Here is a 41536-nt window from a genome sequence, read left to right as displayed (position 1 = left end):
TTTTGTATTCCGTAGAATACGTTTTTGCCTCATCGTTCAGTTTTCAAAGTTCGTCGTGTCGTTTTCAGCGACTTTAATATCATACCAGGTTATCAACTCGATTGTCAACAACTTTTTTGATATTTATTTTTGTGTGTCACGACCATTCGCGGCACAAGAAGTAATATACCATGGCTTTTCGAATCGTACAAGCGTTTTATTAGAAAAACATTTAAAAACTTTTATTTACCCGTTTTTTAACTTGATTATGCTTACGATCTCTTCAAAAAGAACGCTCCGTTCCTTCTATATAGAAAGAACGAAGCTGCTCCATTCATTAATTTTGTTGGTGACGCATCGTTGGGAAGAGTAATACATCACGAATCGATGGTGCGTTCGTCAACAACATGACGAGACGATCAATCCCGATTCCAAGACCGCCTGTTGGTGGCATACCGTATTCGAGTGCTTCAATGAAGTCTGTATCCATTTCATGCGCTTCATCGTTACCTGCTTCTTTTTCGACGAGTTGCGCTTCGAACCGTTCACGTTGATCGATTGGATCGTTCAACTCCGTGAAGGCATTCGCATGTTCACGACGGACGATGAATAATTCAAAGCGATCCGTAAAGCGTGGATCTTCAGGATTCTTCTTCGCTAATGGTGATACTTCAACAGGATGACCATAGACGAATGTTGGTTGAACGAGAGTTTCTTCTACTTTTTGTTCAAAGAATTCATTTAGAATGTGTCCTGTCGTCATATGCGACTGGACTTCTACACCGTGTTCATGCGCGAGTTCTAGAGCACGTTCGTTTGAAATCTGTTCAAAGAAGTCGACACCTGTTGCTTCTTTAACGAGATCAACCATGTGCGCACGTTTCCAACCCACAGATAGATCAATGATGTCTTCTCCGTAAGTGACCTGTGTTGTACCGAGTACTTCTTGCGAAACATGAGCAATCAGGTTCTCTGTTAAGTTCATGATGTCTTTATAGTCAGCATACGCTTCATATAGTTCGATCATCGTAAATTCTGGGTTGTGACGCGTTGAAATTCCTTCATTACGGAACACGCGACCGATTTCGTAGACTTTCTCAAGTCCACCGACGATCAAACGTTTCAAATGGAGTTCGATCGCAATTCGCATGTAAAGCGTCATGTCGAGTGCATTATGATGCGTGATGAACGGACGAGCCGACGCTCCACCCGCGATCGTATGCAACATTGGTGTTTCGACTTCCAAGTATCCTAAGTTATCAAGATATTGACGAATGCCGCGAATGACTTTACTCCGTGCGATGAATGTCTCACGTGATTCTTGGTTCGTAATGAGGTCAAGGTAACGCTGACGATAACGTTGTTCGATATCTTTTAATCCGTGATATTTATCCGGAAGTGGACGTAGTGCTTTTGTTAATAACGTAAATGCTGTGACGTGAACAGAAAGTTCACCAACATTCGTCTTAAACACGTATCCTTGAATTCCGACGATGTCACCTAAGTCACATGTCTTATAAATTTCATAGGCATCTTCCCCAACATCATCTTTACGGACATACAACTGAATTTGACCTTGAACATCCTGAACGTTCGTAAAGCCAACCTTTCCTTTACGGCGCGTCGTCATGACACGACCTGCGATCGCTACTTCCGGTTTCAGTTCAGCCAATTCTTCTTTTGTATGTTCACCAAATGATGCACGAATGCTCGCCGTATCCGTCGAACGTTCAAAACGTGCGCCGAATGGATCGAGACCTTGTTCACGCATGGCGTTCATCTTACCGAGACGCACCTGCATTTGATCGTTCATTTCCATATCCTGACTCACTGTCTTCACTCCTTTTAATAATGGTTCACGACGATTCCCTCGAATAAAAAGCTGCCGGAATGACCGACAGCCCTTTAGAAAACCGATACGCTCATCTTCAATGCAACTAGCGTACCACAAAACAACTCTGTCCGACTATACTTTACCTGTTAGGCATATGCTACGTCTTCTTCGAGCGTTTGTAAGTACTGCTGTAAGAGTTCAACGAGCCCCGCGTGCGTCTCGATATTGAATAACGCATTACGAACACGACCGTTCCCCTTCATTCCTTTCAAGTACCACGCGACATGTGTCCGCATTTCGCGCACTGCGAGTTCTTCTCCTTTTAAAGCGACTAAACGCGTAGCATGTAAAAGACAAATATCGATCTTCTCGCGTGCTGTTGGTTCTGCCGGAAGCGTTCCTGATTCAAGGTACTGGATTGTCTGATACAGCATCCATGGATTCCCGAGTGCTGCCCGTCCGATCATGACACCGTCGACACCAATCTCATCAATCATTCGTTTGGCATCTTGTGGGGTCTGAACATCCCCGTTTCCGATGATTGGGATATTGACCGCTTTTTTCGCTTCACCGATGATGTTCCAGTCTGCGACACCTTCATATTTTTGCGAACGTGTCCGTCCGTGAATGGCAACAGCCTTCGCGCCACCTGCTTCTGCTGCTTTGACGTTATCCACACAATAGATGTGATGACTGTCCCATCCGGTCCGCATCTTGACTGTTACCGGTTTATCGATTGCCTGCGTCACCGCATGGACCATCTCATAGACCTTATCTGGATCAAGCAGCCACTTTGCTCCGGCATCACTTTTCGTGACTTTTGGGACCGGACATCCCATATTGATATCAATGATATCGGCATTTGTGTTCGCCTCGACATATTGCGCGGCTTGAACAAGCGTCTCTTTTGAACCTCCGTAGATTTGAAGACTGAGTGGTTTTTCCCGTTCATCGACATAGAGCATCTGAAGCGTCCGTTCGTTCTCGTACAAGATTCCCTTATCGCTGACCATCTCGGCACAGACAAGTCCTGCACCGAATTCTTTTGCGATCAAACGAAACGCCGGATTACAGACGCCTGCCATCGGTGCCAAGATAACCTGATTTTTTAGTTTGATATCACCAATGTTCCATTCCATTACTGTTCCTCCGCTTCTAAAAGACCACCTAACTGCCGCACACCGTTTCGTTCCGACTCTGGTAACTGCTCATACAGCTGCTCGACACTTTGTCCAAGACCAGGAACGATTTGTTCTGCTGCAAGTTCACGTAATGGTGCAAGCACGAACGCCCGCTCTTGCATCCGCGGATGCGGGACGGTTAATCCTTCTAAATCAATTTGTTCTTCCGCATACAGCAAAATATCTAAGTCGAGCGTCCGCGGTCCATTTTTAAATAGGCGCTTACGTCCTTCAAGCTGTTCGATTTCCTGCAATCGTCCGAGCAATACATCGGCAGCATCCGTCGTTTGAATTGCGACGACCATGTTATAGAATAAATCTTGATTGAGATAACCGACCGGTACTGTTTCATAAATTGATGAAGCTTGAACATCATGCACAGAAGGTAATGCTCTCAGATGCGCAACCGCCGCTCTTAAGTGAGCCGCTTTATCACCGATGTTCGAACCAAGTGCAATATACGCGTACTTCATACATAATCCTCCCGGAGTCGATTGATTTCGACCGCCACATGTTCATAGTGTCCGGCAATCGGCGGATCCGGTTTGATGACTTTAATCGATGCTTCTTCAATCCGTCCGTCTAACGCAAAGACGGCTTTAGCAATACGATCCGCCAAGGCTTCGACGAGTTGGAGCGGTTCTCCTTCGACGACACGTTTCGTCGCTTCATACAATTCGGCGTAATTGACGCTTTTCGTCAAATCATCTGTTCGACCGGCTTCTGCCAATGCAAGTCCGATCGATAAGTCGACATTAAAGCGTTGACCCAGTTTTGTCTCTTCTGCGAATACACCGTGGTATCCATAAAAACGCATCCCGGTGACATGAATTCGATCCATCGTTATTCCCCCTTCGTCGCTGCCAACATGATATCCATCATCTGCGCTGCCCGTTTGACTTCTTTCACGTCATGCACACGCATCCAGTCACACCCTTGTTGAATGCCATAACAGACCGTCGCGATCGTTCCCTCAAGTCGTTCCTCCGTCGGGAGTCCGAGCGCAAGTCCAATCATCGATTTACGGGATGTCCCGAGTAAAACCGGATAACCGAAGTCCGTTACGATCGACAAGTGACGCATCAGATACAGATTTTCCTCATGCGTCTTCATGAAACCGATTCCCGGATCGAGCCAAATGTGTTCTTCTGCGACATTTGCCTGTTTCGCTAACCGAATCGACTCCTCGAGGTCAGCCCGGACTTCCGCGAGCATATCTGTTCCATGTGCCGTCTCTCGGTTATGCATCAAAATGATTGGAACATGATGTCGCGCCGCTACATCGACCATCGAACGATCGCCCCACTTCGAGCCCCACACATCATTAATGATATCTGCTCCTGCCTCAATAGCGGCTTCCGCGACGACCGGTTTATACGTATCAATTGAAACGAGCACATTCAATTCCCGTTTGATCCGCTTGATTACCGGTATGACACGTGCGAGTTCTTCTTCAATCGATACGAACGCAGCACCCGGACGCGTTGATTCTCCACCAACATCGATCGCATCCGCTCCGTCCGCAACCAGCTGACGTGCTTGGCGCACCGCTTGCTCGACATCCACATATTGTCCACCGTCTGAAAAGGAGTCCGGTGTTACGTTTAAAATACCCATGATGTAGGTCATCGTTGTTCCCTCCTTGTTGTCACATGTTCAACGGATTGATCAAACAGCGTCATGATCTGCGCATATCCTGTTCCATTAATTCCGGGGAAGGGGCGTCCATCGAGTGACGAGATTGCGACCGCTTCCTGAACAGAATTTGTATAAATGATCTCATCTGCTTCTTCGAGTTGCGGTAAATAAGCGAGACGTTCTTCGACTGGTAGGTGTTGCATCAAAAACTGACGGGTAATCCCATTCAGCGCTCCTGTCTCAAGCGCTGACGTATACCATGTGCTCCCGTAACGCCAAAAGATATTCGATGTAATTCCTTCGCACACATGACCTTCTTTCGTTAAGAACAACCCTTCCGCTTCTGGATTGAACAGCTGACGTTTCGCTACTAAATTATTCATGTAATGATGTGACTTCAAACGATATGTCGTCTCGGGCGTACTCCGCGGTAAACGAATCGTTTCGAGTGCACGTTCTGCTCGCTTTCGTGGAGCGATCGGTTTCGCATAGATCAATACGGTCGGTGTGTCGTAAGGGTCAATTGATAACCCAATCTCACGCGGACCAGCCGAGACATTCAAACGGATATAGAGGTCATTCGCCTCGTACACTTTATATAAATCCTGGATCGCTTGCCGTAACGCTTCTCGATCGTATGGTAGTTGGATCCCGAGCGCGATACAACTCATTCGTAAACGGTCGATATGATCATCGAATAAAAACGGATGACCGTTATAGGTCCGAAACGTCTCAAATACACCCATGCCATAGACGTATCCGTGATCGAGTGGTGAGATTCTTACCTCTTCTTCTCGTTTAATGGTTCCGTCATGCCAGAGATACATAATGCGTCAACTCCAAGAAATTTTTTAACATCTGTTTGCCGTCTCGCGTCAAAATTGCTTCTGGATGAAACTGCACACCGTGAATCGGTAACGTCCGGTGACGAAGTGCCATGATTTCGCCGCCTGCTTCTGCCGTCACTTCGAGCACTTCCGGAAACGTCTCACGTTCAATGACGAGTGAATGATAACGTGTCACCGGTGTTGCTTGTGGGATTTGTTCAAACATCCTTTGTCCGTCATGCGTAAGCGATGAGACTTTCCCGTGCATCAATTCCTTCGCTCGAATGACTTTCCCACCAAATACTTGTCCGATTGCTTGATGACCTAAGCAGACTCCTAAAATCGGTATCTTCCCAGCAAAGTAAGCAATCGCTTCTAAACTAATCCCTGCTTCATTCGGTGTACACGGACCGGGCGAGATAACGAGGTGATCAGGACGTAGCGCTTCGATTTCTTCAAGCGTAATCGCGTCGTTGCGAAACACACGAATGTCTTGTCCGAGTTCACCGAAATACTGGACTAAGTTATACGTAAATGAATCATAGTTATCAATCAGTACAATCATTGTGTTCCCTCCGCCGTTTCTTTGGTTACCCATAATGCTTTTGCCTTACTAAGTGACTCCTCATATTCACGTGCCGCATCGGAATCCGTAACGACTCCAGCACCCGCTTGGACATACGCCATCCCGTCTTTTGCAACGAGCGTTCGAATCAAGATGTTAAAGATGACATCATCTGCCCAGCTGATGAAACCAAGTGATCCAGTATAGATACCGCGTCTGACCGGTTCTAGTTCCTCGATGATTTCCATCGTCCGGATTTTTGGTGCTCCGGTGATCGTTCCACCTGGGAACATCGCAGCGAGCACTTGACTTCCGGAATGTTCCGGCGCCACTTGTCCTCTGACGTTCGATACGATGTGCTGCACATGGGAGTATTTCTCGATCACCATCAGCTCATCGACATGAACCGTACCATAACGACTGACACGCCCTAAATCATTTCGCTCTAAATCAACGAGCATCACATGCTCTGCCCGTTCTTTTTCGTTATCGAGTAAAGTTTTGGCAAGCCGTAAATCCTCTGCTTCATCCTTCCCTCGCGGACGTGTTCCGGCAATCGGTCGCGTCGACAGTTCGTCACCGATTTTTTCGACAAGCAATTCTGGCGATGCCGACACGAGTGTTAAATCCTCGTCAGCAAAGTAACCCATATAGGGTGAAGGATTGACCTGTCGTAATACATCATAGAGATGTTCCGGTGTCGTCCCGAGCGGTTCTTGTTGACGGACGGACAAATTGACTTGGAAGACGTCACCGTCCTCAATATACGATTTAATCCGGTGTGCGGCTGTCATGAACGCTTCCTGTCCGAAAGCTCGTTCCCGCTCACCTGATGAACCGGTCGCAGCAAACTGAGGCGCTCCTGTCTCAATACACCAACGCGTGATTTCTGTTTCAAGGACATGCACTGCTTCTTCTGCTGAATCACGTGTCACGGCAACGAACAATTGCTTCGTCTCCTCATCAAACACAGCGACTTCATCGTACCAATAGAACGATAAATCCGGCGTCTGAAGATCATCTACTGCCTGCACGGGTAACTTCTCTAAATAACGGACGGCATCATAACTCACGTATCCGGCAAATCCACCAAAGAACGGTGGCATCCCGGCAGGTCGAACAGATTCACGTTCGACTCGGAGCTGTTCGAGGACATCAAATGGATTCGCAATCGATGTTTCGACTTTTCCATCTGTCTCGATCGTCGTTATCCCGTCCTTCGTACGAATGTATCCGACAGGACGGATGGCGGCCATCGTATAGCTTCCGATCCGACCACTTTCAAGCCAGACATGTCCGGTTGTTCCAGTCGTCTGCTCAACGTAGCGATTATAGAATTGTTCTTTTGTCCATGGTATTGCTTTATATTTCGTCTGTCGCATGCGCGTCCCCCACTTCACACTATTCTGCTCTCATTATACGCAAAAAAGTACACGGAAGCCGAATGACTTCCGTGTACGTACTGTTGATTATTTTGATTGATCTGCTTCTTCCTCGACTTGATACAGTGGTGTACTTAAGTACCGTTCACCGTTCGAAGGAATGATCGCGAGGACATTTTTTCCTTTTCCAAGGCGTTTTGCTGTCTTGAGCGCTGCCGCAATCGCAGCACCTGACGAGATACCACCTAAGACACCGTTCGTCTTCGCTGCTCGACGTGCGTGCTCGAATGCTTCTTCTGTCGTGATTTGCTCGACACCATCATAAATGTCTGTATCGAGAATCGACGGTACGAATCCAGCACCGATTCCTTGCAATTTATGCGGTCCTGGTTTACCACCAGATAAGACGGGTGAATCCGTTGGTTCGACGGCAATGATTTCGATTCCTTTGAAAGCATCGCGTAACACTTTCCCAGCACCCGTGATTGTTCCACCTGTTCCGATACCCGCGATGAACGCATCGAGTTGCATGCCTTCGAACGCTTCGACGATTTCAGGACCTGTCGTTTTTTCGTGAACGACTGGATTGGCACCGTTATTGAACTGTTGTGGCATGAAGTAACCATGCTCTTCCGCTTCCGCTGTCGCGCGAGCAATCGCACCCTTCATCCCTTCAGGTCCTGGTGTCAGAATCAATTCTGCACCATAGGCGCGAAGCAACGTCCGGCGCTCCATGCTCATCGTTTCAGGCATGACGAGGATGGCGCGATACCCTTTCGCCGAAGCGACCATCGCAAGCCCAATTCCTGTGTTACCACTCGTCGGCTCGATGATCGTGTCGCCTTCTTTGAGTTGACCCGCTTCTTCTGCTGCCTCGATCATTGATAAGGCGATCCGGTCTTTTACGCTCGACCCCGGATTCATGTACTCCAGTTTCAGATAAACATCTGCATCCTCAGGACCCGTTAGATGATGTAACTTGACGATCGGCGTTCGACCGACTAAATCTAGTACTGAATTCGCAATACGCATGACCATTCCTCCTCATTAGTGAACCGCTTGAATTCCAAGTAATCCGATAGACTAATTATCAGCGGATTGGATGAAATCTGTCAATCAAAGCGTTTGACTTCCGGCTTTTTTCCATCTTTTGTCTGGCGTTCGACCGCTTCTTGAATCAACCGATCAATCGTCTGCTTCTCCTGCTCCGTGCGCATCGTCTGATAAACCATCGCTCGCGTGATCTTTTCATCACCGACTTCGGCAACGACATCCTCAAGCGGACCACCGATACTATCCTGAACGATTTTAGGAGAATCGACTTTCGGGAGCTCACCCATGAAGGCGTAAGCACCGGTCATGAAATTCGTCAACATTAAGATGAAGATCAACATCCACAAGTACTTAGGTTGTACATTCCCCATATCAGATCCCTCTTATGCTCTTTCGAGTGATTTTTCGCGAAGTTCCTCTAATTCTGGAACATCATAGTGATAATGTTCTGAACAGAAGTGACAAACAGCTTCCGCGCCACCATCTTCATCAATCATTGCTTGGATCTCATCTGGACCGAGTGCGATGATCGCTGTCGCTAACTTTTCGCGGTCACACGTACATTCGAACGAGACCGGAATCGTATCGAGGTGCTCATAGTCACCGAGAACGAGTTCGAGCATCTCTTCTGGTGTTTTTTCCTCACCGACAAGAATTGAGATTGGTTTAAGGGCTGCGACACGTTTTTCAAGCGCTGAAATCGTCTCTTCCGATGCACCTGGCATCAACTGAACAATCAACCCACCTGCTGCGATGACCGATTCGTCTTCTGGATAAACCAGTACACCTGCTCCAACGACCGATGGACTTTGTTCCGATACAGCGAAGTAATACGTGAAGTCTTCACTGATCTCACCTGTTTGAATCGGTGACTGACCACCGACGAAGTCACGTAGTCCAAGGTCTTTAATGACAGAAATGTTTCCGCGACCGACTGCTTCACCGACTTTTAATTTCGTCAGACCGTCTGCATTGACGTACGTATCCATCTCGACTCGTGGACGACTGACGTAGCCACGAACGACACCTTTTGCGTCGGCATCAACGATGATCTTCCCGATTGGTCCATCGCCTTCCACTTTCAACGTGACACGTGTATCGCCTTTTTGCATCGTACCCATCATTGCGCCGATTGTCAGTGTCCGACCGAGTGCTGCTGTAACGACCGGTGTCGTTTGGTGGCGGAGTTGTGCTTCATAAACCGTTTTTGTTGAACGGATCGCAAACGCACGGACTTCACCGTTGAAGCCTAACGCCCGTACTAAATAATCATCTTTTAATTGTGCTAATAATTCTTCACGTTTCATCTTGATTCCCTCACTTATTTCGTTCGTAGATAATCCGTAATCCATCTAACGTCAAGAATGGATCGACGACTTCAATCATCGTGGATTCCTCGCTAATTAATCGGGCTAAACCACCAGTCGCAATGACCTTCGCTTCACCCATTTCATCTTTCATCCGGTGGACGAGTCCGTCTACCTGTGCCACGTATCCAAAATACGTGCCCGACTGCATCGCATGGATCGTATTCCGTCCAATTGCTGACTGTGGCTTCGCAATTTCGATTCGTGGTAATTTTGCTGCCTTATTATAGAGTGCCTCGGTAGCAACCATCACACCTGGTGAGATGATGCCACCGTAATACCGTTTTTGTGCATCGATGTAACAATACGTCGTTGCTGTTCCGAAATCGACGATGATCATCGGTCCCTCGTATTTCGCTGTCGCCGCTACTGCATTGACGATTCGATCGGCCCCCACTTCACGTGGATTGTCGACTTTTAAATCAAGTCCTGTCTTAATTCCTGGTCCGATCAAGAATGGACGACGTTTGAAGTAACGCACACACATGTTTTCGAGTGGAAACACGACGGGGGGTACGACAGATGATAACACGATTCCCTCAACTTCTTCCACGTTTAGCTCTGCGTCGCGGAACAACGCCTTGACGAGCATACCGTATTCGTCCGTCGTACGTGTCCGGTCTGTCGCAATCCGCCAATGCTCAATCAACTCTTGTCCTTGATAGACACCTAAGACGATATTCGTATTTCCGACATCGATGACTAAAATCATTTGCTTATTTCCCCGCTTCTTCTCGATTTTCATTCTTTTCTCCATTCCAATTCTGCACGATAGGAATGATATACGTTGTGATTATACCATGCTCGTATAGCCACACCTACAGATGTGTATTCACCCATTCTGCAACAAAAAAGAACGGATTCGATGGTTATCGAATCCGTTCCCTTCGGATTACACTTGATCGTCGCGGCGCGGCGTATCTGGTGTATCCGTATCTACATTTTTTCCTTCATCAACGACTGAGCCCATTTGCGTTGGAGACTGTGTCGGTTGATCAACAGTTACATCTGTCGATTCCGGTGCTTTCTCTTCTGCTTTTGGAGTCGTTGCTTCTGGTTCATGTTTTTTGTATTCGCCTGTCTCTAAGAGATGGTGAATTTGTTTTTGATCGAGTGTTTCAACTTCAAGCAACGTCGTTGCAATCAAGTCGAGCTGATCGCGTTTCTCAGTCAGGATATCTTTCGCTTTTTGGTAACAGCGATTGATGATCGCTTGGATTTCCGTATCGATCTCGTGTGCAATCGCATCCGAGTAGTTCTGTTCGTTTTGGAAATCACGGCCGAGGAAGACGTTACCACTTTGACCTGATCCGAATTGAAGGGGTCCGAGTTTTTCACTCATCCCGAACTCCATGACCATTTTCCGTGCAAGACCTGTCGCACGTTGGAAGTCATTGCTTGCCCCAGTCGAGACTTCTCCGAAGACGATGTCCTCTGCAACACGACCACCGAGCAATCCAGTAATCTTGTCTTCGAGTTCCGGCTTCGTCATGAAGTAACGATCTTCTTTTGGCAACATGACGACATATCCACCCGCGTTACCGCGAGGAACGATTGTTACTTTGTGTACTTCATCCGCATCGTCGAGCGTGACACCGATAATCGTATGTCCTGCTTCGTGCCATGCGACAATCTTTTTCTCTTTCGGCGAGATGATCCGGCTCTTCTTCGCTGGTCCAGCGATAACACGGTCAATCGCTTCTTCGAGATCAACGATCGATACTTTATCACGGTCTGACCGAGCCGCAACAAGTGCTGCTTCGTTCAGAAGGTTTTCAAGATCCGCACCTGAGAATCCAGGTGTCCGTTGTGCGATAGCTTTTAAATCAACTGTCGAATCGAGCGGTTTATTCCGCGCGTGAACTTTCAAGACTGCTTCACGACCGACAACATCTGGACGGTCAACCGTGATTTGACGGTCAAAACGACCTGGACGGAGTAACGCAGGGTCAAGAATATCAGCACGGTTCGTTGCTGCGATCATGATGATGCCTTCGTTTTCACTGAATCCATCCATCTCAACGAGAAGTTGGTTCAATGTCTGCTCACGCTCATCGTGTCCACCACCGAGACCTGCGCCCCGTTGACGACCGACAGCATCGATTTCATCGATGAAGATGATACATGGTGCATTTTTCTTCGCGTTTTCGAACAAGTCACGGACACGTGATGCCCCGACACCAACGAACATCTCAACGAAGTCAGAACCTGAAATCGAGAAGAATGGTACGCCAGCTTCACCAGCTGCGGCACGCGCAAGCAACGTTTTACCTGTACCTGGAGGACCTACGAGGAGGACCCCTTTCGGAATACGGGCACCGAGTTTTGCGAATTTACGTGGATCTTTCAAGAATTCGACGACTTCGACGAGCTCTTGTTTCTCTTCGTCTGCACCGGCTACATCATCAAACGTAATCTTTTTCTTCTCTGTATCATAGAGGCGTGCCTTCGATTTACCGAAGTTCATGACGCGACCGCCACCACCGCCACCTTGCGCTTGATTAATCAAGAAGAAGAAGAGGATGAAGATGATGATGAATGGAACGATCGTCGTTAGCAGCGCGATCCAACCACCATTCGTTTCTGCTGCCTTAAAGTCCATTTTGACTCCTTGGCTTTTGAGTTGCGTGTAGAGATCCGTTAATTCTGTATCAACAGCCGGTACGACCGTCTCATACGTCGAATCTTTTTCACGCAAATCTCCTGTCACATTATACGTCTGCCCTTCATATTGGAAGGTAGCCGTCTTGATTTCACCTTTTTCAACAGACTCGACAAACTGTGTGTAATTGATTTCTTTGCTTTTGTTCACTGGACTCTGCAAGTATTGCAGAAACAAGATCAAAGCTAGAAAAATGACCCCAAACACGAGGGTATTCTTCACTGCTCGGTTCATCTTATGCCTCCTCTCCGCATCCATCTCGTTTTTCTAATGGATGAATACGAATCCTGGCGCGACAGGGCGCGCTTTGTAATTGGTTTCATCTTATCATGGGACAGACGAGATTAAAAATAATTAGCCACCGTAGACTGCAGGTTTTAAGACACCTACATACGGAAGGTTACGGTACTTCTCTTCGTAATCCAAACCATAACCGACAACGAATTCGTGTGGAATGACGAAGCCACTGTAATCTGCGTGCAAGTCATTCTTCCGTCCTGTCGGTTTGTCGAGCAATGTCACGATTTTAACGGACTTCGCTTTCCGGTACTTGAAGAGGTCTACGAGGTAACCAAGCGTCAATCCGCTGTCGATGATATCTTCGACAATCAAGATGTCGCGTCCTTCTACTGATGTGTTCAAATCTTTTTCAATCTTGACTTCACCTGTTGATGTTGTCCCACCGTGATACGTCGAAACGTCCATGAAGTCCATTTCAAGGTGCATATCCATCTTTTTGACAAGATCGGACATGAAAGGCATTGCACCTTTTAAGACACACACAAGCAACGGAAAACGATCGTGATAATCCGCTGTTAATTCGCCGGCGAGTTCGCCCACTTTATTTTGGATCTCTTCTTCTGAAATCAGTACTTTTTCCATATCGTTCATCAAGGTCATGCTAGGTATTCCTCCTCCATAATAAACACTACATTACCATTCTATCATTAAATAAGATTTTGCGAGGAGTTCAAATGACCCGAATATTGCAATTCGATGTCCAATGACGGCTAAAGTCACTCCATTTGCATCGACGACGACCGGCACTTGTTCCCGGAGATAACGTGGAACCTTCGCATCAATCAGAATTCGACTGACTTTTTTGGAACCAACAGCAAGTTGAATCCGATCTCCCGGACGTGGCGGACGTACCGTCAACGGAAACGCAATCGCGTCCAGTGGAATCCCGTGTGTTCCAATTGAGAAGCGAAGCATTTGTTCACCATAATGATACGTTCCCAAATTCTCCCCTACTTGAAACGGTAAATCGTCATTCATTGACCGCATCACACGATCTTGCATCAAAAAGCCATATGCACGTCGCATCCTCCAGTTTCCATAATACACTTCGTCCGAGCCCTTATCCACCCGAAGCCATGTAACAAAGTGACGAATCGTTTCGGAAGAAAACGTTTCACCCGTTAACGTCGGCAAGACGAGCCGTTGTAAATCCGTCGGCAATTCTAAAATCCGTGCTACCGGAATTCCGTTCTCTTCTTTGCACCGATCGAGGTAAATGGAAACGAATGTCGCCTGTTCGCGCATGATTTCCTGTCGCGCAAGTGCTGCAGCTGCTGTTGCCTGTTCAAAACCAGGACGAATGTCTCGCAACGGCGGAAGAATCGTATGCCGAATTTGATTTCGTAAATAGGTCGTTTCTGCATTTGATGCATCCTCTCGCCACGATACCTCATGTTGCCATGCATAATCGAGTAATGCTTGCTTCGATTCATGTAGTAACGGTCGATGTAACCAGCCGTCACCAAACGGACGAATGGCGGGAATGCCATCAATTTGCGCCTCTCCTCGAACGAGCTGAACTAGTAGCGTTTCGATTTGATCATCTTGATGATGGGCGAGAACAAGACGCGAGCGTCCTGTTTCTTCCATGATTCGCTCAAAAAACGCATACCGTGCTTCACGACAAGCTGCTTGCGAGCTCTTTCGTCCTGCCCAGTCTAAACGCGTCATGAAAAACGAAATCTTTCGAGTCGCTGCCCAGTCTTTGATAAAACGTGCTTCTTCGTCGGATGCTTCTCGTAATCCGTGGTGCACATGCGCAATCGCAATGTCGTACCCGTCTCGGTACAACCGATCGACGAGTACCATCGAGTCACATCCCCCAGACACTCCGACTAGGAGCGGTTCGAACGGCACACCTTCCATAACGACTTCACCCCTTTCCATTAAAACCTAAAAAAAGCTATCTCTATATAATAGAGATAGCTTTTTGAGAATGACCCGTACGGGATTCGAACCCGTGTTACCGCCGTGAAAGGGCGGTGTCTTAACCGCTTGACCAACGGGCCAAAAAAATATGGTAGCGGCGGAGGGAGTCGAACCCACGACCTCACGGGTATGAACCGTACGCTCTAGCCAGCTGAGCTACACCGCCATATTTTTAACTCGTGCGTCTTAAGCACATTTTCTATAATACGGGCAGGTCAAATGAAAGTCAACGCTTTTTATAAAAATAATTTCAAAAAAATAAAAGATGGAATGAACGGCGTCATTCCATCTCTATTCTTATAAAGAACAGGTCAGCAAGTTATTGACGTTTTGCGCCGCGTCCGCCACGTTTTGAATCCGTTTGACGTTTCAATGTAGCAAGACGATCTTCACTATCTTTCAGGAAACTAGACATCAACGTATCGAACGATTGTTCTTTGCGCGGTGGTGGTGTGTTACGGCCACCTTTGTTGAAGCCTCCACGGTTACCGCCTCCACGTGGTCCTTTGTTATCGAACGAACGTGGTCCGCGATCTTGTCCTGCTGGACGTGGTCCACGGTCAAACTGACGTGCCGGACGTGGGCGTTCACCTTCTGGACGATCGACGGCTTTTTTGATGGAAAGACCAATCTTACCATCGTTTTCAACACTTAAGACTTTAACGGTGATTTCTTGACCGACCGTTAATACATCATTGATGTCCTTAACATAAGAATCTGCCACTTCACTGATGTGAACAAGACCAGTTTTCCCTGTTGGTAACTCAACGAACGCTCCGAAATTCGTGATGCCTGTTACTTTCCCTTGCACTTTGCTGCCTACTTCAATCGACATAAATTGTATTGCTCCTTTTTAGTTGATTCGTTTCTTATTATACGAGTGATTCATTCTTTTTTCAATCAATCGGCAACCTTCAATTAGTCTTCAGGTGAAAAGTAGAAGATCGTTTCCCCTTTTTTCGAATAGAGCAACTCACTTCGAGCTAGGTTCGCCACATATTCTTTATCATTGAGACGACTGATTTCTTCTTTCAGACGAGCCGTTTCTTTTTTCGCTTTTGTCTGCTCTTGTTCAGCTACTTGAAATGACTGCTTTTGTTCTGCGATCAATTGCCGTTTTTCCATGTATGACCACCCCATGAGGGAAAAGATGAGCAAAAAGACGGTCAGACACAGGAAAAAGCGATTTTTGAGACGTCGACGGTTTTCGATGGCATTCTGACTCAATTGCTTCTTGCGGTCATTGAGCGGCTTGATCTTTGGCGTAGGACGCCCCGATTCGAGCGGTGTTGGCATATCATCCCTCCTCTTTCTGAGTGGTCATCCCTGACACTCTTAGTATACTTCCTTTTTCCGGTAAATCACATCGATTCTTCGGAATTCACCTTTTCTTCACGGATGATCTCATACATATCAGATGCTTCTTCTTTTTTCGCATGTTCTTTAATGCTCGATATAGCAACTGTGACGATCTTATTTCCGAACCGTATCGTCATCTCATCACCTGCTGCTACGGTACTACTTGCTTTTGCTACATTACCGTTGATCGTAATACGCCCTTGATCGGCGACTTCTTTCGCAAGCGTCCGTCGTTTGATCAGACGCGACACTTTTAAAAATTTATCAAGTCTCATGACTGTTCCTCCTGCTTCGCTTGATGCCAGAGTAAATCTTGTTCTTCAAGCGTCATCTCAACGAGCGGTCGATCCGCTAGTTGTTCCATCCGTGTAAAACGGCGAATGAATTTATCGTTCGTTCGTTGTAATCCCTCTTCTGCCGATAGACCGAGGTATTTTCCGACGAGTGCCATCGAAAACAGGACGTCTCCGAATTCTCCGAGTCGTTCTTCTAGTGCTGCTTCTTTCAATTCACGTAACTCTTCGATCACTTTTTCAAGTGCCCCCTCGACGTCTTCCCACTCAAAACCGACTTTCGCCACTTTCTTTTGAATAGCTTCTGCCCGCATCAAAGCAGGTGCTCCTTTTGTCACACCATCAAGCAAGAAAGTCCGCTCTGGTTTTTCTTGCGCTTTGATGTCTTGCCAGTTCGAAACGACATCTTCTGAAGAATCGACAGTCGTTTCCCCGAAAACATGCGGATGACGACGAATCATCTTATCACTGACGCTTCCGATGACGTCTCGAATATCAAAATAACCTTCATCTAAACCAATTTGTGCGTGGAGCATGACCTGTAAGAGGACATCTCCTAGCTCTTCTATCATTAAATTATCGTCCTGAAGGTCGATGGCTTCCAGTAATTCGTAAGATTCTTCGATTAAATGCCGTTTTAAGGACTCATGAGTTTGCTCTTGATCCCACGGACACCCACCTTCGCCACGTAAACGAGCGATAATCTCTTTTAAGGTCGAGAAGTCGCGATTCAACGTCTGCTCATCCGTAACCGGTGGTACATAGACCGTCGTTAAGTTACTGAGCGTCGTCACATGATCGAGTTCATACAACGGTACGTTTTGAACGGTTTGCTGACTTGTACCTGCTGCTGTGACAAGAGTGACCAAATGTTCATCCGGATACCGTTCCATCAACTGGACCTTTAAATCACCTGCGACAAGCGCATCATAGACTTGTCCAATCAGCAGATGTTGACGAATCTGTGCTTCATCAACGGCAAACGCTGTTGCATCAAGTAACTGGAATCCTTCAATCGGATCCACGCCAAGGGCTGCGAACATCGGATCGAGAAAACTTTGTCCCCCTACGACATCGACATTGTCTGTCCGTTGTAACAACTGTTGCACGGTACTCTCAGCGACTAATGGATGTCCTGGAACGGCGTAGATGATGTCCGTCGTTTCAGAAAGGTAAAGCAATTCCTCGACGATTTCTGTGTATACATCTTCAAACCGACTATGTCGTTCGTAAACCGAGTCAAATGATGTAAAGTTCATTCCCTCTGCTGCGAGTTCTGAAACGACCGGATGATCCATTGTCCGTAAATAGACAGGTTGTGTCGTATTTTTTAATAATCGATAGATGCCGAATGGCAATTGTTCCAGTTCGCCGACGCCAAGGCCGACGATCGTAATTCGGTGTGTCATATGCTCCTCCTACGTTGGTACATCTGATATAACTTATCTCCTAAAGGCAATAACGCCCACTCTTGTGCTGTTAATGTCCGGACGCGTAACGCCATACTGCCGTAAATGATGGCACCACCGACGACAAGGACGCCGACTTCGAGTGCCGCACCGATTCGTGTCTCAAGCTCAAATAGCTGAAAGAACGTTTCGATCAGATACAGAAACACACTCATGGCAAGCACAGGTAAGATCAGTCGGCGATAAAATGTGTTTCCTGCTGATACGCGACCGAACTTCCGATTCAATAAAATCCACTGAGCCGCCGCCATGACGGCAAAACCGCCAAATGTCGCCATACCCGCCCCGATCATACCATATCGGGGAATGAAATAGAGATTCAGAGCGAGCTTCGCCCCTAATCCGACAAGAACACCGACGAGCGCATATTTTTCGGCATCGACTGACTGCAGACAAGAGACAATCATCATCGCGATCGAAGCAGCAAATGACGTCGCTGCGAGCCAAATCAACCCTACTGTTCCTTCGTCATTTTGATATAACGCAATATTGAGCGGACGCATCACACCCATTAAACCGATCGTCGCTGCAGCGGCAATCAACAGACCGGAACGGAGCAGCGTTTCCAATTGTTGACGCATCATCCGTGGATCATGCTTTCGATATGCGGTCGATAAGGACGGAACGCTCGCAAGACTCATTGATGTCGCAAATAAAATCGCAAATTGCAATAATGGGTATCCACGATCGAGGACCCCTTTTTCGATTTTCGTCTCCGTCGTATTGCCAAGTAGATTGACGAACGTCAACCCGTCGATCAATTGCATCAACAATAAGGCAAGTGACGCGATACTAACTGCCACACCGCTTGTCACGAGCACCTTACCGACCCGTCGTACGTGAACACTTGAAAACACAGGACGACCGATCTTTCCTTTCGCAAAACGCAATAAAACGAATAACGAAACCACACTGCCGCCGATCGCCGTTAAATGAGCACTCGCACCAATCCAGTAAGGATCTGCCTGCATCGAGACACCGATATAGGTCACGAGCAACATCAGTCCGACGCGAACGGCATTTTCAGAGACTTGGGATACGGCAGTCGGTCGCATCTCAAGATCTGCTTGAAACATGCCTCGTAGAACGGCAATCACGGGCAGTAAGTAAAACGTACACGTCACTGCACGCAAGGGAACGACGAGTTTGTTATCCCCAAACCATCCGGCAAGTGTCGGGGCGATCCACCAACCAAGCACCCCGAAAAAGACGGTCATGGCAAGTAAGACATAAAAAATCGACCAGAGAACTTCTCGTTTCTCATCTGGGTGGTGAAGCGTCAATTTCGCCACGATGACAGGCAGCGCATAAATGCCGAGCGCTGCCGCAATCGCAAATAACGGATAGACGGTCTGATAGACATACAGTCCAAAGTCACCGGCAAGATTCTGATACGGAATCCGGTAAAAGAAGCTGAGTAATTTCGAGATATAACTAGAGATCGCAAGTAATGCTGCGCCTTGGGCAATCGTTCGTTTATTCATCGCGCGACGAGCCGGCGATCAAGTTCCGCCAGTAATTGTTCTGCCTGCATCGTCATCTGTTGCGTCGACTGTTTGTTGCGGTTCAGAGTTAAGACGAGTTTCTGCTCTTGTTGTCCCATACCTAGACCACGTCCCAGTGGAACGGTCCATTTAACGAAGTCTGCCACATCGAGTTGTTGTGTTGATTGGAGTGACAAGACGATTTCGATTTTCGGTTCGGTTTGTTTAACACGCTCGACACGTGCCCGTTCAGCGAAAATACGCATTCGTGTCAACTGGATCAAACGCGCGACTTCATCTGGGAACTCACCGAAACGTTCGAGCATTTCCGTTTCGAGTTGTTCGAGACTATCAACGGTATCCACATATTTCAAACGTTTGTAGAACTCGATTTTTAGCTCGGAGTCCGTCATGTAGTGTGATGGAATATAGGCATCAAGGCTGAACGTGAACTCAGGAACGAATTTCTGAACGCGTTTTTTACCTTTCATCCGTTCTTTCCGCTCTTCGACTGCTTCTGCAAGCATCTGTGAATAGAGATCGAAACCAACAGAATCGATGAATCCAGATTGTTGCGAACCGAGTAAGTTCCCAGCACCACGAATCGATAAGTCACGCATTGCGATTTTAAAGCCGCTACCGAGCTCCGTAAACTCCTTTATCGCCTGCAGACGACTTTCTGCAACTTCCGTCAATCGTTTTTGCGGACGGTACGTAAAGTATGAGTAGGCGACGCGACTTGATCGACCGACACGACCACGTAATTGATAAAGCTGCGATAAGCCCATTTGATCAGCGTCATGAACGATCAACGTATTGACGTTCGGGATATCAATTCCTGTCTCAATGATCGTCGTACTGACAAGGACGTCGGCATCTCCTTCGAAGAAGGCGATTAGCTGACTTTCGAGTTCGGTTTCCGTCATTCGACCGTGAGCCGTGACAATCCGCGCTTCCGGGACGAGTGCGCGAATCTCTTCTGCCTTTCGCTCGATGCCTTCGACACGGTTATACAGGAAGAATGCTTGTCCACCACGCCCGAGTTCCCGTTCGAGTGCTTCCCGCATGACGATCCCGTCGTATTCCATGACATACGTCTGGACCGGGTAACGGTTTTCAGGTGGTGTCTCAAGAACCGAAAGATCGCGAATCCCGATCATCGACATGTGCAATGTCCGCGGAATCGGTGTTGCTGTCAACGTCAAGACGTCGACGTTCGTCTTCAACTGTTTCAGACGTTCTTTGTGTTTAACTCCGAATCGCTGCTCTTCATCAATGATTAACAAACCGATATCAGCGAACTGGACGTCTTTTGACAGCACACGGTGTGTCCCGACGACGACATCGATTGTTCCCTCTTTTAATCCTTGTTTCGTCGCTTTTAATTCTGCTGGCGAACGGAACCGGCTCATGACCGACACACGAATCGGCCATTCACTGAATCGCTCAAGCATCGTTTCATAGTGCTGTTGCGCAAGAACGGTCGTCGGTACGAGCAACGCGACTTGTTTTCCAGACATGACTGCTTTAAAGGCTGCACGAATCGCTACTTCTGTTTTCCCGTACCCGACGTCGCCACACAAGAGACGATCCATCGGACGCGGACGTTCCATATCTTTCTTGATCTCAGCGATCGAGCGCAATTGATCGACCGTTTCCTCGTACGGGAACGAAGCTTCAAACGCCTGCATGTTATCATCGTCCTCTGGGAACGCAAAACCGACGGCCGCTTCACGAGCCGCATAGAGCTTAATCAACTCATCGGCGATATCTTCGACCGATTTTTGAACCTTCGCTTTGACCTTTTTCCATTCCGTCCCGCCGAGTTTATAGATCTTCGGCTCTTTTCCTTCAGCCCCGACATACTTTTGAATCAAGTCGATTTGGTCGACAGGGACATACAAGGAGTCCTCTCCCGCATAAACGAGATGGAGATAATCCTGATGATTACCGGCTACATCAATCGTCTTGATACCATGGTATCGACCAATCCCGTGATGAATATGGACGACGTAATCACCCGTCTTCAATTCCTGGTAACTCTTGATCCGTTCAGCATTCGTCAGCTTCGTCGTCTGCTTCCGGCGGCGCGCTGGTTGTTTGAAGACTTCCTCTTCCGTGATGACGACGAGACGTGCATTCGTCATTTCAAATCCACCATGAATTCCGCCAATTAGGATCGCGGGTTGACCACGGGTGATGCCTTCTTTCGTTACGATCGAGGCTTCAACCCCATAATCAGATAACGTTTGGCGCATCCGCTCGGCACGTTCCCGGTTACTCGCTAAGAAGACCATCCACATATCGGCACGGCGATACCGTTCGACTTCTTGCTTCAAGCGTTCCATCTGACCATGGAATGGTGCAATTGGTTTGATACTGAAATGGATTGCTGCACTTTCCGGTACACCGCTCCGGCGTGTCGGTAGCAGCGAGAGATACAATAACGGTTGCCCTTCAAAGACATGTGCCATTGGAACCGACAGGACATAATCACTGACGCTTTGGCCGCGTTCAATGAGCGATGCCATCCATTCCGCTTCTTCTGCATCCTGAACTTCTGCCGCTTCTTCAACACGTGCGACTTCATCGACGATCAAGACACTGCCCGTCACGTCTTGACGTAAGGTCGACGTGTAGAGGATTGGTGCATACTTCGCAAACTGCTTCGGTTGATCGCCGTTTTCTAACAACTCGACGTCATAGGCGATTCCTTCTTCGAGTGCCGCAAGGACTTCCGTACTTTGGACGCGCTCTTTCGTTGCTTCATAGAGACGACGGACTTTTTCACCCGCGTCCTTCAACTGATCCTTCGTCGCAAAGTGTTCAGCTGCTGGCATCAAACACGCTTCTGCGACGACACCAAGCGAGCGTTGGGTCTCCGCATCGAATGTATAGATTGAATCGACTTCCTCATCAAATAGGTCGAGCCGGTACGGACGTTCGACTGTGAGTGGATAGATATCGATGATACTTCCGCGAACAGCAAATTCACCTGGTGTCGTCACGGTCGCTGTCCGTTCATATCCAGCATCGACTAAGTCTTGGACGAAGTCTGGAATCGATAAGATATCGCCCGGTTTCACTTGTTTGACGTGTGATAAGAACGTCTGTGCATCCGGAACGTATCGACGTAAACCAACGAGCGGAATGATCAGGATTCCATCGTCCGTCGTCAACAAGCGATGCCGTGTCTCGATCCGCGTTGCCCGTAATTCCGGACTTGCCCCGTAGGAGAGTTCCGCCGCTAACGTCTCGTCGACCGGATACAGCATGACGTCTTCTTCTGGTACGAGTTCAATCAAATCATCGTATAACTTCTGTGCTTGGAACATATTATGCGTCACGAGCACGAATCGACGTTTCGTCTCCTGATAAATACCGGCGACGAACAGTGCTTTTCCACTATTCATCAAACCAGTAATCAACTGTGCATTGACACCATCTCGGAAGCGTTCCCGAACCGTCTTGATTTCAGGAATCGCTAGTAAAAGTTCTTGTAATTGTTTCATCTTCTTCCTCCTAAAACACGACAGCAAAAACGCTTTGGAACCCCAAAGCGTTGCGTTCAGTTATACCGATTCATCAAAGCAAGAAACGGTGTGTCTATGAAGTCCGTCGCTACATCGACAGACGCATTGAGTACATGTTGCAAGCTTCCTTGTTCCGCCTTCGAAAAATTCATCAATACCCAGTCGATGACTTGGATTGGTGCCGGTGGTCGACCGACGCCGAGTTTGAGACGCTTGATTTCCTGTGTACCAAGATGCTGGATTAACGACTTGACGCCGTTATGACCACCAGCACTACCTTTTGAACGTAAGCGTAGTTTCTCAAGTGGTAGATCTAAATCATCATAGATGACGAGAACATCTTCTACCGCAATTTTATAAAAATCAAGCAACGGTCGAACCGCTTCACCTGATAAGTTCATATACGTCAATGGCTTCACGAGTACGACACGCTCTCCGTTTATCATTCCCGTTCCGAAGAGGGCCTTAAACTTCGATTCTGAGAGCTTGATCCCGTGCTTCTCTGCTAAAGCATCAATCGCAAGAAAACCGATGTTGTGGCGTGTATTTGCATACTTTGCCCCGGGATTTCCTAATCCGACGATACATTTCATATCGATTCCTCATTTCTATTAAAAAAGTAAACGAACAAGGGTCCGATTTCAATAAACCGGACCACGTCGTTCGTATGCATCAATCAATCAGCTGAAGAGCGGGCTGATTGATTTCTGTTCGTGTACACGGATGATTGCTTCTGCAAGCAAGCGTGCCACAGAGATTTGTTTGATTTTACTTGCACATTCGCGTTGCGTCAAATCGATCGTGTTCAAGACAACAAGTTCTTCGATTGCTGAGTTCTCGATCCGTTCCATTGCTGGACCCGAAAGAACAGGGTGTGTACAACATGCATAGACTTGTTTCGCTCCGTTTTCGATCAAAGCGTTCGCTGCAAGTGTAATCGTACCTGCTGTATCGATGATGTCATCAATGATGATGGCAATCTTGCCATCGACTTGACCAACGATGTTCATGACTTCTGCGACGTTCGGTTTCGGACGGCGTTTGTCGATGATCGCGATTGGTGCTTTTAATTGTTCTGCTAATTTACGTGCCCGTGTGACACCGCCATGGTCTGGAGAAACGATGACGAGTTCGTTTGGATCGATGTTCTTTTTCTCGAAGTATGAAGCGAGAAGCGGTACACCCATCAACTGATCTACTGGAATATCGAAGAACCCTTGGATTTGTGCTGCATGGAGATCCATCGTCACGACGCGTGTCGCCCCTGCTACTTCAAGCAAGTTCGCAACGAGTTTCGCCGTGATTGGCTCACGTGAACGTGCTTTGCGGTCTTGACGCGCATAACCGTAATACGGGATGACGACGTTGATTGTCCGTGCAGACGCCCGTTTCAGTGCATCGATCATGATGAGAAGTTCCATCAGGTTTTCGTTGACTGGTTGGCTTGTCGATTGAATGATGTAAATATCATCCCCTCGAACACTTTCTTCGATGTTCATCGAAATTTCGCCATCACTGAAGTGTTTGACTGAACTTTCGCTCACCGGGATTCCGATGACTTTAGCGATTTCCTCTGCCAATGGTTTGTTCGAGTTGAGTGCGAAAATACGAATTTCATGTTCTAAGACAGTAGACATGTGTAGGTGGCCTCCATTTGTTTGGGTTTAGACGAGTAGAGCGACAAGTAATGAATTAACGATAATCAGGTTTCGTCGTTTGACGTTCCCGTGCGATCGCGAGACCGTTTTCCGGTACATCATCTGTGACGGTTGATCCGGCAGCAACAAGGGCATTCTTGCCGACCGTGACCGGTGCGATCAAGTTGACGTTACAGCCAATAAAGGCATCGTCCTCAATGATCGTCTGGAATTTATTTTTCCCATCGTAATTGACCGTGATTGATCCACAACCAAGATTGACGTTGTCGCCGATCGTTGCATCTCCGACATAGCTCAAGTGTGCTGATTTGCTACCTTCGCCAAACGTTGATTTCTTGATCTCAACAAAGTTTCCAACGCGTGTGTTTGCACCAAGTACTGCTTGTTGACGTAAATGCGCGAATGGACCGACTTGCGCCGTCGGACCGATCTTGCTATCCGTGACAACTGATTGACGAACAATTGCGCCATCAGCCACTTCACTATCGCGGATATCCGAGTTCGGACCAATCGTACATTCTGAACCAATGACGGTGTGACCAAGTAACTGTGTACCCGGATAGAGAACGGTATCTGAACCAATCGTAACGTCCGGTCCGATATACGTCGAAGATGGATCAACGAAAGTGACACCTTGACGCATCCAGTACTCATTCGTCCGCTTACGCATTGACGTTTCCGCTTGCGCCAGTGCGACGCGGTCGTTAACACCGATTGTCTCTTCAAACGTAGGTGCCGCATAAGCTGCAATTGTTTCGCCTGCTGCTTTTGCAAGTTCGATCACATCTGGTAAGTAATACTCACCTTGTGCGTTGTCATTCTTAACCTGTTTCAGCGTCGCGAACAGCATTTCGTTATCAAATACGTACGTGCCTGTATTGATTTCTCGAATCGCGAGTTCTTCTGCATTCGCATCCTTATGCTCGACGATTTTCGAGACGTTTCCATCTTCACCACGAACAATTCGTCCGTAACCAGTTGGATCGTCAGCAAGTGCCGTCAAAACAGTCACTTTTGCGTTTGTCTCCGTATGATGTTGAAGCAATGAAGCCAGTGTCTCACTCGTCAAGAGTGGTGTATCGCCACAGACGACGAGAGTTGCTCCTTGTTCGTTCCCAAGTACGGGTTCTGCCATTTGAACAGCATGACCTGTGCCTAGCTGCTCACTTTGAAGTGCGTATTCCACCGATGTGCCAAGCACTTCTTTGACGGATTCTGCACCATGACCGACGATGACGACCTGTCGCTTGACGCCGAGCGTCGCTAATTGATCGACGACGTGCTGTACCATAGGTTTCCCAGCGACTGGGTGAAGTACTTTGTAAAGCTTCGATTTCATCCGAGTTCCTTTACCCGCTGCTAGAATTACCGCGAAATGATTCATCCTTGTCGCTCCTCCACGTAAATTAGTGTTGATTTCGTTCTGAAATAGTACACTCGTTCCAACTATAACGAAAATAGCATCGTTATTCAATGATGGGACAGAACGGAGAAGAGGAAAAAACGCGAAAAAAGACAGCTTTTCCCAAGAAGAGAAAACCTGTCTTTTTTCTTATACGTGATCTGTCGTTTGGACAGAAGAGACTTCGTATCCAATGCCTTCTTCTTGATCCTCACGGGCCGCATAGGCTTCGAGTACTGAATCTTCGACCTTTTTTCGCATTAATGCATTGATTGGATGAGCGACATCCCGGAAGATACCTTCTTGCGTTCGTTTGCTTGGCATGGCAACGAAAAGACCGCTGTTCCCTTCGATAACACGCAAATCATGTACCACGAATTCGTGGTCGAGCGTAATAGAGGCAAGTGCTTTCATTCGACCCTCTGCCACGACGCGACGAATTTTAACGTCCGTAACGTTCATTTTGTCCGCACCCCTTTAACCGTTGTCACAACTCTTCGTTGTCTACTTCTACTTACGGCTTAAAACAAATAAAGGTTTAGTCTTTCCCAATCTTTTTACGCATAATTTCCAAAAGTTTGATAATTACAGTATAGTTACAATCCATGCGACTGTCAATTTCAGGTAGTCTCGACTTCTGAGAAGTAATGGTCTACGTTGCCACGCTTGACCTGAATTTGACCAAGATCAACGTCGACGTCTGCTAATTTCATTAAGCTGACATATTCATTGACCATCTTTTTCTCAGCACCTTCTGCCTCGATCAAGACACCAACGCCTGCGACTTTTGCTTCAAACTCGCTCAAGAGACTCATCATCCCGCGAATCGTTCCGCCGGCTTTCATGAAATCATCAATCAATAAAACATTCGCTCCACGAGGTAAGCTCCGACGTGCCAGTGCCATCGTCCGGATCGCTTTTGAAGAACCCGAGACATAGTTGATACTGACCGTTGAACCTTCCGTGACGCGACTATCCGAACGCACGATGACGAACGGCACACCAAGTTGCTCTGCGACTGCATAAGCAAGCGGAATCCCTTTCGTTGCAATCGTCATGACGACATCAACTTTCTTTTGACTGAAGACAGACGCAAATACTTGCCCCATCTGTTTGACCATCTTCGGGTCCCCGAGTAAGTCTGTCAAATAGAGATATCCTCCCGGTAACAGTCGATCCGGACGTGCAACACGTTCACATAGATCGTCAATGAACGGTAACGCCTTTTTACTGCTCCACGTCGGGATGAACATGACGCCACCTGCAGCACCTGGAACAGTGACAAGGCGCCCCGTTCCCTCATGTTCTAACATCTCACTGACAATATCTAAATCTTCACTAATTGAAGATTTCGCCGATTTATAGCGCTCTGCAAAAATCGTCAATGAGACGAGATGATGGGGATGGTCAAGCAAGTACCGTGTCATGTCAACCAACCGACCACTTCTCCGAATTTTCATTTGTTTAGTTCCACCTCTCCGTAATTCCGAATATTCAATAGTGAATATATCATTTTCATACGGATATTATCAATGGTTTTCGCCTAAAAGACGAACGACGTAGACTTCATTACAAAAGCCTCGTAATCCATTATAGAGACGTTGTGCCCGATTCTCGTGTTCTGTCAGAGCAAAGACGGTTGGACCACTTCCGCTCATTAAGACACCTTCTGCACCACAACTTGCCATGAACTCCTTGATTTGCTCGACTTCCGGGTGCATCGGTAACGTAACCGATTCAAGAACGTTACCGAGTGATTGACAGATCGCTTGGAAATCTTGTTCTTTCACGGCGTCAATCATCGCTTCGACGTTCGGACGTTTTGCTGTGTTCAGGTCAAGCGCTCCGTAGACATCGGCTGTCGAAACACCGATCGTCGGTTTTGCGAGAACGACCCAGCATGGCGGTGGCGAGACAAGTTTCTCAAGTTTTTCGCCGCGACCGGTTGCGATCGCCGTTCCACCCATGACACAAAATGGCACATCGGATCCAACCGCTGCACCAACCTCCGCCAACTCTTCAAGTGTCAAGCCGAGTTGCCACAAATCGTTTAAGCCGCGTAACGTTGCTGCTGCATCACTTGATCCACCAGCTAGTCCGGCTGCGACCGGAATATGTTTTTCTAAGAAAATCTCGACCCCTGTCTTGACGTCATATTTTTCTTTTAGAATCGCCGCTGCTTTATAAGCAAGATTACGTTCATCATTCGGGACATAGGCGTGTTGGGCATTCATCCGAATTTCTCCTGACGGAAGCTCCGTCAACTCGAGACGGTCTGCCAAATCGACTGTCGTCATCACCATATGTACATCATGATAGCCGTCCGGGCGCTTTGCCGTCGCATCCAGGACTAGGTTGATTTTGGCCGGAGCCTTTACAATAATCGTCATCGTGCCGTTCCTCCTCTAGTTCGTTTCCTGTAGGAATTGTATCAACCTTTCCACAAAAAAAGAAGCGAACATTTTGTCCGCTTCGGAAGGTAAGTTTACGAATTCGCAAATTCGATTTGTACGGAGTCTGTTAGCACGTCGGCGTAGCTATAAGAAACTCGCTCGACATTGTGGCGCTCTGCGTCTAGCTTGACTACAAACACCGAAGGATACGTCTCAACGAGCGTTCCGATTCGGGTTACGACCTTTTTACGACCGCCGCTTGCTTTTAGCGTCAGTCTTTCACCAACATGTGTTTCGAAAACATGTCTGATTTCGTTCAACGTCTTTGGCATACGCTTCACCTCACTAATATTTATTATAGCATATTAAATAAATATTAGAAAGGGGAAATATTATATCTGTTCTAATCGTATCCGTCAACGTTTTTTAATTGGCAAAAGTGCATCCGCTAACTGTGCGAATTCCTGCAGGCTGAGCGTTTCTCCACGGCGACGTGGTTCAATTCCAGCTTCTAGTAATGCTTCTTCGACAGCCGCTTTTTCCGTCTTCCCGAAGTGCGTCGTCAAATTGTTCAAAATCGTTTTCCGACGTTGTGCAAAACTTGCTCGGACGATCTCAAAGAAGAGAGCCTCATCTTGTGTCTGTACCGCTGGCTCTTTTCGAATGTTCAAACGGATGACAGCCGAGTCGACATTCGGTGCTGGAATGAAGACTTGTTTTGGAACCGTAAAGCAGACTTCAGCTTCCGCATAGTACTGGATCGCAATCGACAAAGAACCGTATGCTTTCGTTCCAGGTTTTGCTCCAATCCGTTCAGCGACTTCCTTTTGAATCATCATGACAAGCGTCCGAAACGGTGCTTTCGCTTCGAGAATCCGCATGATGATTGGTGTCGTGACGTAATACGGGAGGTTCGCCACAACGGCAATATCAGTAATGCCTTCTTGCGTAAACTCCTCAGCAACGATCGTCGAAAGATCGAGTTCGAGGGCATCACCATGAATGACCTTCGTATGGGGATACGGTGAAAGCGTATCGTCAAGAATCGGTAACAACCGCTGATCGATTTCAAGAGCAACGACTTTTTTCGCCTGTTTCGCCGATTGTTCCGTCAACGATCCAATTCCCGGTCCGATCTCGAGTACGCCGCTATCAGGTGTTAACCCAGCTGCTCCAACAATATTTCCTAATACATTTAAATCGATTAAAAAGTTTTGCCCTAACGATTTTTTAAACGAAAAGCCATGTTTCGCTAAAATTTCTTTCGTCCGGTGCAATGTAGCAATGTCTTTCAAACTTCTTCCTCCTCTAGTTGTTTCAGAGCGGCTTCCCATTCTGCGCGCGTAATCCGGATTGATGCGACGCGCTTCACGAGTTGTTTCGCATTCGGTTCACCAATTGCAAGAATCTGACCGAGACGACGACGACGGATCGAGGCTGCTGGTCCACCAATCAGGTCAGCTGCTAAGATCATCTCACGTGTCACTTCCGCAACCGGTGCTTCTTCCGTCTCATAGACAGCAGCAAGCGCCTCTTCAATCGCAGCTGGTGAGGCATGTTCGACACCGATTTTCCCTCGTTTATCCTTTGCTTGAGCACGGGGAAGATAGGCATGTTTACAACCTGGCACGCGTTCATTGATCCGCGCACGGATGCGGTCTCCCGGAAAATCAGGATCCGTGAAAATAATGACACCACGACGTTCGAGTGCTTTCTCGATCCGTTGCATCGTCTGTTCATTAACGGCTGAGCCGTTCGTTTCAATTGTATCGACATCAAAGACTTCTTGTAATCGTGTCGTATCATCCCGTCCTTCGACGACAATGACTTCTTTTAAGCGTTTCCGCATGATCTCTCCACCTTCTTCAAACACTCTCGTAATTGTACCTGTTTCCACGAAAAAAACAAGGAAGCGTCACGTGTCCGCTTCCGTTGCACCAGGAATGACCCAGACTTGTAGTTGTTTTCGACCAAACGTCTTCGCTTTTTGTTCACCATCGACTAAAACGTCAATCTTATTGCCTTTAATGGCTCCACCTGTATCAAGGGCAATTGCTAGACCAATTCCTTCGACGTAGACCTTCGTTCCAAGTGGAATGACTTTCGGATCAACCGCGATGATCGGCAATCCTTGATATGAAATCGTATCGGTCACGTCATATCCTGTCGCTGTCAACGCACGACCATCGTACAAACGACTACCGTTTGAAGCTGGGTCGTTCGTATACGCTGTTGCTTCGACCATCAAACTCTTCGCACTTGAAAAATCAAGGTCCGCATCCGCTTTTGGTGTTTCAGTTAGTGGATTCGTCGCTTGCTCTTCGTTAAAGACAGGTGCTTCGGTAGATTTCTCGACTGGTTTTGTCCCCACTTTGACGACTTGTTTGACGGGTGTCTGTGTCACTTGATCACCAATCAGCTTTTTCTCTTTACTGAGACCGTCAGCGAGCGTCAATTGATACTTCTTCGTTCGGACACCTGGACGACCAGATGTCGTCACCAGTTGCTCGCCTTCCGGTAGAGTCGGGTCTTCCACCTCTTCAATCTCAAACGGGACGAGTTGATCCTGAGTCAATGTCGCACGTCGGGTCGTATTAACTGTGATCATCGTTCCTTCTGTTACACGAGTGTCCGGATCCGGTGCAACTCGGTCTTCCTTTTGGAGCCGAACGCCTTCCCGTGCTAATAATTCCCGGACTGACGTCTCATACGTATAGATTTGTCGTGCTTTTCCACCGACGACGAGATCAACGGGAAACGCTTCCCGGTACCGAACTGTCATTCCGTTCGTTAAGACAGCGTCAGATGACGGATAGATATCATCGGTATCTGCTTTCTTGATACCTCGTTCCGCAAGCAAATCCTTCACTTGGCGTGCTTGCGTTCGAACGCGACGTGACTCTCCGTACCCCATGATCAGTGTGATTTCTTTTGCCCGCTGAATGACGATTAGTCGTTTTTTCGGCAAATCGGCACTAAGCGCCGGTTCAATCACATCATTGTCCCGCGTCGTAATGCCAGCTTCTTCGAGCGCGCCATAAACGGAATTGGCTGTCGTTTCAATTTGCTGTTCTCGCCCATCAATCAAGACAGTCACGGTTTGCGGATGATCCATCATTCCGTAGATGAGTGCTGCAATAAATAATAGGCTGAATCCAATTGTTGTGAATGTCAGAGAACGCATCATGGCAAACGGAAGACTCGTTTTGCATTTTCAGTCGTTGCTGCTTCGACGTCGGCGTACATCATGCCACGTAGTTGGGCAATCTCTTCTGCGACGAATCGCACGTAGGCCGGCTCGTTACGTTTGCCACGGTGTGGTGTTGGTGTCAGGTAAGGACAATCCGTTTCAACGAGTAAACGATCGAGCGGTACTTCTTGGGCAACACGTTTTGGCATCTTCGCGTTTTTGAACGTAACAGGTCCACCAAGTGAAATGTAGAAGTTCATCGCCAGGCAACGCGGTAATAATTCAGCACTCATACTGTAGCTATGCAAAATACCACCGACTTCTTTTGCATCCTCTTCTTCGAGAATTCGTAATGTATCTTCCGTCGCTTCCCGGTTATGGATGACGATTGGCTTCTTTTTCTGCTTCGCAAGACGGATCTGCTTCCGGAAAGCTTCCTGCTGTACATCCTTCGGCGACGTATCCCAGTGATAGTCGAGACCGATTTCTCCAAGTGCGACGACTTTTTCATGGTCCATCAACCGTTCAACCTTTTGATAGGCTTCTTCATCAAAGTCAATCGAATCGACGGGATGCCAACCGATGACTGCATAGAGATCGTCATACGCTTCGACGAGTTCCATCGCACGATCAATCGTCTTATGGTCGAATCCAACGACAATCATCGGTGAAACACCGTTCGCGCGTGCTCGCTCGATTGTTTCATGGACATCGTCTGCAAATTGGTCTGCATTTAAATGGGTGTGTGTATCGATTAACATATCTATTCGACTCCTTCTTTAAAAAAATGCCTGTGACATGAAGTCCACAGGCATCGGTTTTATTTTACACTTGCGCCGTTTGCCATCGTTGATGGAACCGTCGCGAGTTCAAGTTTTCCTGCCTTTTCAGCAGCAAGGACCATTCCTTGTGAGAGTTCGCCACGTAACGTGACCGGTTTTAAGTTCGCCACGACAATGACCTTCCGTCCGACTAAATCTTCTGGCTCATACCACTGTGCGATACCTGAAACGATTTGGCGTGTTTCTTTGCCCATATCGACTTGTAACTTCAGTAGTTTTTTCGCCTTCTTGATTTTTTCAGCCGTCACAACTTCACCGACACGTAATTCGATTTGGTCAAAGACATCAATCGTCGTTTCTGGACGAACGTCTTCATCCGCCTCTTCAACTTCTTCTTCCTCGACACGCGCAGCAGAAGCTTGACGCATCATATCAACGATTGCTTCGACTTCTTCTTTAACGTCAAGACGCGGGAAGATCGGTGTAGCTGTACCGACTTTTGTTCCCGGTGTGATATCTGCGAACTTCTCAAGAGCTGCCCAGTCCATCGCTTGTCCTGAGAGACCGAGTTGCGTAAAGATTTCTTTTGGCGAACGCGTCATGAACGGTTGTAACATGATTGCGACGTGACGCAGGACGCCGACGAGATGCACCATGACCGAACCGAGTTCGACCGTTTTCGTTTCGTCTTTTGCAAGAACCCACGGTTGTGTCTCATCGATATATTTGTTTGCGCGGCTGATCAATTGCCAAATGTTCGACAGAACGACAGAGAATTCCATATGTTCCATCGATGCTTCGACTTTCGTGACTGTTTCTTTCGCAAGATCCGAGAGCGTCGCATCAAACGGTGTCACGTTGCCTGTATAAGCAGGGATCTCACCGTCAAAGTATTTCGTGACCATCGCGATTGTCCGGTTGAGTAAGTTCCCGAGATCGTTCGCTAAATCATAGTTCATACGCTCAACGAAGGCTTCTGGTGTGAACATACCGTCCGAACCGAATGGTACTTCCCGTAACAGGTAATAACGAAGCGCATCAAGACCATAACGATCCGTCAATGGAATTGGATCGACGACGTTCCCTTTTGATTTCGACATTTTTCCATCTTTCATCAACAACCAGCCGTGCGCGAAGACTTTCTTCGGTAATGGGAGGTCAAGCGCCATCAAGAGTGCCGGCCAGATGATCGTATGGAAACGAACGATTTCTTTTCCGACGAGATGAACATCTGCTGGCCAGTACTTATCAAAGTTACCATGATCGTCTGTACCGTAACCAAGTGAAGAGATATAGTTCGTCAACGCATCGATCCAGACGTAGACGACATGTTTTGGATTCGATGGGACTTGTACACCCCAGTTGAATGTCGTCCGTGAGACTGCTAAGTCTTGCAGACCTGGTTTAATGAAGTTATTGATCATCTCGTGTTTGCGTGATTCCGGCAAGATGAACGACGGATTCGCTTCGAAGTACTCAAGCAGACGGTCCGCGTATTTGCTGATCCGGAAGAAATAACATTCTTCGCGAACAAGTTCGACCGGGTGTCCACTGTCAGGACTTTTCCCGTCGACAAGTTGTGATTCTGTATAATACGTCTCATCGGGAATCGAATACCAACCTTCATATTCACCTAAGTAGATATCGCCTGATTCCAGGAGTGTCTCAAATACTTTTTCGACGACTTTCTTGTGACGTGGTTCTGTCGTCCGAATATAATCGTCGTACGAGATGTCGAGACGATCCCATAAGACTTTAATCTGCTCAACGACACCATCAACGAATGCCTGTTCCGAGATGCCCGCTTCTGCTGCTTTTTCCTGGATCTTTTGACCATGCTCATCACTACCAGTCAAATACCGGACATCAAATCCTTGAAGTCGTTTGTATCGTGCCATTGCATCTCCAGCCACCGTCGTGTATGCGTGACCGATATGTAGTTTTGCACTTGGATAATAAATTGGAGTCGTGATGTAAAATGTGTTTGCCATGTTATTCCTCCGTTCTCTGATTTCCATCTTCATTATAGGCTATTATACGCTGTTACGGGGCTGATGTCGAAACTCGTATTTTGTCGAATCAAAACATTTTTTGACATCAGACATCAAATTACAAAAAAACACACTCTATAGTTTCATTTCCTTAAAAAAGGGAAAATGTATTAATAAATCGTTTCAAATATGGGGTTTTTGAGAAATAAATGACATTTTGATTTCAAGCTATTCAGATTGGTTGACTACTTTTGGAAAGTCTAGTATTCTACATTCTATAGAAACGATGTCGAATTTTGACGATTTTTCAAAAGAAAAAGAGATCCATGACATCAAAGGAGGAACAACAAAATGAAATCAACAGGTATTGTACGTAAAGTAGACGAGCTCGGTCGTGTCGTAATTCCAATCGAATTACGCCGTACACTTCAAATCGCAGAAAAGGATGCCCTCGAGATCTATGTCGATAACGAACAGATCATCCTTAAAAAATATAAACCAAACATGACTTGCCAAGTTACAGGTGAAGTATCAGAAGATAACTTTAAATTGGCTGATGGTAAGTTGATTCTTTCACCAGATGGCGCACAACGCGTTCTCGTTGAATTAAAAGATTTCCTCGATCGTCATTACGCAAGCAACGAATAAACAACGAAGGAAGCTCCAGACGGGGCTTCCTTTTTTTAATCTGCTTCGTGAAACGCGAGGTACAATTCCTGACGATCCAGTCCGCGCTCCTTCGCCACACGCTTCAACGCCGCATTCGGCTTTTCGCCTTCTTCGATATACCGGCGGATTTGCTCGAGTGGATCACTCTCTTGGATGACCGCATCCGGTCGATCTTCGTTTGATCCTTCAACGAGAACGACGAACTCGCCCCGAACGTCTTCTGCTGCCCAAGCGCGTAATTCACTCACACTTCCACGAATGTATTCTTCATACCGTTTCGTTAATTCCCGAGCTAACGTCACGTGGCGATCACCAAGTACTTCTTCGATTCCTTGCAACATCTCTTTCAATCGATGCGGTGCTTCATAAAAGACGAGTGTTCCCTTTTCGTATTTCACTTGCTCCAACTCTTCGCGCCGTTCTTTTTTCTTCCGTGGTAAAAAGCCGTAATACAAAAAGCGTTCTGTCGATAGACCCGATGCAACAAGCGCCGTTAACGCAGCATTTGCACCCGGCAAAACGATGACAGGAATGTCGGCTGCGATCGCTTGGCGAATCAAATCACTTCCTGGGTCCGAGATACCGGGCATACCGGCGTCTGAGACGAGAGCGATTTGTTTTCCTGACTGCAAATCGGCGAGTAGTCGTTCTCCGCTCGTTTGTTTATTATGTTCATGGTAACTGACAAGTTTCGTCTCAATTGAAAAATGCCGAAATAGTTTCATCGTCTGGCGTGTATCTTCTGCTGCGACGATATCCGATTCCTGCAAGATTCGGACGGCCCGGTATGTCATGTCTTCTAAATTACCGATTGGTGTCGGGACGATATAGAGTCCTGTTCCTTGCTGTTGATAGCTACTCGTCGCTTTCATGAGCTTCCTCCTTGAATCAGCCGTTCTTTTTGTGAACGTGTTAATTGTTTAATCGCATATTCCCGCTTCATTGCCTCTGACTTCGTCGCGAATGCCTCCTGATGTACGAGCACGACCGGCAGACGGGCACGCGTATACTTTGCACCCTTGCCTGCATTATGTGTCGCAACTCGTTGCGTGACGTCCACTGCGTAACCTGTATAGTACGTATCATCTTGGCAACGGACGATATAGACCGCATGCTCAGACATCGAATAGTTCCTTCATCTGTGCGGCATACGAATTATCTGCTTCATAGACGATGAAGGGTGGAAGGACCTTCAGCCCAGGTTTTGCGTCCTTGATTCCTTCGATCAACAGCATATTCGCTTCTTTACCTGCTTTTGGATAAATCAATTGCATCCGCTTCGGTTCAAGACGATAGGTCCGCATCAAGGTAACAATATCGAGCAATCGTTCCGGACGATGGACGAACGCTGCTTTTCCGCCTTGCTTCAATAAATCAGCTGCACCGCGGATACAGTCTTCGAGCGTACATAGAACTTCATGCCTCGCGATCGTATAATGTTCACTCTGGTTTTGATTCGATGTCTCGTTTGCTAAAAAATAGGGTGGGTTACACGTGACCGCGTCATAAATCCCGTATCCGAGACGCGCTCCCGCTTCTTTCACGTCGCCTTCAATCATCTCGATTTGATCGTTCAGCTCATTCAAGTGGATGCTACGTCGTGCCATCTCCGCTAGTCGCGGTTGAATCTCAAGACCCGTGATCTGCCCTTTCGTCCGGTAAGACAAAAAGAGTGGGATCGCACCGTTTCCAGAACAGAGATCAGCAATCCGTCCCTGTTGAATTGGAACCCATGCAAACCGTGCGAGCAGTGCCGCATCGAGTGAATAGGAAAAGACGGATGGACTTTGAATGATTTTCCCTTCTTGTCCTAAGAGGTAATCAAGTCGTTCGTCTGGTAATAGTTCAAACATGTGATGCCTTCCTTTCCGAAAAAAAGACTGACTCATGTAGAAGTCAGCCTCTCAATGTTTCGTTAACATGGATAAGCAGAAGAGACAATCACCGTCTTTTCGTACTTGTCCATAATGCAAGTTACAGATGTGGAATCCTTCCTGATACAAACGTCCGAGATTATCGTAGCCTGCGCCGACGCCCGCTTCCGCTTCTTCGGCTTCCGTGACCGGCTGTTGTTCATCACGTTCGACTTTTTCCCGAAGATGATGATTTTCCAGGTACAGGTGTTGGTTTTCTTCCATCATGTAAGCTAGCTGATCTTTTAACACGCTCAGATGCTCAGTCAGCAAATGAATCTGTTGCTCAATCGCATCGACACGCGTAATGATTTCTTTTTTATCGACTCTCTCCACGCGTATGCACCCCGTTATTCTTTTGGTCGTTTTGGTTTTACGGCACCGACGGACAATAGTTCTTCCATCGAATACGTTAAGACGCGGGAACGATCTTTCAGCTCGATTTGAACGACTTGATCGAGAATGTTCAATCCAACGACGCGTCCTTCGCCTTCAGGTACCGTCAAACGTTTTCCGTAATCCGGCAAGTCACGACGCATCTCTTCATACGTATCGTTCTCGTATTTCAGACAGCACATCAACCGTCCACATACGCCTGAAATCTTCGTCGGATTCAATGAGAGATTTTGATCTTTTGCCATCTTGATCGAGACTGGCTCGAACTCACCGAGGAAAGACGAACAACATAAGACACGACCACACGGACCAATGCCTCCCAGTAACTTCGCTTCATCTCGAACACCGATTTGACGGAGTTCGATGCGCGTCCGGAAGACAGCCGCTAAATCTTTCACCAACTCACGGAAGTCGACACGTCCTTCAGCCGTGAAATAGAAGATGACCTTATTGCGGTCAAACGTGTACTCGACATCGACCAATTTCATATCGAGTTTATGTTCGCGGATTTTCTCGACACATACCGCATGCGCATCAAGCGCTGCGACTTTATTTTCGCGGACGATCATTGCATCTTTATCGTCAGCAATTCGAAGAATGGATTTCAGTGGTAACACCACATCTTCTTCGTCCATTTGTTTATCGGCGATAACCACTTCGCCATATTCAATGCCCCGTACCGTCTCAACGATGACTGCTTGTCCTCGTGATAATGACTCTTGTCCAGGTGCAAAATAATAAATTTTGCCCGCTTCTTTAAAGCGAACGCCTACTACTTCTAGCATGTCGCTCTACCCTTTCTGTAAGTCAAACATGAGACGCTCAACTGTTAATTGGGGATTAACATTCGCTTCGACCCGTCGGACTGCAGCAAGCACAGCTTGCAACCAGCGGGTGATCGTCGTCTGGCTCTTGGATCCCATCTGTTCAAGTTGGGGTTTACTATTCGTATAGGTCATACCTTCCCACGCCGGATTCAGTTTCAGACGTAAGACATCCTCGAAGAAACAAGTGACGAGTTCAAGACCGATTCGGACATCCTGACGGTTCTTGAATTGTCCCATCCATTTCTCTTGTACGAACAGCGGTAAATCAGCCGGACGATTCGCTAATTCCTCCATCAATTGTAACACTGACGCTCGCGCATTTACAAACCAGTCTTCGAGCAATGCTTCTTCCGCATCCTCGACTTTTGGATAGACGCGAGCCGCAAGTTGCGTCAACTCGTGGTCCCGTCCCGTTTTCTCAGATAAAACAGCTCCAATCATTTGACGATCCGCTGGGCGAAAACTTAATAACTGTCCCCGCGATCGAATCGTCGGCAAAAGAAGTTGAGGTTGGTTCGTCAATAATAAGGCAACTTTCCCTTCACCTGGCTCCTCAAAGAACTTCAGCAAGCTGTTTGCTGCCTGAGGTGTCATCTTATGCGATTGAGTAATAACATAAATTTGACGATCTCCTTCGAGTCCTCGGAGTGAGAGATCATGCATCAATTGCTGAATCTGTTCTTTTTTGATGGTTGCGCCATCTGGTTCGATTTCATAATAATCGACCAAGTTACCACTTTCCATCCGCCGACAGCTACGACAGACACCACATGGCTCTACATCGACCGGCGCCTCACAAAAAAGGCTCTTTGCGAACAAGTGAGCCGCTTCAAGTAGAAGCGGCTCATAGTCTCCGGTGAAGATATAAGCGTGATTGATTCGGTCGTTACGTAACGAGTTTTGAAGAATCGTCGAAATGACCGATTGTGTCTGCTCTAGTTCATGAAACGTCTGCATTAGAATTGATGAAACCCTTCAATTGGTAAGACGAAGACCGTCGCCCCACCGACTTGGACTTCAACAGGATACGGGATATAAGAATCCGCATGACCACCCATGGGCGAAATCGGAGATACCATCTGTTCACGACTCGAACAATTCTTTTTAATCAATCGTAAAAGATCGTCAAGACGTTCACTTTGAACACCAATCATGAACGTCGTATTCCCTTCTTTTAGGAAACCACCTGTCGTTGCCAGTTTTGTCGCTCGGAAATCATGCTCGACAAGTGCTTCCGCCAAACGCAGGCTATCTTTATCTTGAACAATCGTAATGACCATTTTCATGAGAATCTCTCCCTTTCTTTTAAATACGTCATGACATCTTCCACTAATTCCAGATGAATCGTTTCAATCGATCGATTAGCTTGTACGATCTGTACCCGTTCCGAGTCAGACGCAGCAATCTGTTGAAAGCCTTCATAGACACGGGCACGAAACGCATCGTCTCGTTGCTCGATTCGATCAAGTGCTCCCCGATCCATCATTCGTTTTTTAGAATCCGAGACTTTTAAATCAAATAGATATGTCCGGTCTGGCGCTAATCCGCCTGTTGCAGAAGCATTGATTTGACGGACAAGATCAATCGGGTGCCCGAGACCATATCCTTGATAAGCAAGTGATGCATCCACGAATCGATCACATAAGACAATCTTTCCAGCTTCTAATGCTGGTCGAATCAATTCTTCGACATGTTGAGCGCGAGACGCTGCATACAATAGAATTTCCGTCATCTCTGTCATCTCTTCAAAAACAGGATTTAGAATCAACGAACGAATTTCGTTCCCAACACGTGTGCCACCTGGTTCTCGTGTTGTCATGACGTTATATCCCTTTTCCTTTAACACCTCGCCAAGCAATTGCAGTTGTGTCGTTTTACCGGCACCATCCGGTCCTTCGACAGTAATGAACGTACCTTTCATACTTCAAACCCTTCCTCTATGACGCGTAACGCTCCGTGTTGCAATTGTTCGCCCCCTTGCAAATGAACGGCTACGGTTTGATAATGTCGTAAACGTAATACCTGTTCCGCCGTGATGCACTCTCCTCTGACGATTAACGGGATGCCTGGCGGGTACGGAATAATCGTTTCTAGTGAAACGTGACCGATACACTCATCCAGATGACGGAACGTACCTGTTGCTTGTTCTAACTGTTCATAAGAACAAGCTAAAGCAGATACCTGTATTTTACCCATAATTGATTGCTCGATATACCTTTTCGAGGGAATTCCTTCTAATTTCATATTTTGAATAGCTCGTTCGACGCGATTTATCCAGTCCTCCTGCTCAGTCTTTGACAAACGACGTAGTGGCAAAATACATACGACATGATCTCCTAGGGCAAACTCTGCATCGAGCTGGACCATTCGTAACGCTTGTAACAAAGCGTCTCCTGTATATCCTTCATACGTTAGTGTCATCCGTGACCAATCGTCAAAACGAATGACTGTTAGATGGTCGAAGCGTTGAAGTTTCTGTACAAACGCATCGTGACTACTCTGAATATCTGACATGATTTCAACTGTCCACTGTTCTCGATAGAAACGTGCGTAATCTAACGAAGCCATTAGTAAATAAGAAGGACTCGATGTTTGAAACGCTTGTAGCGCGCGCTTTAACCTTCTTCTCATGTCTTCCGTAAATCGTTCGTGCATCCACGCTCCCATTGTCAGAGCGGGAAGTGTTTTATGAGCAGACTGAACGACGGCAGTTGCGCCTAGTTCAAAAGCAGAGCGAACACCAAACGAATTTCCAAAATGAGCGCCGTGTGCTTCATCCACTAGCAAAGGAATACCAAATGACATCGTTAACTCAATCAGCGATGCAATATCAGCTGCTTCTCCGTAATACGTTGGAGAGGTTATAAAAACGCCAACCCCTCCTGGATATTTCGTAAACGCTTCCTTTAATGTTTCACGTGAAACATGCCCGCTAATTCCTGTTTCCTCATGAATGTCAGGTTCAAGAAATATTGGTTCAATACCGAGCCATTCCAACGCATTAAAAACGGATTTGTGCGAATTACGCTGTACATAAACGCGCTCTCCTCTTGTTGCTGTAGCTGCAAGCATCGCCCAGTTCCCAACAGTAGAGCCATTTACGAGAAAATAACTTGCTTGTGCATTATAAACCTGTCGCAATAAAGAAACCGCATCAGCTATGGCTTCTTCTGGATGATGAAAATCATCTAGACCCGGTAATTCTGTAACATCCCATTTAAAAAAGTCTGGCAAAGATGTCAGTGTTCCATTTTTATGTCCAGGAACATGCCATGAGATCGGCGTTCGATCTAAGTGACGCTGAAGTGCATGTACAATAGGAAGTTCGCGTTTCATGAAAACACTCCTTTTTCATCTAAAATGATTACACAAAAAGACCGACCTGCAATCTGCAGATCGGTCAAGTGCCTGGCAACGTCCTATCCTCACAGGGGGAAGCCCCCAACTACTTTCGGCGTTC

At 47.1% G+C, this 41536-nt stretch carries 43 protein-coding genes and 2 tRNA genes; 1 reads left to right on the top strand and 44 read right to left on the bottom strand.

The genetic code is table 11. The features are described 5' to 3' along the window. Window positions 1-316: 316 nt before the first annotated feature. The 35 genes from lysS to metG all read right to left on the bottom strand — a co-directional run bounded on the left by lysS (window position 317) and on the right by metG (window position 34298). Entirely contained in the window at window positions 317-1798 is a 1482-nt protein-coding gene (gene lysS / locus ADM98_RS17045) for a lysine--tRNA ligase (protein WP_152911002.1), read from the bottom strand. A gap of 161 nt (window positions 1799-1959) precedes the next feature. Further along, window positions 1960-2952 (bottom strand): tRNA dihydrouridine synthase DusB, encoded by a 993-nt coding sequence (dusB, locus tag ADM98_RS17040; RefSeq protein WP_053454603.1) that lies wholly within the window; start codon window positions 2950-2952, stop codon window positions 1960-1962. Beyond that, window positions 2952-3467 carry a 2-amino-4-hydroxy-6-hydroxymethyldihydropteridine diphosphokinase gene (folK, locus tag ADM98_RS17035; RefSeq protein WP_053454602.1) on the bottom strand — a complete coding sequence of 172 codons (516 nt, stop codon included), beginning with the start codon at window positions 3465-3467 and terminating at the stop codon, window positions 2952-2954. Before folK ends, dusB begins: the two co-directional genes overlap by 1 nt. Beyond that, window positions 3464-3835 (bottom strand): dihydroneopterin aldolase, encoded by a 372-nt coding sequence (gene folB / locus ADM98_RS17030; RefSeq protein WP_053454601.1) that lies wholly within the window; start codon window positions 3833-3835, stop codon window positions 3464-3466. The genes folK and folB overlap by 4 nt, the downstream gene beginning before the upstream one ends. A 2-nt stretch (window positions 3836-3837) precedes the next feature. Continuing rightward, on the bottom strand, window positions 3838-4623 hold the full coding sequence (gene folP, locus ADM98_RS17025; RefSeq protein WP_053454600.1) for a dihydropteroate synthase: 786 nt from the start codon (window positions 4621-4623) through the stop codon (window positions 3838-3840). Beyond that, on the bottom strand, window positions 4620-5459 hold the full coding sequence (locus tag ADM98_RS17020) for an aminotransferase class IV (protein WP_053454599.1): 840 nt from the start codon (window positions 5457-5459) through the stop codon (window positions 4620-4622). The genes folP and ADM98_RS17020 overlap by 4 nt, the downstream gene beginning before the upstream one ends. Next, a complete protein-coding gene (locus ADM98_RS17015) occupies window positions 5443-6024 on the bottom strand; it encodes an anthranilate synthase component II (protein WP_053454598.1) in 582 nt (193 codons plus the stop codon). Before ADM98_RS17015 ends, ADM98_RS17020 begins: the two co-directional genes overlap by 17 nt. Further along, a complete protein-coding gene (locus tag ADM98_RS17010) occupies window positions 6021-7406 on the bottom strand; it encodes an anthranilate synthase component I family protein (protein ID WP_053454597.1) in 1386 nt (461 codons plus the stop codon). The genes ADM98_RS17015 and ADM98_RS17010 overlap by 4 nt, the downstream gene beginning before the upstream one ends. An 87-nt stretch (window positions 7407-7493) precedes the next feature. Beyond that, complete coding sequence (gene cysK / locus ADM98_RS17005) at window positions 7494-8438, bottom strand: cysteine synthase A (protein WP_053454596.1); 945 nt, start codon at window positions 8436-8438, stop codon at window positions 7494-7496. An 80-nt stretch (window positions 8439-8518) separates the two neighbouring features. Further along, a complete protein-coding gene (locus tag ADM98_RS17000; protein WP_023466564.1) occupies window positions 8519-8830 on the bottom strand; it encodes a hypothetical protein in 312 nt (103 codons plus the stop codon). A 12-nt stretch (window positions 8831-8842) separates the two neighbouring features. After that, window positions 8843-9766, bottom strand: a complete 924-nt coding sequence (hslO, locus tag ADM98_RS16995; protein WP_053454595.1) for an Hsp33 family molecular chaperone HslO — start codon at window positions 9764-9766, stop codon at window positions 8843-8845. Window positions 9767-9776: 10 nt separating this feature from the next. Then, entirely contained in the window at window positions 9777-10538 is a 762-nt protein-coding gene (locus ADM98_RS16990) for a type III pantothenate kinase (RefSeq protein ID WP_053454605.1), read from the bottom strand. Between the two features lie 180 nt (window positions 10539-10718). Next, window positions 10719-12722: an ATP-dependent zinc metalloprotease FtsH gene (gene ftsH, locus ADM98_RS16985; protein WP_053454594.1), complete on the bottom strand. Its 2004-nt coding sequence runs from the start codon at window positions 12720-12722 to the stop codon at window positions 10719-10721. A 120-nt stretch (window positions 12723-12842) separates the two neighbouring features. Further along, window positions 12843-13388, bottom strand: a complete 546-nt coding sequence (gene hpt / locus ADM98_RS16980; RefSeq protein WP_023466560.1) for a hypoxanthine phosphoribosyltransferase — start codon at window positions 13386-13388, stop codon at window positions 12843-12845. A gap of 33 nt (window positions 13389-13421) precedes the next feature. Then, window positions 13422-14654 carry a tRNA lysidine(34) synthetase TilS gene (gene tilS / locus ADM98_RS16975; protein ID WP_053454593.1) on the bottom strand — a complete coding sequence of 411 codons (1233 nt, stop codon included), beginning with the start codon at window positions 14652-14654 and terminating at the stop codon, window positions 13422-13424. A 71-nt stretch (window positions 14655-14725) separates the two neighbouring features. Next, window positions 14726-14797: transfer RNA gene (locus tag ADM98_RS16970), tRNA-Glu, on the bottom strand. Between the two features lie 9 nt (window positions 14798-14806). Continuing rightward, window positions 14807-14883: transfer RNA gene (locus ADM98_RS16965), tRNA-Met, on the bottom strand. A gap of 153 nt (window positions 14884-15036) precedes the next feature. Next, window positions 15037-15552, bottom strand: coding sequence for a S1 domain-containing RNA-binding protein (locus ADM98_RS16960; protein ID WP_035413250.1), 516 nt, complete (start codon window positions 15550-15552; stop codon window positions 15037-15039). 83 nt (window positions 15553-15635) lie between these two features. Continuing rightward, window positions 15636-16013, bottom strand: coding sequence for an FtsB family cell division protein (locus tag ADM98_RS16955; protein WP_053454592.1), 378 nt, complete (start codon window positions 16011-16013; stop codon window positions 15636-15638). A gap of 65 nt (window positions 16014-16078) precedes the next feature. Further along, the gene (locus ADM98_RS16950) at window positions 16079-16351 is read right to left on the bottom strand and encodes an RNA-binding S4 domain-containing protein (RefSeq protein WP_023466556.1); all 273 of its coding nucleotides are present in this window, start codon (window positions 16349-16351) and stop codon (window positions 16079-16081) included. Next, complete coding sequence (gene mazG, locus ADM98_RS16945; protein WP_053454591.1) at window positions 16348-17778, bottom strand: nucleoside triphosphate pyrophosphohydrolase; 1431 nt, start codon at window positions 17776-17778, stop codon at window positions 16348-16350. The genes ADM98_RS16950 and mazG overlap by 4 nt, the downstream gene beginning before the upstream one ends. After that, complete coding sequence (locus ADM98_RS16940; RefSeq protein ID WP_053454590.1) at window positions 17775-19322, bottom strand: putative polysaccharide biosynthesis protein; 1548 nt, start codon at window positions 19320-19322, stop codon at window positions 17775-17777. Before ADM98_RS16940 ends, mazG begins: the two co-directional genes overlap by 4 nt. Next, a complete protein-coding gene (mfd, locus tag ADM98_RS16935; RefSeq protein ID WP_053454589.1) occupies window positions 19319-22834 on the bottom strand; it encodes a transcription-repair coupling factor in 3516 nt (1171 codons plus the stop codon). Before mfd ends, ADM98_RS16940 begins: the two co-directional genes overlap by 4 nt. A 56-nt stretch (window positions 22835-22890) precedes the next feature. Beyond that, entirely contained in the window at window positions 22891-23448 is a 558-nt protein-coding gene (pth, locus tag ADM98_RS16930; protein ID WP_023466549.1) for an aminoacyl-tRNA hydrolase, read from the bottom strand. Between the two features lie 87 nt (window positions 23449-23535). After that, window positions 23536-24492 (bottom strand): ribose-phosphate diphosphokinase, encoded by a 957-nt coding sequence (locus tag ADM98_RS16925; RefSeq protein WP_012368955.1) that lies wholly within the window; start codon window positions 24490-24492, stop codon window positions 23536-23538. A 55-nt stretch (window positions 24493-24547) separates the two neighbouring features. Next, complete coding sequence (glmU, locus tag ADM98_RS16920; RefSeq protein ID WP_053454588.1) at window positions 24548-25897, bottom strand: bifunctional UDP-N-acetylglucosamine diphosphorylase/glucosamine-1-phosphate N-acetyltransferase GlmU; 1350 nt, start codon at window positions 25895-25897, stop codon at window positions 24548-24550. A gap of 168 nt (window positions 25898-26065) precedes the next feature. After that, complete coding sequence (spoVG, locus tag ADM98_RS16915) at window positions 26066-26377, bottom strand: septation regulator SpoVG (RefSeq protein WP_053454587.1); 312 nt, start codon at window positions 26375-26377, stop codon at window positions 26066-26068. A gap of 158 nt (window positions 26378-26535) precedes the next feature. Next, window positions 26536-27375, bottom strand: coding sequence for a pur operon repressor (purR, locus tag ADM98_RS16910; RefSeq protein WP_053454586.1), 840 nt, complete (start codon window positions 27373-27375; stop codon window positions 26536-26538). A gap of 69 nt (window positions 27376-27444) precedes the next feature. Continuing rightward, window positions 27445-28305, bottom strand: a complete 861-nt coding sequence (ispE, locus tag ADM98_RS16905) for a 4-(cytidine 5'-diphospho)-2-C-methyl-D-erythritol kinase (protein ID WP_053454585.1) — start codon at window positions 28303-28305, stop codon at window positions 27445-27447. Window positions 28306-28400: 95 nt separating this feature from the next. Then, on the bottom strand, window positions 28401-28640 hold the full coding sequence (locus tag ADM98_RS16900) for a Veg family protein (protein WP_012368950.1): 240 nt from the start codon (window positions 28638-28640) through the stop codon (window positions 28401-28403). Window positions 28641-28724: 84 nt separating this feature from the next. Further along, window positions 28725-29603, bottom strand: coding sequence for a 16S rRNA (adenine(1518)-N(6)/adenine(1519)-N(6))-dimethyltransferase RsmA (rsmA, locus tag ADM98_RS16895; RefSeq protein ID WP_053454584.1), 879 nt, complete (start codon window positions 29601-29603; stop codon window positions 28725-28727). Further along, window positions 29600-30157 carry a ribonuclease M5 gene (gene rnmV, locus ADM98_RS16890; protein ID WP_023466539.1) on the bottom strand — a complete coding sequence of 186 codons (558 nt, stop codon included), beginning with the start codon at window positions 30155-30157 and terminating at the stop codon, window positions 29600-29602. Before rnmV ends, rsmA begins: the two co-directional genes overlap by 4 nt. 66 nt (window positions 30158-30223) lie before the next feature. Further along, entirely contained in the window at window positions 30224-31495 is a 1272-nt protein-coding gene (locus ADM98_RS17700) for a 3D domain-containing protein (RefSeq protein ID WP_053454583.1), read from the bottom strand. Beyond that, window positions 31492-32259: a TatD family hydrolase gene (locus ADM98_RS16880; RefSeq protein ID WP_023466535.1), complete on the bottom strand. Its 768-nt coding sequence runs from the start codon at window positions 32257-32259 to the stop codon at window positions 31492-31494. Before ADM98_RS16880 ends, ADM98_RS17700 begins: the two co-directional genes overlap by 4 nt. 59 nt (window positions 32260-32318) lie before the next feature. Beyond that, window positions 32319-34298 carry a methionine--tRNA ligase gene (gene metG, locus ADM98_RS16875; protein WP_268760732.1) on the bottom strand — a complete coding sequence of 660 codons (1980 nt, stop codon included), beginning with the start codon at window positions 34296-34298 and terminating at the stop codon, window positions 32319-32321. 324 nt (window positions 34299-34622) lie between these two features. Here metG and ADM98_RS16870 point away from each other — a divergent pair, with 324 nt between their 5' ends. After that, on the top strand, window positions 34623-34919 hold the full coding sequence (locus ADM98_RS16870; RefSeq protein ID WP_023466531.1) for an AbrB/MazE/SpoVT family DNA-binding domain-containing protein: 297 nt from the start codon (window positions 34623-34625) through the stop codon (window positions 34917-34919). Window positions 34920-34954: 35 nt separating this feature from the next. Here the strand turns inward: ADM98_RS16870 and rsmI are convergent, their stop codons facing one another. Genes rsmI through ADM98_RS16825 form a run of 9 tightly spaced genes read right to left on the bottom strand, consistent with a single transcriptional unit; the run spans window position 34955 to window position 41412 of the window. Then, window positions 34955-35812 (bottom strand): 16S rRNA (cytidine(1402)-2'-O)-methyltransferase, encoded by an 858-nt coding sequence (gene rsmI, locus ADM98_RS16865; protein ID WP_053454581.1) that lies wholly within the window; start codon window positions 35810-35812, stop codon window positions 34955-34957. Further along, on the bottom strand, window positions 35809-36063 hold the full coding sequence (locus ADM98_RS16860) for a GIY-YIG nuclease family protein (RefSeq protein ID WP_053454580.1): 255 nt from the start codon (window positions 36061-36063) through the stop codon (window positions 35809-35811). Before ADM98_RS16860 ends, rsmI begins: the two co-directional genes overlap by 4 nt. After that, window positions 36056-36793 (bottom strand): tRNA1(Val) (adenine(37)-N6)-methyltransferase, encoded by a 738-nt coding sequence (locus ADM98_RS16855; RefSeq protein WP_053454579.1) that lies wholly within the window; start codon window positions 36791-36793, stop codon window positions 36056-36058. The genes ADM98_RS16860 and ADM98_RS16855 overlap by 8 nt, the downstream gene beginning before the upstream one ends. Before the next feature lie 51 nt (window positions 36794-36844). Next, entirely contained in the window at window positions 36845-37195 is a 351-nt protein-coding gene (gene yabA, locus ADM98_RS16850; RefSeq protein ID WP_119182633.1) for a DNA replication initiation control protein YabA, read from the bottom strand. 8 nt (window positions 37196-37203) lie between these two features. Continuing rightward, on the bottom strand, window positions 37204-38034 hold the full coding sequence (locus tag ADM98_RS16845) for a PSP1 domain-containing protein (protein WP_029343044.1): 831 nt from the start codon (window positions 38032-38034) through the stop codon (window positions 37204-37206). A gap of 6 nt (window positions 38035-38040) precedes the next feature. Beyond that, entirely contained in the window at window positions 38041-39033 is a 993-nt protein-coding gene (locus ADM98_RS16840) for a DNA polymerase (protein WP_053454578.1), read from the bottom strand. Further along, window positions 39033-39362, bottom strand: coding sequence for a cyclic-di-AMP receptor (locus ADM98_RS16835; protein WP_023466519.1), 330 nt, complete (start codon window positions 39360-39362; stop codon window positions 39033-39035). Before ADM98_RS16835 ends, ADM98_RS16840 begins: the two co-directional genes overlap by 1 nt. Then, a complete protein-coding gene (gene tmk / locus ADM98_RS16830; RefSeq protein ID WP_053454577.1) occupies window positions 39359-39997 on the bottom strand; it encodes a dTMP kinase in 639 nt (212 codons plus the stop codon). The genes ADM98_RS16835 and tmk overlap by 4 nt, the downstream gene beginning before the upstream one ends. After that, window positions 39994-41412 carry an aminotransferase class I/II-fold pyridoxal phosphate-dependent enzyme gene (locus ADM98_RS16825; RefSeq protein WP_053454576.1) on the bottom strand — a complete coding sequence of 473 codons (1419 nt, stop codon included), beginning with the start codon at window positions 41410-41412 and terminating at the stop codon, window positions 39994-39996. Before ADM98_RS16825 ends, tmk begins: the two co-directional genes overlap by 4 nt. Window positions 41413-41536: the final 124 nt, after the last annotated feature.

The sequence above is a fragment of the Exiguobacterium sp. BMC-KP genome, from assembly GCF_001275385.1.
In the GTDB taxonomy this organism is placed as follows: domain Bacteria; phylum Bacillota; class Bacilli; order Exiguobacteriales; family Exiguobacteriaceae; genus Exiguobacterium_A.
The sequence above is the reverse complement of the archived record's forward strand: the minus strand, read 5'-3'. Positions and strand labels throughout refer to the sequence as shown.

Excerpts from the sequence above, each read along its gene's own strand:
- lysS (WP_152911002.1), bottom strand. The coding sequence starts at position 1,798 with ATGGAAATGAACGATCAAATGCAGGTGCGTCTCGGTAAGATGAACGCC.
- dusB (WP_053454603.1), bottom strand. The coding sequence starts at position 2,952 with ATGGAATGGAACATTGGTGATATCAAACTAAAAAATCAGGTTATCTTG.
- folK (WP_053454602.1), bottom strand. The coding sequence starts at position 3,467 with ATGAAGTACGCGTATATTGCACTTGGTTCGAACATCGGTGATAAAGCG.
- folB (WP_053454601.1), bottom strand. The coding sequence starts at position 3,835 with ATGGATCGAATTCATGTCACCGGGATGCGTTTTTATGGATACCACGGT.
- folP (WP_053454600.1), bottom strand. The coding sequence starts at position 4,623 with ATGACCTACATCATGGGTATTTTAAACGTAACACCGGACTCCTTTTCA.
- ADM98_RS17020 (WP_053454599.1), bottom strand. The coding sequence starts at position 5,459 with ATGTATCTCTGGCATGACGGAACCATTAAACGAGAAGAAGAGGTAAGA.
- ADM98_RS17015 (WP_053454598.1), bottom strand. The coding sequence starts at position 6,024 with ATGATTGTACTGATTGATAACTATGATTCATTTACGTATAACTTAGTC.
- ADM98_RS17010 (WP_053454597.1), bottom strand. The coding sequence starts at position 7,406 with ATGCGACAGACGAAATATAAAGCAATACCATGGACAAAAGAACAATTC.
- cysK (WP_053454596.1), bottom strand. The coding sequence starts at position 8,438 with ATGCGTATTGCGAATTCAGTACTAGATTTAGTCGGTCGAACGCCGATC.
- ADM98_RS17000 (WP_023466564.1), bottom strand. The coding sequence starts at position 8,830 with ATGGGGAATGTACAACCTAAGTACTTGTGGATGTTGATCTTCATCTTA.
- hslO (WP_053454595.1), bottom strand. The coding sequence starts at position 9,766 with ATGAAACGTGAAGAATTATTAGCACAATTAAAAGATGATTATTTAGTA.
- ADM98_RS16990 (WP_053454605.1), bottom strand. The coding sequence starts at position 10,538 with ATGATTTTAGTCATCGATGTCGGAAATACGAATATCGTCTTAGGTGTC.
- ftsH (WP_053454594.1), bottom strand. The coding sequence starts at position 12,722 with ATGAACCGAGCAGTGAAGAATACCCTCGTGTTTGGGGTCATTTTTCTA.
- hpt (WP_023466560.1), bottom strand. The coding sequence starts at position 13,388 with ATGACCTTGATGAACGATATGGAAAAAGTACTGATTTCAGAAGAAGAG.
- tilS (WP_053454593.1), bottom strand. The coding sequence starts at position 14,654 with ATGGAAGGTGTGCCGTTCGAACCGCTCCTAGTCGGAGTGTCTGGGGGA.
- ADM98_RS16960 (WP_035413250.1), bottom strand. The coding sequence starts at position 15,552 with ATGTCGATTGAAGTAGGCAGCAAAGTGCAAGGGAAAGTAACAGGCATC.
- ADM98_RS16955 (WP_053454592.1), bottom strand. The coding sequence starts at position 16,013 with ATGCCAACACCGCTCGAATCGGGGCGTCCTACGCCAAAGATCAAGCCG.
- ADM98_RS16950 (WP_023466556.1), bottom strand. The coding sequence starts at position 16,351 with ATGAGACTTGATAAATTTTTAAAAGTGTCGCGTCTGATCAAACGACGG.
- mazG (WP_053454591.1), bottom strand. The coding sequence starts at position 17,778 with ATGACACACCGAATTACGATCGTCGGCCTTGGCGTCGGCGAACTGGAA.
- ADM98_RS16940 (WP_053454590.1), bottom strand. The coding sequence starts at position 19,322 with ATGAATAAACGAACGATTGCCCAAGGCGCAGCATTACTTGCGATCTCT.
- mfd (WP_053454589.1), bottom strand. The coding sequence starts at position 22,834 with ATGAAACAATTACAAGAACTTTTACTAGCGATTCCTGAAATCAAGACG.
- pth (WP_023466549.1), bottom strand. The coding sequence starts at position 23,448 with ATGAAATGTATCGTCGGATTAGGAAATCCCGGGGCAAAGTATGCAAAT.
- ADM98_RS16925 (WP_012368955.1), bottom strand. The coding sequence starts at position 24,492 with ATGTCTACTGTCTTAGAACATGAAATTCGTATTTTCGCACTCAACTCG.
- glmU (WP_053454588.1), bottom strand. The coding sequence starts at position 25,897 with ATGAATCATTTCGCGGTAATTCTAGCAGCGGGTAAAGGAACTCGGATG.
- spoVG (WP_053454587.1), bottom strand. The coding sequence starts at position 26,377 with ATGAACGTTACGGACGTTAAAATTCGTCGCGTCGTGGCAGAGGGTCGA.
- purR (WP_053454586.1), bottom strand. The coding sequence starts at position 27,375 with ATGAAAATTCGGAGAAGTGGTCGGTTGGTTGACATGACACGGTACTTG.
- ispE (WP_053454585.1), bottom strand. The coding sequence starts at position 28,305 with ATGACGATTATTGTAAAGGCTCCGGCCAAAATCAACCTAGTCCTGGAT.
- ADM98_RS16900 (WP_012368950.1), bottom strand. The coding sequence starts at position 28,640 with ATGCCAAAGACGTTGAACGAAATCAGACATGTTTTCGAAACACATGTT.
- rnmV (WP_023466539.1), bottom strand. The coding sequence starts at position 30,157 with ATGCGGAAACGCTTAAAAGAAGTCATTGTCGTCGAAGGACGGGATGAT.
- ADM98_RS17700 (WP_053454583.1), bottom strand. The coding sequence starts at position 31,495 with ATGATGCGTTCTCTGACATTCACAACAATTGGATTCAGCCTATTATTT.
- ADM98_RS16880 (WP_023466535.1), bottom strand. The coding sequence starts at position 32,259 with ATGTTAATCGATACACACACCCATTTAAATGCAGACCAATTTGCAGAC.
- metG (WP_268760732.1), bottom strand. The coding sequence starts at position 34,298 with ATGGAAATCAGAGAACGGAGGAATAACATGGCAAACACATTTTACATC.
- ADM98_RS16870 (WP_023466531.1), top strand. The coding sequence starts at position 34,623 with ATGAAATCAACAGGTATTGTACGTAAAGTAGACGAGCTCGGTCGTGTC.
- rsmI (WP_053454581.1), bottom strand. The coding sequence starts at position 35,812 with ATGAAAGCGACGAGTAGCTATCAACAGCAAGGAACAGGACTCTATATC.
- ADM98_RS16860 (WP_053454580.1), bottom strand. The coding sequence starts at position 36,063 with ATGTCTGAGCATGCGGTCTATATCGTCCGTTGCCAAGATGATACGTAC.
- ADM98_RS16855 (WP_053454579.1), bottom strand. The coding sequence starts at position 36,793 with ATGTTTGAACTATTACCAGACGAACGACTTGATTACCTCTTAGGACAA.
- ADM98_RS16845 (WP_029343044.1), bottom strand. The coding sequence starts at position 38,034 with ATGCTAGAAGTAGTAGGCGTTCGCTTTAAAGAAGCGGGCAAAATTTAT.
- ADM98_RS16840 (WP_053454578.1), bottom strand. The coding sequence starts at position 39,033 with ATGCAGACGTTTCATGAACTAGAGCAGACACAATCGGTCATTTCGACG.
- ADM98_RS16835 (WP_023466519.1), bottom strand. The coding sequence starts at position 39,362 with ATGAAAATGGTCATTACGATTGTTCAAGATAAAGATAGCCTGCGTTTG.
- tmk (WP_053454577.1), bottom strand. The coding sequence starts at position 39,997 with ATGAAAGGTACGTTCATTACTGTCGAAGGACCGGATGGTGCCGGTAAA.
- ADM98_RS16825 (WP_053454576.1), bottom strand. The coding sequence starts at position 41,412 with ATGAAACGCGAACTTCCTATTGTACATGCACTTCAGCGTCACTTAGAT.